General features: G+C 71.5%; 49 protein-coding genes and 1 riboswitch (2 of these 50 running past the window's edge). Of the genes, 17 read left to right on the forward strand and 32 right to left on the reverse strand.

All coding sequences use genetic code 11. The annotated features are described in order from the left end of the window. Positions 1-965 carry the 5' portion of a cryptochrome/photolyase family protein gene (locus tag BN1197_RS04160; protein WP_040156346.1) on the reverse strand. 406 nt of this gene lie to the left of the window's left edge, so 965 of the gene's 1371 nt are visible here — the first part of the coding sequence; its start codon is at positions 963-965; its stop codon lies beyond the left edge, outside the window. A gap of 87 nt (positions 966-1052) precedes the next feature. Between BN1197_RS04160 and BN1197_RS04165 the strand changes: the two genes are divergently transcribed. Together BN1197_RS04165 and ric are read left to right on the forward strand one after the other, a co-directional pair. Further along, complete coding sequence (locus BN1197_RS04165; RefSeq protein WP_095999841.1) at positions 1053-2492, forward strand: amino acid permease; 1440 nt, start codon at positions 1053-1055, stop codon at positions 2490-2492. A gap of 56 nt (positions 2493-2548) precedes the next feature. Continuing rightward, the gene (gene ric, locus BN1197_RS04170; protein ID WP_052465964.1) at positions 2549-3292 is read left to right on the forward strand and encodes an iron-sulfur cluster repair di-iron protein; all 744 of its coding nucleotides are present in this window, start codon (positions 2549-2551) and stop codon (positions 3290-3292) included. Between the two features lie 84 nt (positions 3293-3376). Here ric and BN1197_RS04175 read toward each other — a convergent pair whose 3' ends face one another. The 8 genes from BN1197_RS04175 to BN1197_RS04210 form a co-directional block, all read right to left on the reverse strand. After that, entirely contained in the window at positions 3377-4186 is an 810-nt protein-coding gene (locus tag BN1197_RS04175; RefSeq protein ID WP_040156348.1) for an IS1096 element passenger TnpR family protein, read from the reverse strand. Positions 4187-4281: 95 nt separating this feature from the next. Next, a complete protein-coding gene (locus BN1197_RS04180) occupies positions 4282-5142 on the reverse strand; it encodes a putative hydro-lyase (RefSeq protein WP_082043605.1) in 861 nt (286 codons plus the stop codon). Next, entirely contained in the window at positions 5139-6071 is a 933-nt protein-coding gene (locus BN1197_RS04185) for a 5-oxoprolinase subunit C family protein (RefSeq protein ID WP_052465965.1), read from the reverse strand. Before BN1197_RS04185 ends, BN1197_RS04180 begins: the two co-directional genes overlap by 4 nt. Then, entirely contained in the window at positions 6068-6814 is a 747-nt protein-coding gene (locus BN1197_RS04190) for a 5-oxoprolinase subunit B family protein (protein WP_082043606.1), read from the reverse strand. The genes BN1197_RS04185 and BN1197_RS04190 overlap by 4 nt, the downstream gene beginning before the upstream one ends. A gap of 31 nt (positions 6815-6845) precedes the next feature. Then, on the reverse strand, positions 6846-7616 hold the full coding sequence (locus BN1197_RS04195) for a LamB/YcsF family protein (RefSeq protein ID WP_040156354.1): 771 nt from the start codon (positions 7614-7616) through the stop codon (positions 6846-6848). After that, positions 7613-8782, reverse strand: coding sequence for an NRAMP family divalent metal transporter (locus tag BN1197_RS04200; RefSeq protein WP_082043628.1), 1170 nt, complete (start codon positions 8780-8782; stop codon positions 7613-7615). Before BN1197_RS04200 ends, BN1197_RS04195 begins: the two co-directional genes overlap by 4 nt. 113 nt (positions 8783-8895) lie before the next feature. Beyond that, a complete protein-coding gene (locus tag BN1197_RS04205; RefSeq protein ID WP_040156704.1) occupies positions 8896-10113 on the reverse strand; it encodes a pyridoxal phosphate-dependent aminotransferase in 1218 nt (405 codons plus the stop codon). Between the two features lie 150 nt (positions 10114-10263). Continuing rightward, on the reverse strand, positions 10264-11361 hold the full coding sequence (locus tag BN1197_RS04210; RefSeq protein WP_245851817.1) for a GNAT family N-acetyltransferase: 1098 nt from the start codon (positions 11359-11361) through the stop codon (positions 10264-10266). Between the two features lie 96 nt (positions 11362-11457). On the opposite strand from BN1197_RS04210, the gene BN1197_RS04215 reads away from it, so the two are divergent. Continuing rightward, the gene (locus tag BN1197_RS04215) at positions 11458-12702 is read left to right on the forward strand and encodes a hypothetical protein (protein ID WP_040156359.1); all 1245 of its coding nucleotides are present in this window, start codon (positions 11458-11460) and stop codon (positions 12700-12702) included. Between the two features lie 26 nt (positions 12703-12728). Here BN1197_RS04215 and BN1197_RS04220 read toward each other — a convergent pair whose 3' ends face one another. Both BN1197_RS04220 and BN1197_RS04225 read right to left on the reverse strand, forming a co-directional pair. Continuing rightward, positions 12729-13490: an ABC transporter permease subunit gene (locus BN1197_RS04220; RefSeq protein ID WP_040156360.1), complete on the reverse strand. Its 762-nt coding sequence runs from the start codon at positions 13488-13490 to the stop codon at positions 12729-12731. 36 nt (positions 13491-13526) lie between these two features. Further along, the gene (locus BN1197_RS04225; protein ID WP_040156362.1) at positions 13527-14399 is read right to left on the reverse strand and encodes an ABC transporter ATP-binding protein; all 873 of its coding nucleotides are present in this window, start codon (positions 14397-14399) and stop codon (positions 13527-13529) included. 466 nt (positions 14400-14865) lie between these two features. Here BN1197_RS04225 and BN1197_RS04230 point away from each other — a divergent pair, with 466 nt between their 5' ends. Beyond that, positions 14866-15768, forward strand: coding sequence for a sensor histidine kinase (locus BN1197_RS04230; protein WP_052465966.1), 903 nt, complete (start codon positions 14866-14868; stop codon positions 15766-15768). Further along, positions 15765-16424: a response regulator transcription factor gene (locus tag BN1197_RS04235; RefSeq protein ID WP_040156364.1), complete on the forward strand. Its 660-nt coding sequence runs from the start codon at positions 15765-15767 to the stop codon at positions 16422-16424. Before BN1197_RS04230 ends, BN1197_RS04235 begins: the two co-directional genes overlap by 4 nt. 183 nt (positions 16425-16607) lie before the next feature. Here BN1197_RS04235 and BN1197_RS04240 read toward each other — a convergent pair whose 3' ends face one another. From BN1197_RS04240 to BN1197_RS04250, 3 genes are all read right to left on the reverse strand, one after another. Beyond that, positions 16608-18734 (reverse strand): hypothetical protein, encoded by a 2127-nt coding sequence (locus tag BN1197_RS04240; RefSeq protein ID WP_217991146.1) that lies wholly within the window; start codon positions 18732-18734, stop codon positions 16608-16610. Between the two features lie 39 nt (positions 18735-18773). Continuing rightward, complete coding sequence (locus BN1197_RS04245) at positions 18774-20792, reverse strand: ABC1 kinase family protein (protein WP_217991147.1); 2019 nt, start codon at positions 20790-20792, stop codon at positions 18774-18776. 155 nt (positions 20793-20947) lie between these two features. Further along, positions 20948-26377, reverse strand: coding sequence for a carboxyl transferase domain-containing protein (locus tag BN1197_RS04250; protein ID WP_052465969.1), 5430 nt, complete (start codon positions 26375-26377; stop codon positions 20948-20950). A 322-nt stretch (positions 26378-26699) separates the two neighbouring features. On the opposite strand from BN1197_RS04250, the gene BN1197_RS04255 reads away from it, so the two are divergent. The 5 genes from BN1197_RS04255 (at position 26700) to BN1197_RS04275 (ending at position 31696) form a co-directional block, all read left to right on the forward strand. Next, positions 26700-27770, forward strand: coding sequence for an acyl-CoA dehydrogenase family protein (locus tag BN1197_RS04255; protein ID WP_082043608.1), 1071 nt, complete (start codon positions 26700-26702; stop codon positions 27768-27770). Further along, the gene (locus BN1197_RS04260) at positions 27767-29194 is read left to right on the forward strand and encodes a bifunctional PIG-L family deacetylase/class I SAM-dependent methyltransferase (RefSeq protein WP_052465970.1); all 1428 of its coding nucleotides are present in this window, start codon (positions 27767-27769) and stop codon (positions 29192-29194) included. The genes BN1197_RS04255 and BN1197_RS04260 overlap by 4 nt, the downstream gene beginning before the upstream one ends. Next, positions 29191-29910, forward strand: a complete 720-nt coding sequence (locus BN1197_RS04265; RefSeq protein ID WP_040156366.1) for a glycosyltransferase family 2 protein — start codon at positions 29191-29193, stop codon at positions 29908-29910. Before BN1197_RS04260 ends, BN1197_RS04265 begins: the two co-directional genes overlap by 4 nt. A 67-nt stretch (positions 29911-29977) precedes the next feature. Next, positions 29978-31003: an aldose epimerase family protein gene (locus tag BN1197_RS04270; protein WP_040156368.1), complete on the forward strand. Its 1026-nt coding sequence runs from the start codon at positions 29978-29980 to the stop codon at positions 31001-31003. 168 nt (positions 31004-31171) lie between these two features. After that, positions 31172-31696, forward strand: a complete 525-nt coding sequence (locus tag BN1197_RS04275) for a hypothetical protein (RefSeq protein WP_040156373.1) — start codon at positions 31172-31174, stop codon at positions 31694-31696. Here BN1197_RS04275 and BN1197_RS04280 read toward each other — a convergent pair. The 9 genes from BN1197_RS04280 to BN1197_RS04320 all read right to left on the reverse strand — a co-directional run bounded on the left by BN1197_RS04280 (position 31626) and on the right by BN1197_RS04320 (position 40568). Continuing rightward, positions 31626-32348 carry a dihydrofolate reductase family protein gene (locus BN1197_RS04280; RefSeq protein WP_315969801.1) on the reverse strand — a complete coding sequence of 241 codons (723 nt, stop codon included), beginning with the start codon at positions 32346-32348 and terminating at the stop codon, positions 31626-31628. The genes BN1197_RS04275 and BN1197_RS04280 overlap by 71 nt on opposite strands. Before the next feature lie 128 nt (positions 32349-32476). Further along, the gene (gene mgtE, locus BN1197_RS04285; RefSeq protein ID WP_040156375.1) at positions 32477-33814 is read right to left on the reverse strand and encodes a magnesium transporter; all 1338 of its coding nucleotides are present in this window, start codon (positions 33812-33814) and stop codon (positions 32477-32479) included. Positions 33815-33944: 130 nt separating this feature from the next. Continuing rightward, positions 33945-34220, reverse strand: a complete 276-nt coding sequence (locus tag BN1197_RS04290; protein ID WP_040156378.1) for a GlsB/YeaQ/YmgE family stress response membrane protein — start codon at positions 34218-34220, stop codon at positions 33945-33947. Positions 34221-34387: 167 nt separating this feature from the next. Beyond that, a complete protein-coding gene (locus tag BN1197_RS04295; protein ID WP_082043609.1) occupies positions 34388-34849 on the reverse strand; it encodes a monovalent cation/H(+) antiporter subunit G in 462 nt (153 codons plus the stop codon). Continuing rightward, positions 34846-35118 carry a transporter gene (locus BN1197_RS04300; protein ID WP_040156379.1) on the reverse strand — a complete coding sequence of 91 codons (273 nt, stop codon included), beginning with the start codon at positions 35116-35118 and terminating at the stop codon, positions 34846-34848. The genes BN1197_RS04295 and BN1197_RS04300 overlap by 4 nt, the downstream gene beginning before the upstream one ends. After that, positions 35118-35504: a Na+/H+ antiporter subunit E gene (locus tag BN1197_RS04305; RefSeq protein WP_052465971.1), complete on the reverse strand. Its 387-nt coding sequence runs from the start codon at positions 35502-35504 to the stop codon at positions 35118-35120. Before BN1197_RS04305 ends, BN1197_RS04300 begins: the two co-directional genes overlap by 1 nt. Beyond that, complete coding sequence (locus BN1197_RS04310) at positions 35501-37024, reverse strand: monovalent cation/H+ antiporter subunit D family protein (RefSeq protein ID WP_040156381.1); 1524 nt, start codon at positions 37022-37024, stop codon at positions 35501-35503. The genes BN1197_RS04305 and BN1197_RS04310 overlap by 4 nt, the downstream gene beginning before the upstream one ends. After that, entirely contained in the window at positions 37021-37353 is a 333-nt protein-coding gene (locus BN1197_RS04315; protein ID WP_040156383.1) for a sodium:proton antiporter, read from the reverse strand. Before BN1197_RS04315 ends, BN1197_RS04310 begins: the two co-directional genes overlap by 4 nt. Then, positions 37350-40568 (reverse strand): DUF4040 family protein, encoded by a 3219-nt coding sequence (locus tag BN1197_RS04320; protein WP_040156385.1) that lies wholly within the window; start codon positions 40566-40568, stop codon positions 37350-37352. The genes BN1197_RS04315 and BN1197_RS04320 overlap by 4 nt, the downstream gene beginning before the upstream one ends. A gap of 386 nt (positions 40569-40954) precedes the next feature. Here BN1197_RS04320 and BN1197_RS04325 point away from each other — a divergent pair, with 386 nt between their 5' ends. The 4 genes from BN1197_RS04325 (at position 40955) to BN1197_RS04340 (ending at position 46733) form a co-directional block, all read left to right on the forward strand. Beyond that, positions 40955-41950 (forward strand): hypothetical protein, encoded by a 996-nt coding sequence (locus BN1197_RS04325; RefSeq protein ID WP_141397209.1) that lies wholly within the window; start codon positions 40955-40957, stop codon positions 41948-41950. Between the two features lie 86 nt (positions 41951-42036). Continuing rightward, positions 42037-43293 (forward strand): AI-2E family transporter, encoded by a 1257-nt coding sequence (locus tag BN1197_RS04330; RefSeq protein WP_082043610.1) that lies wholly within the window; start codon positions 42037-42039, stop codon positions 43291-43293. 225 nt (positions 43294-43518) lie between these two features. Further along, entirely contained in the window at positions 43519-44229 is a 711-nt protein-coding gene (locus tag BN1197_RS04335; RefSeq protein ID WP_040156724.1) for an HAD family hydrolase, read from the forward strand. Next, the gene (locus BN1197_RS04340; protein ID WP_040156389.1) at positions 44226-46733 is read left to right on the forward strand and encodes a glycoside hydrolase family 65 protein; all 2508 of its coding nucleotides are present in this window, start codon (positions 44226-44228) and stop codon (positions 46731-46733) included. Before BN1197_RS04335 ends, BN1197_RS04340 begins: the two co-directional genes overlap by 4 nt. 39 nt (positions 46734-46772) lie before the next feature. On the opposite strand, the gene zupT is transcribed toward BN1197_RS04340, so the two are convergent. Then, complete coding sequence (gene zupT / locus BN1197_RS04345) at positions 46773-47552, reverse strand: zinc transporter ZupT (RefSeq protein WP_217991148.1); 780 nt, start codon at positions 47550-47552, stop codon at positions 46773-46775. Between the two features lie 11 nt (positions 47553-47563). Then, positions 47564-48124, reverse strand: a complete 561-nt coding sequence (locus tag BN1197_RS04350; RefSeq protein ID WP_040156390.1) for an NYN domain-containing protein — start codon at positions 48122-48124, stop codon at positions 47564-47566. Positions 48125-48284: 160 nt separating this feature from the next. Between BN1197_RS04350 and BN1197_RS04355 the strand changes: the two genes are divergently transcribed. Both BN1197_RS04355 and BN1197_RS04360 read left to right on the forward strand, forming a co-directional pair. Next, positions 48285-49493: a UDP-N-acetylglucosamine pyrophosphorylase gene (locus BN1197_RS04355; protein ID WP_040156391.1), complete on the forward strand. Its 1209-nt coding sequence runs from the start codon at positions 48285-48287 to the stop codon at positions 49491-49493. Between the two features lie 217 nt (positions 49494-49710). Further along, positions 49711-50142 (forward strand): DUF779 domain-containing protein, encoded by a 432-nt coding sequence (locus BN1197_RS04360; RefSeq protein ID WP_082043611.1) that lies wholly within the window; start codon positions 49711-49713, stop codon positions 50140-50142. Positions 50143-50160: 18 nt separating this feature from the next. Here BN1197_RS04360 and moeB read toward each other — a convergent pair whose 3' ends face one another. The 4 genes from moeB to thiO form a co-directional block, all read right to left on the reverse strand. Next, positions 50161-51366 carry a molybdopterin-synthase adenylyltransferase MoeB gene (moeB, locus tag BN1197_RS04365; protein WP_040156393.1) on the reverse strand — a complete coding sequence of 402 codons (1206 nt, stop codon included), beginning with the start codon at positions 51364-51366 and terminating at the stop codon, positions 50161-50163. Further along, positions 51363-52100 (reverse strand): thiazole synthase, encoded by a 738-nt coding sequence (locus tag BN1197_RS04370; RefSeq protein ID WP_095999847.1) that lies wholly within the window; start codon positions 52098-52100, stop codon positions 51363-51365. The genes moeB and BN1197_RS04370 overlap by 4 nt, the downstream gene beginning before the upstream one ends. 89 nt (positions 52101-52189) lie before the next feature. Then, the gene (gene thiS / locus BN1197_RS04375; protein WP_040156396.1) at positions 52190-52444 is read right to left on the reverse strand and encodes a sulfur carrier protein ThiS; all 255 of its coding nucleotides are present in this window, start codon (positions 52442-52444) and stop codon (positions 52190-52192) included. Then, positions 52441-53616 (reverse strand): glycine oxidase ThiO, encoded by a 1176-nt coding sequence (gene thiO, locus BN1197_RS04380; RefSeq protein WP_082043612.1) that lies wholly within the window; start codon positions 53614-53616, stop codon positions 52441-52443. Before thiO ends, thiS begins: the two co-directional genes overlap by 4 nt. Continuing rightward, a riboswitch (TPP riboswitch) is annotated at positions 53606-53712 on the reverse strand. Its footprint overlaps the gene before it by 11 nt. A gap of 14 nt (positions 53713-53726) precedes the next feature. On the opposite strand from thiO, the gene thiE reads away from it, so the two are divergent. After that, a complete protein-coding gene (thiE, locus tag BN1197_RS04385; protein WP_040156397.1) occupies positions 53727-54374 on the forward strand; it encodes a thiamine phosphate synthase in 648 nt (215 codons plus the stop codon). Between the two features lie 9 nt (positions 54375-54383). Here thiE and BN1197_RS04390 read toward each other — a convergent pair whose 3' ends face one another. The 3 genes from BN1197_RS04390 to BN1197_RS04400 all read right to left on the reverse strand — a co-directional run. Further along, positions 54384-55301, reverse strand: coding sequence for a DMT family transporter (locus tag BN1197_RS04390; protein ID WP_052465974.1), 918 nt, complete (start codon positions 55299-55301; stop codon positions 54384-54386). A 154-nt stretch (positions 55302-55455) separates the two neighbouring features. Next, positions 55456-55806 (reverse strand): metal-sensitive transcriptional regulator, encoded by a 351-nt coding sequence (locus tag BN1197_RS04395; RefSeq protein WP_082043614.1) that lies wholly within the window; start codon positions 55804-55806, stop codon positions 55456-55458. Next, a protein-coding gene (locus BN1197_RS04400) for a heavy metal translocating P-type ATPase (protein ID WP_390622701.1) crosses the window boundary here: on the reverse strand, positions 55796-57671 show its 3' portion. Its footprint extends 488 nt past the window's final position; only the last 1876 of its 2364 coding nucleotides appear in the window; the start codon falls outside the window, past its right edge; the stop codon is at positions 55796-55798. The genes BN1197_RS04395 and BN1197_RS04400 overlap by 11 nt, the downstream gene beginning before the upstream one ends.

Below are 57671 nucleotides of genomic sequence, written 5' to 3' on the forward strand. Positions count from 1 at the left end.
AGTTGCCGCATGCCCGCGTCGACGATGGGGTGACCCGTCCTCCCCTCCTTCCACGCGGCCAGACGGTCGGCGGCACGCGGATCGCTCTGCGGGTCGTCGTACTCCATGCCGGCGAGAGCCGTGCGCAGGTCGTTCCACGCGGAGTCGGGCCGGTGCCAGAGCACGTCGGCGTAGAACTCACGCCAGACGAGCTCGGTGGCGAACGTTCGCGCTCCCTCCGTCTGCCCCGCGGGGTGCGCCGCGATGTCGGCGAGCATGGTGCGCGGATGAATCGTGCCGTGCGCCAGGTGCACCGACATCTGCGAGGTGCCGGGCAGGTCGGGCCGGTCGCGATCGGCGGCGTAGCGCTCGAGCCCTTCGTCGCGGAAGTCGTTCCAGCGCTCGAGCGCGGCCCGTTCGCCCAGTGCGGGAAGACCGACGCCCACCTCGACCGGGGTCGGGATCTGCTCGGACTCGACACCGGTCACCCAGGAGACCGTGGGCAGCGGCGCCGGGCCGGGCGCGCCGTGATCACGCCAGGCGGTCGCGAACGGCGTGAACACCTTGTACGGGTCGCCGTCGGACTTCGTGATCACCCCCGGCCCGATCGCGTACGGCGTGCCGGTGGCGACGAACGCGACGCCGAGACCGTCGAGCACCTCACGAACCTGCTGGTCACGCCGGCGCCGGTCGGGCTCGGACTCCGCGGTGACGTGCACGCGCCCGGCCCCCACCTCCCGGGCGAGGCGCGGGACGACGTCGGCCGGGTCGCCCGTGCGCACGACGAGGCGCCCTCCGCGGCTCGCGATCGACTCGGCGAGCGCCGCCACGCACCGCAGATACCCAGCGACGTGAGGCGTGGCCGCGTCGAGCGATCCGGGCTCGAGCACGACGAGAGGCACGACCGCGCCGTCCTCACTCGCCGACAGCAGCGCGGGATGGTCGAGGAGCCGCAGATCGCGGCGGAACCACAGGATCGACGTCACCCGCGTGACGCTATCGCCCTCGGTGGCGGTCCGAGGACCCGAGCGACCGCCTGGGAGACTGCATCCGCAATCGACGAAAGGCCCCTCGTGAGTAGCTCCGACGTTCCGCCCGCCCCTCCCGTCGCCGGCGGTGAGGACACGCCCGACGGTGGGCTGCGCCGTTCGCTCAAGAACCGCCACATCCAGCTCATCGCCCTCGGTGGCGCGATCGGGACCGGGCTGTTCTACGGCTCCGCGTCGAGCATCCGCATGGGCGGCCCCTCGATCCTGCTCGCCTACGTCGTCGGCGGCGCGATCATCTTCTTCGTCATGCGAGCGCTCGGCGAGATGAGCGTCGACACCCCCACCTCCGGCGCGTTCAGCCACTACGCGTTTCGCGACTGGGGTTCGTTCGCGGGGTTCTTCTCGGGCTGGAACTACTGGTTCAACTACATCGCGGTGTCGATGGCCGAGCTCACGGTGGTCGGCACGTACGTGCGGTACTGGAACGACGACATCCCCGAATGGGTCTCGGCGGCGGTGTTCCTCGTCCTCGTCACGGCCGTCAACCTCCTCGAGGTCCGCCTCTACGGGGAGTTCGAGTTCTGGTTCGCCATCGTCAAGGTGGCCGCGATCGTCGCGATGATCGTGCTCGGCCTGCTCATCGTCACGACCGGCATCGGCAACGGCGGGGTTCCCACGGGCATCTCCAACCTGTGGACGCACGGCGGGTTCCTCCCCAACGGCCTCGGCGGGATGCTGCTGGGGCTCGCCGTCGTGATGTTCTCCTTCGGCGGCGTCGAGCTCATCGGCATCACCGCCGGGGAGGCCGACGACCCCCGCCGCACGATCCCACGCGCGATCAATCAGGTCGTCGTGCGGATCCTCATCTTCTACGTGGGCGCCCTGTTCGTCGTGCTCGCGCTCTACCCGTGGTCGGAACTCGACGGCAAGGCCAGCCCGTTCGTCGAGATCTTCGATCGGCTCGGCATCCCGTCGGCGGCAGGGATCCTCAACGCGGTCGTGCTCACGGCCGCGATCTCGGCGTACAACTCCGGTTTGTACAGCAACGGCCGGATGCTCCACGGCCTCGCCCGGCAGGGCAACGCGCCGCGCTACCTGGCCCGGGTGGGCCGCAACGGCGCTCCCGTGGCGGGGGTGCTGACGAGCTCGGCCGTCACGGCGCTCGCCATCGTCCTGCTCTACCTCCTGCCGGAGCCGGAACAGGCTTTCCTCTACGTCCTCTCCCTGGCCATGGCGGCGGCGGTGTTCAACTGGTCGATGATCGTCATCACCCAGATGAAGTTCCGGCGCCGGGTCGGGCCCGCCGCGGTCTCCCGACTCACGTTCCGTATGCCGTGGTTCCCCTGGGCCAACTACCTCGTGCTCGCGTTCCTCGCGATGCTCGTCGTGATCATGGGGTTCTCGCCGGACTTCCGGCTCGCACTGATCGTCGGCCCGGTGTGGCTCGGCGGCCTCTACGTCGCCTACCGCGTCAAGGTCGCTCGTGAGTCGCGCGAACACCGGGGGACCGGCGCCGCCGCCTGACCCATTCTTTTTCACGGACTATTTCGTTACTATTGGGGCGACCTGAGGAGGTCCCCATGACCGCGACCCACGCAACGCCCACGCCCACCGCCCTGAGCCTCACCCCGGAGACCCTCGTCGGCGACGTCGTCACCGCCGACGTGCACGCCACGCGCGTTCTCGACCGGCACGGAATCGACTACTGCTGCGGTGGTCGTCGCACACTGCGCGAGGCCGCGCAGGAGGCCGGCCTCGACCTCGACGCGTTGCTGTCCGACCTCGCGGGAACCGGCGGTGCCGCCCCCGATTGGGCCGCGCTCGCTCCGGCCGCGCTCGCGCGCCACATCGTGGAGACCCACCACGCCTACCTGTGGGAGGAGATGCCCCGGGTGCAGGCGCTCGCCGAGAAGGTCGCCCGCGTCCACGGCGAGCGTCACCCCGAACTGGCCGAGGTGCGCAAGCTCACCCAGGCCCTCGTCGCCGACCTCACCGGCCACCTCGCCAAGGAGGAGCGCATCCTCTTCCCGGCGATCCAGACCTTCTTCGCCAACGACGGCCGCGTGGACTTCCCCTTCGGCCGGCTCGCGAACCCCATTCGGGCGATGCTCGCCGAACACGACGAGGCCGGCGTCATCCTCGCCCGTCTGCGCGAGATCACCGGCGACTTCGTCGCTCCCGCCGACGGATGCGGCTCCTACAGCGCCCTCTACGCCGGGCTGGCCGAGATGGAGACCGACCTCCACCTGCACATCCACAAGGAGAACAACATCCTCTTCCCCCTCGTCATCCAGATCGAGGAGCAGCGGCTCGGCGCCGCCTGAGGCAATTCGCTCGAACAGGCGTTTCCACCCCACCCGGTCGGACGAAAGTGCCTGTTCGAGCGGGTGTGTGCGGGGTCCGGTGTGTCACGCGTCCGGGGGAGGCCCCGGATCGTCGGGGCGGGGGTAGGCGAGGGCGGCGCGGACGTGGCGGCCGGGGCTCAACACCTCCGACCAGGGCGGAGCGTCCGACCGCTGCCGGTCGAGCGCGATGCCGTACACGGCGGCGGAGCCGAGGTCGGCGGGTGGCCCCGCGCGTCGCCCGCCGATGCAGCCGACGACGGGCACCGCACCCGCCGCCACCGGCGGCATCGGCATGACGTCCTCCGCGACGATCGTGCACCGCCACGCGAAATGCGGACCGTAGTCGTACCGCATGCGCGCCCGGGGTTCGTCGAGCACACGGACCAACGGCACCGTCCACTCCTCGGGAGAGTCCGGGGCCCGACGTGCCGTCCACTGGTTGCGAAACGTCGTGCCGACCCGCGTGCTGCGTTCCCGGCGCACGACATCGCGAAAGCGGTACTCCGCATCACGACTCCACCGGAACGCCGCGGCGAGGACGGGGTGCAGCCGATCGAGGGTGAGCGATCCCCCGCAGATGAGGCGCCGCCAGATCGGCGGGGTCGTGCCGAGGATGTCGACGCGGAACGTCACGAGCACGTCACTGGTCGCCGCCGCCCCCTCGTGCCACACCGGACGGTCGAGGCCGTCGACCTCCTCAGCACGTGGGCCGCGCATGTGCCGGAGCGCCTCGCCCTCCCACGGCCCGGAGGGGTTCCACGAGTCGGGAGACATCTCGCGATCGGAGCCCCCCGCTCCCGGCGCACCACCGGCCGTGCGTCGCCACAGCGGGAACCGAATGACGTTGTCGCCCTGCGGATCACGCTCGACCATGTGTTCCGCTCTCTTCCCGGTGCGGCGCGTCGGTCGTACCCGTCACCGCCTGCCCACGACGGCGAGAGACGCTGAGAAGCCGGCGGAGGCCACGCTCACGGCACCTGATAGTCGGCGTCCTTCGCGTCGGTGATGAGCATGTGGCCGGGGGCGTGGGTGATCGCGAACCGCGGGCGGCTCTCGAGGAGCATCGCCTGCGGGGTGACGCCACAGGCCCAGAACACCGGCACCTCACCGGGGCGGATCTCGACGGGGTCGCCGTAGTCGGGCGCGCCGATGTCGGCGATGCCGAGCCCGCCGGGGTCGCCGACGTGCACCGGCGCGCCGTGAACGCCCGGATACCGCGACGAGATGCGCACGGCGTCGGCCACCTGGTCACCGGGAATCGGGCGCATCGAGACGACGAGCGGCCCGCGCAGGTCCCCGGCCGGCCGGCAGGCCCGGTCGGTGCGGTACATCGCGACGTTCGTGCCGGTCTCGATGTGCCGCACGGGGATTCCGGCTGCAAGGAGGGGGTGTTCGAACGTGAACGAGCACCCGAGCATGAACGTGACGAGGTCGTCGCGCCAGTACTCGCGCACATCGTCGGGCTCGGCCTGCAGTTCCCCGTCGACGAACACGCGGTACTTCGGCACGTCGGTGCGCACGTCACCGTCGAGGATGGGCCCGGAGACCTCCCCGGCGTCGAGCACGTCGAGCAGGGGGCACGGCTTGGGGTTGCGCTGACAGAAGAGCAGCATGTCGAAGGCCATCTCGGCGGGCACGCTGATGAGGTTCGCCTGCGCGTACCCCGAGGACCATCCCGACGTGGGAGTGACCAGGCCCTCGCGGAACATCTTCCGCGCCTCGTCCGGGCGCAGGCGCGCGACGTCCTCGCCCACGCGGGCCGAGGTCGCGTCGACGTCGGTGTCCTCGGGCTCGACACCCTCCTCCAACACCACGTCCGGATCGCTCATCGTCCTTCCTTTCTCCAGATCAGACGCACCTCGTCGCCGGGACGGAGCTGGGCCGCCCGATCGATGTCGGCGTCGACGACGACGGCGGCCACGGGATAACCGCCGGTCACGGGGTGGTCGGCGAGGAAGAGCACCGGCTCCCCGCCCGCAGGCACCTGGATCGAGCCGCGGACGACGCCCTCGGAGGGAAGCTCGGCGGACTCGTGCGCGGCGTTGCGTCCGACGTTCGCACCCTCGAGCCGCACCCCGATGCGATCGCTGCGGGAGGACACCTTCCACACCGGCTCGGTCAGTGCATCCCGCGACTCGATCCAATCCAGGCGCGGCCCGGGCGCGATGCGCAGCTCCACCTGCCCGGAATCGGTGTAGGTGAGGGCCCGCAGCGCGACGGCGTCGATCGTCGGCAACGCCATCGTCAGTTCGCCGATACTCAGCAGGTCGCCCACCTCGAGAGGTTTCGGGCCGAGCCCGGAGAGGATGTCGGTGGAGCGCGAGCCCAGCACGGGTTCGACGTCGAAGCCCCCGCGCACGGCGACGTAGCTGCGCAGTCCGCTGGTCGACATGCCGAGTCGGAGCTCGTCGCCGTCACGGAGCCGGATGAGCTCGCCCACCGACCGGTCGCGCCCGTCGACGGTGAGCGACAGGGGTGCGCCGACGACCGTGACGAGCATCGAGCCGTGCGCCCGCAACGCGAGGCCGCCGAGGGTGACCTCGATACCGGCGGCCTCCTCGCGGTTACCGACGATGCGTTGCGCGAGGCAGTGGGAGCGCCGATCCGCGGCTCCGGATCGACCGACGCCGAGGCGGGCGAGCCCGGGGCGACCGAGATCTTCGATGATGGCCCGTGGCCCGACCGCGACGACCTCCAGCGCGCCGTGCGGGTGGAGGGCGAAGTCGGACGTGGTCGGCTTGGGGCGATCGGGGTTCACGAGCGTCCTCCTGCGTCGACGAACCGCACGAGCACGCCCGGAGAGAGCAGGGCGGGCGGGGTGCGGTCGGTGTTCCACATCTTCTCGTCGGTGTGACCGATGAGCTGCCACCCACCCGGTGACGTGCGCGGATACACGGCGCTGTACGAGCCGGCGAGCGCGACCGCGCCGTCGGGTACCGCGGTGCGCGGCTCCTTGCGACGCGGCACCTGGAGCCGGGGGTCGCCCTCGACGAGGTAGAAGAAGCCCGGCGCGAAGCCACCGAACGCGGCCCGCCACGGGGTACCGGTATGGGCCGCGACGACCTCCTCGACCGAGAGACCGGTGTGCTCGGCCACCTCTTCGAGGTCGGGGCCGTCGTAGATCACCGGGATCTCCACGACCTGCTCCTCGGCGGCGGCCGCCTCGCCGGCCTCGGCGACGTCGAGCCGGCGCACGGCCTGTTCGAGACGCCCGAGATCGGTGCCGGCGGGCACGGTGAGCATGAGCGTCTGGGCCGCGGGAAGCACGTCGACGACCGCGGCCAGCTCCTCGTCACCCGCCTCCTGCGCCGCGCGTACGGCGGCGTCGAGGAGCAGCACCGCGTCGAGGTCCTCGAGGTCGACGAGGATCCCGGTGTCCCCGAGCCGGTGGACGACGCGGTCGTCGGCCGGGGGCGCATCCTGGGCCGCGTCGCTGTCACCGCGCTGCCCGTTCTGCGGGACGGTGGCGGTCCCGGTTTCCGAATCCGTGTCGTCGGTCATGTCGGACCTCCTGGAGGGGGTGGGAGTCGGGTCAGCGGCCGGCGAAGGCGGTGACCTCGAGATCGGCGGCCGTGAGGGCGTCACGAACCGCGGCGGCCATGGCGACCGCGCCCGGGCTGTCGCCGTGGACGCAGATCGAGTCGGCGTCGATGCTCAGGGTCGAGCCGTCGACGGCGGTGAGGGTGCCGGTGGTGACGAGCTGCACCATGCGCGCCGAGACCTCCTGCGGGTCGTGCAGCACCGAGCCGGCCTGACTGCGCGGGGCGAGGGTGCCGTCGGGCAGGTAGCCGCGATCGGCGAACGCCTCGCGGGCGGTGCCGAGGCCGGCCTGCGCGGCGAGGTCGAGGACGACCGAGCCGGGCAGACCGAGCACGACGAGCTCAGGGTCGAACGCGACGATCGCCTCGACGACCGCGGCCGCCTGGGCCTCGTGGTGGACGATCGCGTTGTAGAGCGCGCCGTGCGGCTTGACGTACCGGATGCGGGTGCCCGCGACCTGGGCCATCGCCTGCAGGGCTCCGAGCTGGTACAGCACGTCGGCCGACAGCTCGGCGGGCGCGATGTCCATGAACCGGCGCCCGAACCCCGCGAGGTCGCGGTAGGCGACGTGCGCGCCGACGGTGACGCCGCGCTCGGCCGCCTCCGCGCAGGTGCGCCGGGCGACGCTGGGGTCGCCGGCGTGGAACCCGCAGGCGACGTTGGCGCTGCTGACGAGGTCGAGCATCGCGGCGTCGTCGCCCATGGGCCAACTGCCGAAGGCCTCACCGAGGTCGGAGTTGAGGTCGATGCTCGTGCGCGTCATGACGCCGCCAGTTTGGTGAAGAAGTCGCTCACGGCGAGCCAGCCCAGGTAGAGGGTGAGCAGCCAGGCGAGGATGCCGACGACGGTGAGCCACGTCGGGTGCTTGTAGCGCCCGCCGAACAGGTCACGGCGGAAGAAGATCGCCACGAGGATCACCGTGAAGCCGATCGGCAGGATGATGCCGTTGAAGAGGCCGGCGAAGATGAGCAGTTGGACCGGGGCCTGCTTGAGCACGACGTAGGCGATGACGCAGACGGCGATGAACGCGATGGTCAGCAGGTTGCGGGTGCGCGCCGGGGTCTTGCTCGTCGTGATGAACGAGACCGAGGTGTACGAGGCGCCGATGACCGAGGTGATCGCCGCGGCCCAGAGGATGACGCCGAACAGGCGCAGGCCGAGGTCGCCGGCCGCGTGCTGGAACGCGCTGGCCGAGGGGTTGGCCGGGTCGAGGGCGAAGCCGCCGGCGGTGACGCCGAGGATGGCGAAGAAGAGCAAGAACCGCATGATCGCGGTGATGATGATGCCCGTGAGCGAGCTGCGGGCGATCTCGCCGGCGTTCTCGGGGCCCGTGGTGCCCGAGTCGAGCAGGCGGTGGGCGCCCGCGTAGGTGATGTAACCGCCCACGGTGCCGCCGATGAGGGTCGTGATCGCCTTGACCATCGCCGGGCTGGTGTTCTCGGGCAGGACGATGTTGCGCATCGCGTCCCCGACGGGCGGGTTGGACGTGAACGCCACGAACCCGGTGAGCACGATCATGAGCAGACCGAGGACGACGACGATGCGGTCGAGCGCGGCGCCGGCGGCCTTGGACAGGAAGACGCCGATCGCGATGAGCGCCGAGAGGACTCCGCCCCAGATCGGGTCGAGACCCATGAGCGCGTTGAGTCCGAGACCCGTGCCGGCGACGTTGCCGATGTTGAACACGAGGCCGCCGACGAACACCAGGGCGGTGAGCAGCCAGCCGAGGCCGGGCAGCACGCTGTTGGCGAGCTCGTGGGCACGCATGCCCGAGACGCCGACGACGCGCCACACGTTCATCTGCACGGCGATGTCGACGAGGATCGACACGACGATCGCGAACGCGAACGCCGCCCCGAGGCTGGCGGTGAACGTCGTCGTCTGGGTGATGAAGCCCGGTCCGATGGCGCTCGTCGCCATGAGGAACATGGCGCCGAACAGGGCGGTGGTGCGTGCCCGTCTCGCGGCGCGAGCGTTCGCCTCGTCGGGCGTCAGTGCTGAGGTGGACAACGTCGTCTCCTGTGGGGGTGGAGGGGTGGAGGTCAGCGGCTGCCGACGAACCGGGCGAGGCGGGTGAACGCCTCGTCGATCTCGTCCGTGGTGCCGGCGAAGCTGATGCGGACGAATCGGGTGCCGTCGAGCGGACTGGGGTGATCGGAGCGGGCAGGGGCGAAGTCGATTCCCGGGGTGATCGCCACCCCGGTCGCATCGAGCACCTCCTCGCACCAGCGGGCGGAGTCGTCGGTGAGGTGCGCGACGTGGGCGTAAGCGTAGAAGGCTCCGTCCACCGGCGCGAGCCCGCTCACCCCGATTTCTGGCAGCCGCCGAAGCACCAGATCGCGGTTGCGCGCGTATCGGCTCACGTGCGAGTCGAGTTCGGCTGTGGCCTCCGGTGAGAACGCCGCGAGCGCCGCCACCTGGGAGATCACCGGGGCGCAGATGTTGAGGTTGCCGAGCAGCAGTTCGACCGGGCGCACGAGCTCGTCCGGCAGCACGACCCACCCCACGCGCCAGCCCGTCATCGAGTAGTACTTGCTGAACGAGCCGACGACGACCGCGTTCGAGCTGAACTCCGCTGCGCTGTGGGCGGGTTCGTCGAAGGTGATGCCGTGGTAGATCTCGTCGCTGATGAGCAGCGTGCCGTGGGCGTCGCACCAACGGGCGATCGCCTCGAGTTCCGTCGCGGGGACGAGGGTGCCGGTGGGGTTGGCCGGGGAGGCGAGGATGAGTCCGGCCGGGGCGCCGTGCTCACGCGCGTACTCCTCGAGCATCTCGGCGGTGGGCTGGAACCGCGTCTGCTCCCCGCAGTCGAGTTCGACGACGCGGCACCCGAGGGCGGAGAGCGTGTTGCGGTAGGCCGGATAACCGGGCCGCGCCATGAGCACGACGTCGCCCACGTCGAACGCGGCGAGGAACACGGCGGTGAATCCGCCGGAGGAGCCGGTCGTCACCGCGACGCGCTCGGGTGCGAGCGCGACGCCGTACGTCGAGCGGTAGTGCTCGGCGATGGCCTCGCGCAGCCTCGGCAGCCCGAGCGCGTCGCAGTAGCCGAGAACCTCGCTCTCCAGGGCGCGGGCCGCGGTCTCGCGCACGACGCGCGGTGCGGGGGTCGACGGCTGTCCGACGCACAGGGCGATGACGTCACCGTGCGTCGCCGCGCGGCGGCCGGCCGCCTTGAGCACCTCCATGACGTGGAAGGGCTCGACCCGGCCGCGAACGGAGACTCGGGGTGAGGGCGGGGCATCGGTCGGGTCCGGCATGCGCTCATCCTGCACCACCCGAACGTCACCCTCGGCCGCTCGGGCCACCCGGATCCGCGGCCCGGCCGGTCACCTCACCGAGCCTGTCGAGAAGCGCGGAACGGCCGTCTTCGCATCTCCCGGGAGGAACCGCGCAGTTCTCGGTCGGTCTCAGTACGTCACGTCGCGGTGCCAGGATTCGGTGACGTACTTGGTCTCCCACCCCATCGAGCGGTAGAGGCCGTCGGCGCCGGTCGGGGACGCGTCGTCGACCTCGAGACCGACGCGGTTGCGATCGCGGCTCGCGGTGTCGGCGATGACGGTCCCGAGCAGGCCCTTCGCGACACCCATGCCCCGGGCGTCGCGATGCACGCCGATGTAGTCGATGTAGCTGCCGAAGGAGTCGGTCGCGTCCGGCGCGAGCATGGTGCAGACGACGGCACCGGCCGGTCGCTCCTGCCCGTTCTTCTCCCGGATCGTCGCGAGCCACCACTGGTCCCAGGCGTGTCCCGGCTCCTCCATGAGACGGTGGACGAACTCGGGAAAGCTCTCGCGGTAGGCGTTGAAGTGGTCCTCGAACGACGTCTCGAGCACCCAATGGACGGCCTGCACGTCGATGGCGAACGGGTTGCCGTTGAGGCGGAGGCGGACCCTGCGGATCTCGACCCCCTCGCGCGGCTCCGGGAACGCCGACTCCTCCTCGGTGACCGGACGCGACATCTGCAGCCAGCGTCGCGTCCGGCGGAACCCGGCCGCCTCGAGCCAGCGCCGCTGGCGCTCGTCGCCCTCGTACGCGCCGGTGTCGAGCTGGGTGCTGTTCAGCCCGCGCAGAAGGGTGAAGGACCTGCTCGCCTCGACGCACCAGCGGAAGAGGGTCTCGGCGAGGCGGTCGGCGATCGCGTCCTCGAGTCTCGGGTCGATGGTGACGTGGGTGAGGGTGCGACCCGCTGCACGGTCGTGCACCGCCGCCCACCCCCGGGCCTGTCCGAGCTCGTCGAACACGGCGACCTGCCGTCGCGTCCACGAGCCGATGTCGGCGATCTCCGCGAGCACGGCCTCGACGTCGGGCACGCCGGAGCCCGTCGCCGCACGGGCCACGGCCGCGCGGAGCATCGCGAGCGGGGCGATGTCGCGTTCGTCGGGGTCGCGAGAGGTCCACCCGGCCGGCAGACGATCGGTGGTGAGGTCGAGATTCATGGCGACGACGATACGAGCCGCGGATCCGACGTCTCGGCGCGCCACCGGGCCGGCGGCGGTGGCGTCGGTCACCTGCGACCCTGCGGCTGCGGCGGATCCGCCGGGTCCGTCGCGGCGATCGTCAGGGCATCATGGGGAGCATCGACCGCTCCCGGGAGGAGGTGCCGTATGGACCGCCGCCGAGTCGACATCGGCGCCGTCTTCCTCCACCTCGCCGTCGTCGCCGGGATGGTCGGTGGGGTGCTGCTGCTCCTGCGGCAGGTCGTGCCGTCGCTGACGATGCTCGCCGTCGCGGTGGGGCTGGCCGCCCTGGGCAAACGGACACCCCCGCCTGCCGACCCGTTCGACGACCGTGACGTCCTGCCCCCCATCCCGATCCCCGACCCACCGCGTGACCGACTGCCCTCGGGGAGTCCTCACGTCGAGGCCTCCGAGGCGCCGTCGTCGAGCGCCCGCGACGGGGAGCCGGTCATTCTCCCCGACCCACCGCGTGACCGACTGCCCTCGGGGAGTCCTCACGTCGAGGCCTCCGAGGCGCCGTCGTCGAGCGCCCGCGACGGGGAGCCGGTCATTCCCCGTCTCGTCCCCCCGCCCGCCGGACGTCCCGCCGACGTCTGGGCCCCGGCGACGCGGCGCGTCCGCGTCGTCACCGGGACGGCGGAGGCACCCGCCCTCGACCGTGTGCGTCGCCGCGGCCCTCTGTTGCGGGCCGTGCTCGCCTCGGACCTCGCCGGCCCTCACCACCCCTACGACGTCGCCGTCTTCGTCGAGGACGAGCACGTGGGCGATCTCGGTGGAGACGCCGTGCTCGACTACGGTCCGCGGCTCGCCGCCCTCGCCGTGCAAGGCGTCGACGTGCGCACCCAGGCCTTCCTCATGCCGGCGGGCCTCGACATCGCCCTGCCCGAGCCGGAGGGTCTCGTGCCGGTCAACGACGTGCCGGCCGGCGTCGTCCTGCCGCACGGGATGCCACTCACGGTGCTGACCGGGGCGTCGAGCCGGCCGGGCAACACTCCTGGGCTGCCGAAACGGGTTGCCATAGAAGGTGATTCGACCGGTGATTCGACCGGTGACGACGTCACCGAGGATCCCGCCGCTCGGTTGCTGCGCCGCTACGCGCGACCCGGCGAGGACGTGTGGCTGGCGGTCACCCTCGTGGCCGAGGCCTCTCCTCACCGCGGTCAGGGCATCCGCGGGATCAGCGTCCTCCTCGACGGTGTCACGGTCGGCCGACTGGCACCCGCCGACGTCGGCGACATCGCCCCGCTGCTCACCTACCTCGGCGACCGCCACCTCACGGCGGTCGCCGCGGCCGTCCTCCGCGGCTCCTCCCTGCACTCTCGGCTCACCGTCTCCTGCATCCGTGCTCAGGACGCCGACGAGGAGTGGCTGCGGCACCTCGGTCGCGCGTAGCGGTGAGCACCTGCGCCGGGCGCCGCTCAGACGTCGCGTCGCGCGTTGCGGACGAACCCGACCGCCAGCGGCACGACGATCCACAGCACGATCGCCGACACGACGGCCGGCGCCTCGGCGGCGCCGCGACCTGACATGCCGCCGAGGAACGTCGCGTAGACGTCGACGTACGGAGCCGCCGGGGCGGTGAGAGTCCAGGTGCCGAGGAGCTGAGGGACGATCTGGGGAAGAAGGAGGAGGACCGCCAGCGCCAGCGGCGCGCTGAGCAGAGCCGCGCCGAGGGCCGCACCGACCAGCGTCATCCCTCCGATCGACCACAGGAGGGCGCCGGTGACCTCGGTCGTCTCCCGCGCACCGGGCATCGGCGCCCCGAGCAGGGCGAGCACGAGCAGGCTCGTGCCGACGGCGAGCACGACCACGCCGAGGATGAGGATGACGAGGGCGATGAGCTTGGCCGTGAGCACCCGTGAACGTCTCGGGTCGAAGGCGTAGGTGAACAACGCCGTCCGGTGCCGCCACTCGCCGGCGATGGCAAGGATCGCCACGATCGGCAGGAGGAACACCAGGGGGGCCGAGCCCTCGTTGATCAGCGTGCGCAGGTCGGCGTCGCGACCGTCGAAGACACCGGTCAGGCCGATGACGAGCAGCGTGAGACCGCAGGTCAGGGCCAGCAGACCCAGGGACGCCCGGGTGTCGACGAGCTTGCGCAACTCGATGTGGATGCGAGTCGCCATGGGGATCGGCGTCTGCGTCGTGGTGGTGCGTGCGGCGAGGGCGGTGGATGCCATCGGGGTCTCCGTTCGGTGGGTCTTCGCGCGGGGCGATCAAGCGCTGCGGGTGAGGGCGAGGAAGGCCGACTCGAGGTCGCCGCCCGAGGGTTCGAGCCGGGTGAGCACGAGTCGGTGCGTGAGGGCGAGCTCGCCGATCGAGGCGGGCGGCGCGTCGACGATCAGCCCGGCGTTGCCGGCTTCATGGGAGATGCCGGCCTCGTCGAGCACCGACGTCAGGGCGTCGAGGTCGGTGCTCTGCACGAGCTGCTGTGTGGCCTCGCCGCGCAGAGCGTCGGTGTCGCCCTCCATCACGAGGCGCCCCCGGTGCAGGACGACCACCCGGTCGGCGATCGCCTGGACCTCCGTGAGCAGGTGCGACGACAGCAGCACGGTGCCGCCGTCGGCGGCGAAGTCGTCGAGCAGGCCGCGCATCCAGTGGATCCCCTCGGGGTCGAGACCGTTGGCGGGCTCGTCGAGGATGAGCACGTGCGGGTCGCCGATGAGCGCGGAGGCGATGCCGAGGCGTTGCCGCATCCCGAGGGAGTAGGCGCCGACCCGTTTACCTCCGGCGTCCGCGAGCCCGACGCGTTCGAGCATCGGCGCCACCGTGGAGGTGTCGACACCGGCGGCCATGGCCGCGAGCCGCAGGGCCTCCGCACCCGTGCGACCGGGGTGCTGGGCCGAGGCGTCGAGCATGACGCCGGCCACCCGCGCCGGCCTGGGGAGGTCGGTGAACCTCGTCCCGTCGACCGTCGCCGTTCCGCTGTCGGGGCGGCTGAGTCCGCAGACCATGCGGAGGGCGGTCGACTTGCCGGCACCGTTGGGGCCGAGGAATCCGGTGACGCGGCCCGAGGGTGCGGTGAACGTGAGGTCGTCGACGGCGCGGTGGTCGCCGAAGGTCTTGGTGAGGCCGGTGAGCTCGATCATGACTCCACGGTGGCCGGGCACCACCGGGCGTGGCATCTGCCGGACGGGTCTTTCCGCAGGTCCGAAGGGATGATGCCGGCGGCACACGCATGAGCCGTTCGGGCGATGTCTCCCGGGCCGCGGGGCTCGTATGGTCGAGACGTGCGACCACTGGGCGAGCGAGCGAACTTCGCGCTGCGGACGTCCGTGTACGTCGCGGTCGTCGTCCTCAGCGTCGTCGGGCCGATCCTCGACTTCACGGCGCCGATGCGGGTGGTGGCGGCCCTGCTGGGCGTCGTCGCCGCACTGGCGGCGTGCCTCCGCGTGCGTCACCCGTGGATGCTGCCCGTGGTCTCGCTGCTCGCCGTTCCCCTCGTGGGTCCGGCGCTGGTCTACGTGGCCATCGTCTCGTTGACGGCCCGACGCCGTGACCGCGGGGTGTGGGTCTTCGTGGCGGCCGCGGTTTCTCGTCATCCTCGTCCCGTCCATGGCGAGCGGCGGCACGGTCGAGATCTCACGGGCCGACGGAACCCCGACACTGGTGGAGAACGCCGCGGCCAACTGGGCCGCTCACCTGCTCATCGTCTTCATGTGCGTGCTCGTCGGCACGTCGATCCGCACCCGCCGGGAGCTTCTCGCCAGCCTCGAGGATCGGGCGCTGCGGGCGGAGTCGGAGCGCGCCTCCCGGGCGCGGGAGGCCGTGCTGCTCGAGCGAGCGCGGATCGCCCGGGAGATGCACGACGTCCTCGGCCACAAGATCTCGCTGCTCACGATGCAGGCGGGGGCACTCGAGGTGAACCCCGCTGCCGGTGCCGACGTCATCGAGCGGGAGGCGGGCCGCATCCGCCTCACGGCTCGTGAGGCGCTGGAGGATCTGCGCAGCGTGATCGGCGCGCTGGAGGAGGACGCGGCGCCCCGCGAGCCCGGCCCGGGGCTCGCCGAGGTGCCGGGCCTCGTGGCGCGATATCTCGACGCGGGGGCGAGGATCGACCTCGAGGACGCCGTGACGACCCGTCTCGACGTCGCCGATGTCGACGCGAGCGCCGGGCGGGCGATCCACCGGGTGCTCACCGAGAGCCTGACCAACGCCCACCGTCATGCGCCGCGGTCTCCGGTGCAGGTGCGGCTCTCGGGTGAACCGGGGCGTGGGGTCGACCTTCTCATCGAGAACCCGGCCGAGTCCCCGGCGGTCGAGTCCTCGACGGTCGCATCCACGGCGGTCGAGTCCTCGGGTGGGACGGGGCTCACCGGCCTCGCCGAGCGGGTCAGACTGGCCGGGGGCGTTTTCGGCGCCGGGATGCGAGACGGGGTGTTCCGGGTGGAGGCGTGGTTTCCGTGGTCCGTGCGCGACGACGACTCCCCCACGTCGCGCGAGGAGCCGATCCGATGATCCGCGTGCTGCTCGTCGACGACGACGCGCTCGTCCGCGCAGGACTGTCGATGATCCTCTCGGCGGCCGACGACATCGAGGTCGTCGCCGAGGTCGTCGCCGAGGCCGCCGACGGTGAGGCCGGCGTCGAGGCGGTCGCGCGGTCGCGTCCGGACGTCGTGCTCATGGACATCCGCATGCCCGGTGTCGACGGCATCGCCGCGACCCAACGGATCCGCGCCCTGCCCGACCCGCCCCAGGTCCTCGTCATCACGACGTTCAGGGCCGACGAATACGTCTTCGGAGCACTGCGAGCGGGGGCGATCGGATTCCTGCTCAAGGACACCCCACCGCGTGAACTGGCCGACGCCGTGCGCACGGTCGCGGCGGGCCGGGCGATGCTGGCGCCGGATCACACCCGAGCCCTCATCGACCGGTACGCGGGCGGCGGGGCGCGAGGCGATGAGGCCCGCGCCCGGCTGGCGGTGCTCAGCGAACGTGAACAGCAGGTCGCGGCCGCCGTCGCCCGCGGACTGTCCAACGCCGAGATCGCGGCCGAGCTCTACCTGTCGGAGGCGACGGTCAAGGCGCACCTCGCGCACGTGTTCACCAAGCTCGATCTCAACCGGGTCCAGGTCGCGATCCTCGCCCACGACGCAGGCCTGAACGAGCGGTGAGGCGAACGTGGACGGTGACCGGGTGACGCGAACGTGGACCGTGACCGCGGCGCGGTAACCGTGGCCGACCGACAAGAACCGCTCGAACAGGCGTTTTCACCCACGGGCATCCGGTGACCGGACAGGCACTCGAGCCCGGCCGCGATGGTCGCTCGCCCCGCCGTGAAGGGGATTCACGGCCAGTCAGCCGGTCAGCTCCCGGAACGCCCGGGAGAGGCCGTCGAGCCCCGGTTTGAGGCGCTCGGTGTAGGAGGCGGTGTTCCACGTCTCCCACGTGATCGGCACGGTCACGGGATCGCCCCCGGAAGGGGAGACGGTGAGACGCAGACCGTCGACGCGCACCCCCGTCGGGGTCTCCTCCAACTTGGCCGATCCGGTGGGGGCGGGCCCCTTCGCGGGCGTCGGGACGACGACGGTGCGCGAGGACGGGTCGGCGAACGGGAGCAGCCCCCAGGGCAGTCGCAGCCGCAGCGTGGCTCCCCCGCCGGCGCCACCGCCGGGGTCGTAGCGCCAGGTCGCGAGCGTGTTCCCCCGGCCGGCGTCCCAGTCGCCCTCGACGAGGCGGCCGACCTCAAGAAAGTCGGCGGCGAGCGACCGTCCGAGGCCGGGGACGACGTAGGGCCGGTTGAGGGTGAGGCGCTGCATCGACCAGCCGTCGGCATCGGCGCGCGGCACCGCCGACGCCGGCAGACCGTCGAGCCGGACCGGGTCGAGCTCGCCGCGCACGAGGCACACGGCCGTCCGCGCCTGCGGATCGACGACGACCGCGACGTCCTGCACGGGTGCGCCTCCGCCGCCGGGCAGCGGGAGGCCGCCGCCGGGCACGACGTCGAAGCCCAGCACGACCCGCCCGGGATCGAGGTCGAGGCGCAGGTGCAGCCACGAGGCGTCGTGGTCGACCTCGATGCGACGCACCCCACTCTGGGACTCGTGCGGCGTGCGGCGACCGACCGGCGTCGGGTCGTGCGCGACCAGCCCGAAGAACTGCTCGTTCGTCAACACGTCGTGCCAGAGCGCCCGACGCTCGCCGTCGACGGGGGCCTGCCGCGGAGCCGTGTTCCACGTGAACTTGAACCACTCGTCGAGCCACTCGAAGACGAGTCCCCCCGCGAGGTGGGCGCCGGCGAGCATCCGGAGCATCTCGGCGTTCATCCGCATCGCCTCCTGCTCGGTGTGGCGGCCCTGGTCACGGCGCAGGGAGCCGCGGTGGGCGGCGCCGAGCGCGGACGGCACCCCGAACTCGCTCACCATCACCGGCAGCCCCGCGTGGTGTCGCGCGAGGTCGAGCAGGTAGGCGCGGTAGGGGTCGTCGGTGCCGGCGTAGGAGGGCTGGAGGAGCTGGAAATCCGGGTAGTACGGGTAGGCGTGGTAGCTCGCGAACGTGCCGCCCGGCCACTGCGGCGAGGCGACCACGTGGTTGGCGTCGACGCCCAGGAGGTCCTCGGTGGCCAGCGGCTCGTTCGGGTGCCGCAGGGGGTCGGCCGTCGGCCAGTTGGCGTGGGCGATGGGCACGCTCACCCCCGCCGACGCCTCGTGCGTCGCCAACTCGTCCAGACGCGCGGCGATCCAGCGCTCGGTCGGCGAGGCGTCCTTGGTCGAGGAGAAGTAGCGGCCCGAATGCCCCGGCGCCTGCGCGTTCTTCACGTCGGAGGCGTGCCCCGCCTCCGGGTCCCACTCGACGCCGACGATCCACGCCGCGACCCACGGCGAGACGTCCGCGGTCCACGTTCCCGACGCCCGCCCCCGCCGCACCGGCCGCGTCAGAGTGCCGTGCACCGCCGCGCTCGCGTCCCGGATCTCCGCGACCATCGCCGCGGTCGGCTCCTCGGCGAACAGGTCGTGATGCTCGAGGTAGGACTCGTCGGGCAGGTAGATGCCGTGCACGAGATAGAGGGGGTTGCTCGGGTTCGCCTCGTTGTACCGCTTCAGCTCGGCGTACATGTGCGGCGGGTGGATCGTGTAGATGCGCACGACCCGCACCCCGAGCGAGCCCATCATCGAGAACCACCGGCGGTAGTCCTCCGCCGTGACGGCGAGCTCTCCGGGGCTGTGGCCGGGGGTCGTACTGCCGAGGTTGACCCCCGACCAGAATGTGATGTCGCCGCCGGCCGTGTGCAGCCGCAGCGTCGTGCCGTCCTGGCGAGCCAGGCAGCGCAGGCCCCCCACGCTCCGCGGGCGGGGTGAGCGATCCGCGCCGGGCGGGCGTTGCTCGCCGCCACCCGGGCCGAGAGGATTCGAGCCGAACGAGCAGGCGGTGAGGGCGGTCGTCAGGGAGCCGAGCAGCACGGCGCGTCTCGTCGGCTCGTGCACGACGCCCACCCCTTCACCGCCGGGAACCCCTCCCGTTCCTCATCGGCGGCGGCCGGGGCGATCCGACCTCGAATCCCGTTGGACTTCACGGCGATCCCGCGGTCCAAGCGCCAGCGCCAGCACCCGCGCGGCCAGCACGAACGCGAACAGCAGGAACGTCGCGCCCAGGAGCGGGTACAAGGGCAACCCGGGCGCGACCTCAGGGCCGGTCGATCCCCCCACGAGAAAGACCGCGGCGAGCAGCGCGCAGGCGGCCGCGATGATCGAGGTCGTCACTTCACGCACCAACTCGGTGACGAAGGCCCGGTCGCGCGGGTCGTCGAGCAGTCGCACGCGCACGCTGAGATCGCCGTCCTCGAGCCGGCGCCCCACGGCGTCGATGCGTCGGGGGATGCGCTCGAGCAGCGGAACGGCTTGCAGTAGACGGGATTCGAGGGTGCGCCGCACCTCGCTGGGGCGCAGGCGTTCGAGGAACAGGTCTCCGCCGACCTCTCGCGCGGTGTCGATGAGGTTCATCCCGGGGTCGATGTCGGCGAGCGTGCCCTCCAGCGCGCCCAGGGACCGGAACACCGCCGCCATCTGACCGGGCACCGAGAATCCGTGCCGCACGACGACGTGGAACAGTTCGCCGAACACGTCGAGGGCGTGGCCGCCGTGGCGCGCGCGAACCATGAGCGAGCCGATCTCGCGTTCCAGGGCGCGGTCGTCGAGGTCGAGCGGGCGATCGAGCAGGAGCAGGAGGGCGTCGGTCGCGGCGATCGAGTCGTCGTGGTCGACGGCCAGCAGCAGCCTGGCGACCCCGTCGCGGGTCGAGCGGTCGAGCCGCCCGACCGAGCCGAGGTCGAGGAGGGCCAGACGGCCGTCGTCCTCGAGAAGCACGTTGCCGCCGTGGAGGTCGGCGTGGAACACGCCGGTGTCGATGATCTGCCGCAGCACGACCGCGAGGAGCGCCTCGGCGAGGTGAGCGCGGTGGTCGGGGGTGAGCTCGGCGAGGCGGTCGCGGGCCCGAGTGATGGGGACGCCGTGGATCCGCTCCATTACGAGCACCTCGCGACCCGACAGATCGGTGCGGACGGTGGGAACCCGCACATCGCCGCGCCGCGGCATGCTCGCCGCGACGGCGTGCGCGTTGTCGGCCTCGACGCGGTAGTCGAGTTCCTCGTCGAGACTCTCGGCGAAGCCCTCGACGAGCCCGAGCACGTCGAGGTCGCGCCCCCAGGCGGTGCGTCGATCGAGGCCCCGGGCCAGGCGACGAATGATGTCGAGGTCGGCGGCGACCTGCGCCGACGCTCCGGGACGCTGGATCTTGATGACGATGTCGGAGCCGTCGACGAGCTTTCCGGCGTGTACCTGGCCGACGGAGGCGGCGGCCAGGGGCGTCGGGTCGATCTCGGCGAAGACCTCCTCGATGGGCCGGCCGAGATGGGCGGCGAGCGTCTCGCGCAGGCGTTCCCACGGCTCGGGCGCGACGTCGCTCGTGAGATGCCCGAGTTCGCGCGCGAAGTCGTCACCGATGAGGTCGGCCCGTGTCGAGAGCATCTGGCCGAACTTGACGAACGTCACCCCGGCGTCGGAGAGCGCGAGCCGCAGAGCCCGCGAGACGCGCAGGGAGTCGTCGACATCGTGGTGCGCACCGAGACCGAACCATCCACCGAGGCCACGCTTGGTCGCGATCTGCAGGATCTGGACGTACCGGCGTTGCCGACGCACGCGCGCCGGCAGCCCTCGCAGCATGACGACCGGATCGGGCAGGCTGCCGGTGGGAACGATGACCTCGAGCACGACGAGGGTCGCCACGCCGAACGCCACTCCCCAGGCGAGGAGCAGCAGGAGGATGCCGCCGACGAGTTCGGGCGGGATATCCGAGACGTAGGTGCCGTCGGCCCGGATGACCCCCAGCCTGCGCCCGAGGAGGGTGAGCACCGAGTTGCCGAGCACGGCGTAGACGGCGGAGATGAGGATGGTGCGCGGCCACCCCACCGGCACCCCGACCATGCGTCGTGTCACCAGCGCGAGCACGGCCGTGTTGAAGATCAACGCGAGAACGACGAACAGCACGAGCTCACCCTTCGTGGAGGACGACCACCGCCATCGTCGCACCACACCGAGGTCTCACCCAGACTCCCGTTCCTCTCGCTCCGCACCCGCACGCTCGAACAGGCGGTTTCACCCCGTGGAACCGGGTGAAACCGCCTGTTCGAGCGATCGAGTGCTCAGGCGAACTCGGCCATGCCCGCCTCCAGGGCGCGGATGATCCACGGACGCAGGTCCTCCGGCGCGATGATCTCGTCGACCGAGCCGACGCGCAGGGCACGCTCGACGGAGTGGATCGCGTCGAACTCCTCCGCCATCTCGCCGAGCTTCTCGCTGCGCACGCGGGCGGTGATGTCGGCGAGTTCCGCGCGGGCCTCCCCCGCGCCCGCGCCCGCCGCGCCCTTGACCGCCTCGGTCGCGGCGACGACCCGCGGGTCGGCCATCGTGCGCTTCTTCACCTCGCGGGCGAACACCGTGGCCGCCGCCGGGGCGCCGCCGATGACCGACGCCCGCGAGCCCTCGATCGCGGCGATCTGCATGTGGTCGTTGAGCTGCTTGGAGAACACGACGAACGCGCCACCGTGGTAACGCGAGACGACGACGAACACGATGGGCCCGTCGAAGTTGGTCACGGCCCGGCCGATCTCGGCGCCGTACTCGAGCTGCCAGTTGCGCATCGACTCGGGCGAGCCGTCGAAGCCCGAGAGGTTGGCGAGCACGACGAGCGGCCGGTTGCCCGAGGCGGCGTTGATGGCCCGGGCCGTCTTGCGGCTGGCCTGCGGGAACAACGTTCCCGAGGTCCACGCGGGCGGCCCGTCGCTCGGCACGAAGCCGGTGCGTGGCACCGCGTGCGACTCGAGACCCAGCAGGCACACCGGGATTCCGCCGATCGTCGCGTCCCACACGATCGAGGTGTCGGAGTCGCGCCAGTGCTTCCACCGCTCCAGCGGGTCGTCGTCGACGTCGGCCACGGCCCGCATCACCGAGCGCATGTCGAACGGCATCTTGCGTTCGGGGTTGCCCTCGAACACGTCGCGCACGCTCGTGAACGGCGAGGCCTCGATGAGCTCGTGCGGTGATTCCTGCACGTCTCGGGCGGGCGTGTCCATCGTCGGGCGACGACGCGGGAACCGTTCTCCGGGAACGACGTAGCAGTAGTCGTAGTGGTGCAGCAGCAGCGCGCAGGCGTCCTCGAAACTCGGCGCCCAGTACTGGGCCTGGCCGTTCGGGCCCATGATGCGGTCGTAGCCGCCGATGCCGGAGTTGTCCTCGGCCGACACCGCGCCGGAGAAGTCGAGGGCCTGCTTGCCGGTGAGCACCATCTGGCTGGCCGGGGTCATGATGAGGATGCCCTTGGTGTGCATGAGCATCGTCGCCTCGGCGTTCCAGTACGGCTGGCCGCCGACGTTGATGCCGGTGACGATGATGTTGATCTCGCCGCCGGCCTGCGTGAACTCGATGATGCGACGCAGGGTGAGCGAGATCCAGTCCATGTTCTCGGTGCCGGAGTCGAGCGCGATGAGCGCGCCGGAGGACACCGCGTACCACTCGACCGGCAGCTTCTTCTCGGCCGCGTGCGCGAGGGCGGCGTTGATGCGCACGCACTCCGGCTCCGAGAGGTTGCCGAGCCCCTGCGTCGGGTCGGAGAGGATCGCGACGCGCGTCATGCCCTCGGGTACGACGTCGGTGTACGTCGTGATCTCGCCGACGACGAGGTGGGCGGAGTTCACCGCTGCCTCCCGTTGTACCGGTACAAGGCGGGTGCCGGTGTCGTCGAGGTCGAGCTCGGTGAACTCCCCCGGCGGGAAGGCGCTCGCCTCGTCGCGCCCGGGGGTGAGCATCCGGATGATCTCGTACGGGTAGGGCGCGCCGAATCGCCGGGCGGTGAGCACCTTCTGGGCGTACCGCGTCAACGGTCGCACCGGGTTGGGGCCGGGGTCGCCGATGCGGGCGGAGACGCTGCGGCGCCCGAGGCCTTCGACGTAGATCACCTGGTCGACGAGCTCGTCGCCGCCGGCCGGGTCGGGCACGCGCACGTGGACGACGACCTTCTCCAGGCCCACGCCCCGGGCGAGCGGCTCGTAGTCGCGGGCGAGGTCGGGCCACTCCTCCGCGGGCACGGTCCACGGGGGGCGGACGACGATCATCAGGCGGTTGGCCGCCGGCCGCTGCCGGGGCGGGAAGGTCGCGAGGGCCGATCGCATCGCCGCGAGCGCCTCGAGACCGAGGCGTTGCAGCCGCGGGTAGGAGGGGCGGCCGCCCTCGACGACGCGGGTGAGGTCGCGGGCCTCGACGAGCGCGAACAGTCGCCGGTCGGAGGGGTTGTCGCGGGCGACGCCGAGGAAGAGATAGACGTCCTCGGGCGAGGCGAGCCGTTCGAGGGTGAAGTTCGACAGCCGCCAGATGTCGAGCCGCTCCGCCATCGTCGGGTGCAGGTTGCGGTAGATCGGCAGCTCGATCCACGCACCGGTGCCGTCCTGCATGAACGAGACGTGCTGGGTGCGGGTGTGCTCCTTGCCGACGCCGGCGCGGCTGGTGACCGTGAGGTCGACGCGGGAGATGGGGCGTCCGACGTCGGTCTTCTCGAGTCCCGCACGGGCGGCCTCGGCGAGGTCGTCGAGGCTGGGGATCGGGCTGCGTCGCCACGACAGCACGCCGACGACGACGTCGGTCTCCTCGGCCTCGGTCCCGCTGAGCAGGTCGAACGCCTCGAGGTGGGCGCGAACCGGGCCGCCGAGACGGTAGGTGTCGAGCAGCGCCGAGTACGTGGTGACGACGTGCGTGCGCCGTCCTTCGTGGACGTAGTCGGCGCTGGCGACGCGCACGCCGCCGTGCTCGGAGACGGTGAGGTTCTCGAGCTCGTGCTGCCGGTAGTAGCGGCGCAGCGACGACTCGAGCAGCACCGCACGCAGGTCGGCGTCGCTCGGTTCGCTGTCGATCCAGCTCTGCAGCAGTTGGGCCCGCAGCGGGTGCGGGTACTCGCCGAGCACGCGCACGGCCTCGGCCCTGGCCTCGGGAGTCGGGGCACCGTCGGTCTTGAGGTGATCGAGGAGGTCGAGGATGGGGCGTCGCGTCTCCTCGACGAGCGCCTCGAGCGTGGGCTCCTCGAACAGCGCGAAGACGGTGTCGCGGGCGAGGGACGCTACGGCCGGCGCGCGGCCCTCGGCGGCGAGCGCGAGACGTTCGAGCCGGCCGCGGGCCCCGTCGTCGAGCGCGGGCAGCACCTCGGTGGCGTGGAGCACGCGCCGCTCGAGCACGGTGGTGATCGCGCCGGAGAGCACCGGCACCCGCGAGAACGACCGGAACATCCACAGCGTCGCGGCGTCGAGCTCCTGACCGGGGGCGAGACCGTCAACGCCGTAGCGCGACAGTGCCCGTGCCAGCCGCTCGCGGTACCGCTGCGGCAGGCCGGCGCGGTCGGCGTCGAGCCATTGGAGGAACGCGAGGAAGTACTCCTGCGTGTCGGCCGACTCGACGAAACCGTCGGCGTCGACGTCCTCACCCTCGGTGCGCGGGCGGTAGAGGGAGGCGAGGTCGGCGTAGAGGTCGAGCAGCGCGTCCTCGGCGGCGACGAGAGGAGCGTCTCCCGGATCAGCCGCGCTCGCCACCGCCTTCTGCTCGGCGAGCAGCGCCTTGAGGGCGGCGGCCGAGAGGTCGTAACCGAGCAGGTAGTCGCGCAGTCGGTGATAGACGTCGACGGCGTCGGGAGCGGCCGTGGCCGGCTCGGGACCGGCGAGGGTCGAGAGGTCGAGGCGGTCGTCGCCGGGCGCGTCCGCCTGGGCGATCTCGCCGCGCACCCGCATCAACGTCGCGCCGCGTTCGACCTGCGTGTTGGGCAGCACCCCGACGGAGGTGACGATGCCGTCGTACGGCGAGACGACGCTGGAGAGCATCTTCATCGACTCCAGGGTCGCGACCTGCTGACCGGCCCGGACCTCGTCACCGACGGCGACGTGCAGCTCGGCGACGAGCGCGGGCCGGGGCGTGCGCACCGCCATGCCGTCCTCGCGGGTGACGGTGTGGGCGAGGCCGTCGATCTCGAGGTGGATCGAGGCACCCTGTTCGGTGGCGACGACGCGGTGGCGTCGACCACGGCACGTGAGGCGCCGTTCGAACCGACCGAGTCGTTCGTCGCGCACGTCGACCTCGACGGCCGACGCTCCGGGCTGGGTGAGAACGACGTGGTAGCTGTCGGGTCCGCGACGCTCGACCGCCACGGCGACGTCGACGCCTCGATAGTCGAGGGTGAGGCGGGTGCCGACCTCCTCCGGGCGCTCGGGGCGTCCGCGAGCGGCGCTGGCGAGGAAGGTCGCCCGCACCGAGGCCAGATCCGCCTCGTAGGCCTCGACGGCCGCGGCGACGAGCGCGACCGGGTCGGCGGCCGGGGTGAGCTCGGCACGTCGGCGTGCGCTCCACAGCTCGTCGACCGGAGCGGCGGCGAGGTCGGGATGGCCGACGGTCAGCAGCAGCTCGGAGCGGTTCGTCACCGCCCCGTCGAGGACGACCGTCGTGCGCTCGAGCGCACGCAGGAGCCGGGTGCGGGCCTGCTCGCGGTCGCGGCCCCACGCGCCGATGCTCGTCACGACGTCGTCGCCGGGGGTGCCGATGACGTCGCCGACGCGTGGACTCACCTCGGCCCGCACGCCGATGCCGGTCGGCAGGTCGACGAGCCGCACCCGGTGCTTCGAGGTCGTCGCGGTGCCGTGCTCGTCGGCGCGCGCGAGCAGCGTGACCCCGATCGCGTGGCCGTCGACGGGCGGCAACTCCGCATCCAGGGGCAGCCCGAGCAACAGCCCGACGCGCATCTGCAGCAGGCGGGTGCTCAGGGCCTCGTCGAGAATCGCCTGGTCGGCGCGCGCGAGGGTGTCGACGGAGAGCAGCTCGATCGTTCCGTCGCCGGCGACGCGGTAGCGCACCGTCGCGCCGCCTCGATACTCGGTGACCTGCGCGAGCCGGCGGGTGAGCTCGTCGAGTCGCGACTCGACCTCGGTCGGCAGGCCGGCGGCGGGGAACTCGGCGACGAGGGCACGCGGCTCACCGCGGAGGTCCGTGTGGTCACGCACGACGATGTCGCGCGGCGGCAGGGTGAGGACGCGCTCCGGCGAGGCCACGAGGTCGACGTCGACGATGCGCGTGCGCTCCCGCGGCGCGCCGGCGAGGTCGAGGGGGCCCAGGCCGATCTCGGCGGCGAGCGCATCGACGTCGGCGAGGCGCGCGCGTGTCCGCGACGACGGACCCGCGACCCCGAGACCCGCGTCCTCACAGACAGCGGTGAACTCCACCGGGTCGAGGCCGGCGGGAAGCAACCCGAGCCAGACCCCGTCGACGCCGGCCTCGCGGAGCGCATCGACCACCGTGCGCGCGGAAAGAGGTGCGCCGCCGGCGAACTCGGCGAGATCCGCGGTGAGCGACAGGGTCTCGTCGGCGTCACGGCCGAACCACGGCGCGTCGCCGGTGTGCGCGACGACGGTCGTCACCGAGGGAGCGTCACCCTGCCGCCCGAGGTCGGCGACCGCAGCCACCACGCGCGCCACGGGCTCACCCACGTCGAGAACGGCGAGCCGAAACGGTCGAGCAGGGGCATCGGTGGCAGGGGTGGCCTCGGTCATGGGCTCGACCTTAAGAGCGGCGTCACGTACGGGAAAGTAGGCACCCCGGTCGTCATCGCACCCGGGAGCGCACCGGGGCCGCACCCGGGTCGCACTCGAAATCCCCCGGGGTTCGCATCTGGCCGCCACCCGAGACCCCGCCGGACTGCGCCCGGACCCGCCTGGCCTCCCCCGAACTCGACGGCCCGCCTCGCGTCGCGGACCGGGCGGCCGTGCATGAGAATCCGGACATCCGGGCATTTCTTCACTGTCGGCACGCGCCGGCATCTGCCGACGCTGCGCGCTCCGAGCGCAGCTCGCTCTTCTGACTCGGGAGGGATCCATGACGGACCGATCCGCCGGCGGTTCCGTTGCGGTTCCTGCCGAAGCGGAGGACTCGCCGTCCACCCGCGCTGGGGCCGCCCGCGCCCGGTACGGCCGTCTCACCGAGCAGGCCCGCTCGATCGGTGCCGATCCGAAGACCGCCGTCGCCCGCCTACCCGAGTTGCTCGAGGGCGTCCCGTTCCCCGGCGAGGGCGACACGACCGGGTACCTCTCGACGCTGGCAGCGCTCGGCGCCGGTGATCTCACGGTCGCCCGGGTCGTCGAGCCCCACCTCGACGCCGCCGCGATCCTCCATCAGGCGGGTCTGGACGACCTCCTCACCGGTCGCACCGCGTGGGGGGTGTTCGCGGCCGAGGGACCGGGAGCTCGTCTGCAGGCCACGGAGGGTCCCGACGGGTGGACGTTGACGGGAACCAAACCGTGGTGCTCGCTCGCCGGTGTGCTCGACCACGCCGTGATCACGGCCCACAGCGGCCCCGACACGCGCCGCGCCTTCGCGGTGTCGCTGCGCGAGCCCGGAGTTCGCGTCGCCGACGTCGACTGGGCCGCACGTGGACTCGCCGCCGTACCGAGCGGCCCGGTCGAGTTCGACCACGTGCCCGCCACCCCCGTCGGCGACGACGGCTGGTACCTGCGCAGACCGGGATTCGCCTGGGGCGGCATCGGGGTCGCCGCGGTCTGGTACGGCGGCGCCCGAGCCCTCGCGGCCGCGCTCACCGAGGCCGCGCGCTTCCGCGCGCCGGACCAGATCGCGCTCATGCACCTCGGCGCCTCCGACATCGCCCTGCACCAGGCCCGGTGCGTCCTCGACGACGCGGCCCGTGTCATCGACTCGGGCGAGGCGACGGGTGCGGAGGGCGGCGTCCTCGCGGCCCGGGTCCGGGGCGTGTGCGCCGCGACGGTCGACACCGTTCTCACCACCGTCGGCCACGGTCTCGGCCCGGCCCCGCTCACCTTCGACGAGGAGCATGCCCGCCGCGTCGCCGACCTCACGGTCTACGTGCGACAACACCACGCCGAACGCGACCTCGCCCGCCTCGGCGAGACGACCCTGGAGGAGGCCGGGTGACGGGCTCGTCGACGTCGTGGCAGCCACCCGGTCTGCGGCCGTTCACGACCAGCGATCCGGGCACGTCCGAGGCGGCCTGGCTGGCCGACCCGCGCTGGGACGAGGTGCCGTGCGTCGATCCGATCGCCCTCGCCGCCGACCGGGTTCTCGTCCTCGCCGCCCACCCCGACGACGAGACGCTCGGAGTCGGCGCGCTCGTCGCCGACCTCACCGCGGCGGATGCGACGGTCGACATCGTGGTGGCCACCGACGGCGCGGCGTCCCACCCGGGATCGACACTGTGGTCCCCCGGCCGGCTCGCTGCCCGTCGACGCGCCGAGCTCGACCACGCGGCGCGTCTGCTCGGAGCAGACGCGCATCACCTCGATCTCTCCGACGGCGACCTCGGGCGGGACCCGGCAGGGTTGCTGCAGCGGCTCCGGCTCGCACTGCCGCCGCGCGCGGAGGGGAGCGAAGTCGTGCTCGCGCCGTACCTTTACGACGGACACGGCGACCACGACATCCTCGGTGCGGCCGCCGAGCGGCTGGCCCGCGAGCGCGACGCCGAGCTCTGGTTCTACCCGATCTGGGCGTGGCAGTGGTCGACGCCCGACGAGCTGCCGTGGCATCGCCTTGTGTCGGTACAACCATCTGCGCGCGCGTTGCGGCGCAAGCGTGCGGCGATCGCCGCCCACCGGAGTCAGGTGGAGCCGCTCTCTCCCCTCCCGGGCGACGAGGCCATGCTCACCCCCGAGGTGCTGACGCGTTTCCGGCGCGTGATCGAGACGCTCGTCGCCGGGCCTGACACGGATCTTCCCGGCACGAGAGAAGCCGAGGTGGAGCGACGGCGGCGACGACGCGAAGGCTTCGACCGGATGCTCGACGACGGCCCCGATCCCTGGGCCTCGACCAGCGACTACGAGCGCCGCAAGCACGAACTCACGGTGGCCCTCCTCACCCGCCGCCACTACGGCGAGGTGGTCGAGGTCGGATGCGCGACCGGCGCACTCTCGGCTCGCCTCGCCGAACGTGCCGACCATGTCACCGGCGTCGACGGCTCGGCTCCAGCCCTCGAAGTCGCCCGCGGGCGAGGACTGGCGAACGTCGCGTGGGTTCACGGCGAGATCCCGTACGGTCTGGTCGATCTCGCCGACGACTCGGCCGATCTCGTCGTGATCTCGGAGGTCGCCTACTTTCTCACCGGGCCCGAACTGCTGGCGCTGCTGCGTCAGGTTCGTCGCCTCCTGCGCGACGAGGGCGAGGTCGTCGTCGTCGACTGGCGCGCCGGCTCGTCCGACCTGCCGCTCGACGGCGAACTCGTCCACGACCAGTTCACCACCGCTCTCGCCGACCTCGGCCACCGCCTCACCTACCGCGACGACAGCGCCCTCATCGACGTGTGGGGTGGCCGACCCGTCGTCCCCGGTGATCGTGGCGTGCCGTGAACGAGAGGGGACCCGCACCGATCGAGCGGGCGGCAGTCGTCATCCCCGCGCGGGACGAGGAACAGGCGCTGCCCGCCTGTCTCGCGTCGGTGGCCACGGCCGTCGAGGTGGCGCGCCTTCCGACGACGGTGCTCGTCGTCCTCGACCGTTGCCTCGACGGCTCCGCGCGGATCGCTTCCCGGGCCGGGGTGGAGGTTCTCGCCACCTCGTACGGGTCGGCGGGAGCAGCACGGGCGGCCGGCATCGCGACGGTCCTCGTCTCCCTCAGGGGTGCCGGCCACGCTCCGCACACGACGTGGGTGGCGTGCACCGACGCCGACTCCGTCGTGCCGGCGACGTGGCTCACGACGCAGCTCGACCTGGCGAACGAGGGCGCGGACTGCGTCGTCGGCACGGTCGAACCCGTCGGCGTGCCCGTGCGGACGGCGCAGGAGTGGCGCCGCCGTCACCACCTGGCCGAGGGTCATCCGCACGTGCACGGGGCGAATCTCGGCATCCGCGCGTCGACGTATCTCGACGTCGGGGGTTTCGCACCACTCCCGCTGCACGAGGACGCCGAGCTCGTCGCCCGCATCCGCGCCGCGGGCCATCGGTGCGTCGCCACCGACCGGGCGCGGGTCGCGACATCGGGGCGCCTCACCTCCCGGGTCACCGGCGGATTCGCGACGTACCTGGCCGAGCTCGCGGCGACGTCCCACGAGGCGTCGGCCTCGTGAACCGCGCGCCCAGGGTGCAGGGTGGGAGCCGGAGCCGACCGTCGGTCACGAGCGAAGGAGCACACCCATGCAGCAGGAACCCTGGGGCACGACCCCGGCCGGTGAGGACGTGCACGCCTGCACGATCGGGAACGAGGAGCTGACGGCGACGATCCTCACCTACGGAGCGACGCTGAACCGACTCGTCCGGCACACCACCGAGGGGCGCGGCGTCGACGTCGTCCTCGGGTTCCCGACACTCGCGGGGCGACTCGCCAACCCCGACCCCTACCTCGGCGCGGTCGTCGGGCCGTTCGCCAACCGCATCGCCGGGGCGCGGATGACGATCGACGGTGTCGAGCACCGCCTCACGGCCAACGACGGAGACAACTGCCTGCATGGCGGCGACGCGCGCACCGACACGGTCGTCTGGCGGGTCGTCGAGCACGACGATCGTCGTCTTGTACTGACACATCGTTGCGAGGACGGCGCCGGCGGCTTTCCCGGCCCCATCCACCTCACGGCGACGTACACGCTCGATGGGGACACGCTCACCCTGCGGCTCGAGGCGACCACCGAGAAGGCCACCGTCGTCGGGCTCACGTCTCATGCGTACGTCAATCTCGCCGGTGGGGGGTCGATCGACGATCACACGTTGCGGGTTCCGGCGCAGACGTTCCTCGAGGTCGACGCTGCCGGTGTTCCGGTGGCGGAACAGGACGTCGCGGCGGCCGGTCTCGACCTGCGCTCGCCGACGGAGCTGGGAGAGCTGCGCAGGCGGGACGTGCCGCAGGTCCGTCTCGTCGGCGGCCTCGACCATCCGTACCTGCCGGGCGGGTCCGGCGTGCGCGTGGTCGCGGAGGTCACCCACCCCTCGACGGGCCGACGCCTGGAACTCTCCTCCGATCAGCCCTGCCTGCAGGTGTACACCGCCGACAAGCTCACGACCGACGCGCCGGGCTGGGACGGCCGGCTGATGCGCGACGGAGACGGCCTCGCCCTCGAGGCGCAGCGGTACCCGGACTCCCCGAACCAGAGCTGGATGCCCTCCCCGATCCTCCGACCGGGTGAGCAGTACTCCGCGACGATCGCGTGGCGCCTGACCGGCTTCTGAGGCCGCCGGAGCCCCCGGCCCCGACACTCTCCGTCGAGGCCGCCTCAGATGCGAGGCGTCCTGCCAGGACCTGGGGTGCCACGGTGGCGTTCCGGGCACCGCATGTCCCCGCGACGAACCCTTCTGCATCGAGCCGAGCGCGGCCCGAACAGGCGTAGCCTGGGTGCCATGTCCCGCCTTCTGACCTGGGCATTCGTCGCTTCGTGCGTGCTTTATGCGCTCGTCGTGGTGTGGGCGGCGTTCGTGCTTCCCGCCGAGGGGGTGCCGTCACACTGGTCGAGTTTCGGTCGTAGCGTGCCCGACGCGTGGTCGACACGGGCGGAGACCGTGGGGTTCCTCGCGCTGATCGGTGGGGCCTTGGCTGCCGTGTACACCGTCATCCTCGTTCTCGTCCGCCGCAGCAGGACGATGGGCCTGATCAACGTTCCGAACCAGGCGTACTGGATGCGCGAGGAGAACCTGCCGCAGGCACGCCGGATGATGTACGACGACATGGCGTTGTTCGCGGCCGTGTTCATGGTGTGGTTCACGTCGCTGCCGGTGTCGATCGTCCAGGCCGCCCATGATCCGCAGGGCCGGTTGCCGCTGTGGTTCACCTTCGGTTTCGTCGCGTGGCTCGTCTTCACCGCCGGATGGATGGTCCGTCTCTACCGCCGCTTTCGCTTGCCGCCCGACGCCGGCCCGCTGCGCTGAGGAGCCGCCCGGCCCGTCCGGGTCGCGAGGAGGTGGGTGACGCCGTCGTCGCCGGGGACGACGCGGATGTCATAGCGGCGCTCGAACCCTTCGAGCCCGTCCAGAGGCGCTGCCCACGCCCCAGCACGACGGGGACGACGACCAGGTGGAGGTCGTCGACGAGGTCGGCATCGAGAAAATCGCGCAGACTGCGGACCCCGCCGCCGAGGCGCACGTCCAGTCCGCCCGCCAACCGGCGTGCCTCGTCGAGGGCGGTCGCGGGCGGGGCGTCGCGAAAGTGGAACGTCGTCCCGCCCTCCATGACGATCGGCGGTCGGGGGTGGTGGGTGAGCACGATCACCGGGGTGTGGAAGGGCGGGTTCGCTCCCCACGGGCCGTGCCAGTCCGGGGGCAGTTCGCCGGTGCCGGTGTGGAACTTATGGCGCCCCATGATCTCCGCGCCGACTCCGTCCCAGGTGGCGCGCGCGAGGTCGTCGTCGGTACCCGTCGTGCCGCCCTCGCGCCCCATCAGCGCGCGCCCCATCCGGGTCGCGAACATCCACTCGTGCAACCGCGTACCGGCGTGCCCGAACGGCTCCTCCTCGCTGATCCCTTCGCCGACGCCGAACCCGTCCAGCGACAGCGCGAAGTTGTGAACACGAACCCTGCTCATCTCGGCCTCCGTCGTGGCTCGTACCGCTGATGAATCCGCTCTCGAGCTCCTGCCCCCATCCTCGCGGTCTCGGCCGAGACGGCAACCGCCCGCGCGTGCCCTGCCGGACGTCCGACCCTGGCCGCAGGTCAGAGCCCCAGCACCGCCTGCGCGACGAGGAAGTAGATGACGAGCCCGGTGGCGTCGACGATCGTCGTGATGAACGGGGCGCTGACCACGGCCGGGTCGACTCCGACCTTGCTCGCGAGCAACGGGATCACCGCACCCACCGTCGTCGCCAGCGAGCACACCGCGACGAGCGAGACCACCAGCACGAACGCGATCTCTCGACCCACGAGGAGCCAGGCCGGGCCGAACCCGACGGCCGCGAGCACGAGGCCGAGCGAGAGCCCGGTGAGCAGTTCCCGACCCGCGACCCGGGGAGCGTCGCGGGCGGTGATCTCGCCGTCCGAGAGGGCGCGCACCACGGTCGTCACGGTCTGGGCGCCGGCGTTGCCGCCCGTGCCGATGAGCAGGGGCACGAACAACGCGAGGGCGACGACCTGGGAGAGGGTCTCCTCGAAGTGGTCGAGGACGTTGACCGTGAGCGTCGCGGCGGCGATGAGCACGAGCAGCCACACGACGCGCGAGCGCACGACCTGCTGGATCGAGCGGGTGAGATAGGGCCGGGGCACGACCTGCAGACCGGAGGACCGGTGCACGTCCTCGACGTTCTCCTCGTGGAGGATGCGCATCGCGTCGTCCACGTCGAGCACGCCGACGAGGCGGTCCTCGTCGTCGACGACCGGCAGACCCACCAGGCCGTGGTCGCGCAGCCGGCGGGCCGCGACCTCCTGGTCCTCGTGGACGTTGGCCGAGACGGGTCCGTCGGCGAGATCCGCCACCGGCGTCTCCGGGTCGGCGGTGACGAGATCCCACAGCGGCAGGAGTCCGACCAGGCGGCGGCCGGCCGCGAGTACGGGCACGGCGTGCATCGACTCGACCCGGCTGCCGACCCGCCGCAACCGGCCCAGCGCATCTCCCGCGGTCGCGCCGACCGGCACGGTCGCCACCTCCGGTGTCATCCGCCGCCCGGCAGATTCGCGCGGATAACCGAGGACGGTCTCGGTCATCGTGCGCTCGTCCGGGGTCAGCCCCGAGAGCAGCCGCACGACCATCGCGGCGGGCAACTCGTCGAGCAGTCGCGCGCGGTCGTCGGGGTCGAGGTCGTCGACGAGCTGGCGCACCCGCTCCTCCCGCAGTCCGTCGAGGAGTTCCCTCGCGGTCTCGGCGTCGAGGTCCTCGAACACGTCGAGGGCGGTGTCCTTGTCGAGCAGCCGGAAGACGACGGCACGCCGCTGCGGCGACAGGCGCCCGAGCTCACGACGGATCACGGGGGCGTCGAGGGTGCGCAACGCCTCGGCCACCTCGCTCGGGGTGCCACCGGCCAGGGCACGTGAGACATCGATCGTCGGCACGTCGGTCATCGCAGCCTCCGTTCACGAGGGGTTCGGATCGACCCCATCATGGCGGTGTCGTCGGGGCCGACAGGTGCGCGGCATACGAACGACGCCCCGCTCCACCGGGGTGGAACGGGGCGTCGAGGGGGTAGGCGCGTCAGACGGTCGAACGACGTCCGAAGACCAGCTTGAGGATGAACAGCAGGAGGCACGCGCCGAGCACGGCGGTGATGAGGCTGAAGATGAGGCCGCCACCCGCGGCGTCGAAGCCAGCGAGCGTCATGAGGTAGCCGCCCAGCAGGCCGCCGATGATGCCGACGATGATGTTGGCGAGCAGTCCCATCTGGGCGTCGGTGCCCATGAACTTGCTGGCGATCCAGCCGGCGATGCCGCCGATGATGATCCAGGCGATGAAACCCATGGAGAGAGTCATGTCGATTCCTTCGGTCGAACTCGTGGATGTGAGCGGTGCGGCGTTCCCACGGCCATGTGGTTCGGCTCGCTCCGTCCGTACTGGCATGGCATTACCCCGGAGGTCGGGATTCATGCACCCGGAATCCGGACAGTTCTCGATTGCGGGCCTGACCCGCATGCCCGTGGTTACCCACAGTCTCCTGGATCATGCGCCTCTGCCGAGGTTCCCCGCCCGTTCCCCCGCGTGTCGCCGCCGCCCGAGTGGGCGCTGGTTCGGGCGCCTCCGGGCTCCTCGGCGAGCTCGTTGGGGCTCGTCTCCGGGTCGATGGGCGCGCCCGACATGATCGTCGCGCGGGCCAGGGCATTGCTCGCCATCGAGGAGACGACGAGCAGTGCCGCGATGGTGACGACGAGCCGCACGAGCGCCCAAAGGGAGAATCCCGTCGTCGCCACCGTGTACCCGTACGTGCCGACGACGATGAGGGGCACGCCGAGGGCCGTGGCGGGCGAGAGGGCGTTGACGCGGGTGATGGCGTCGCGTGCCCGCATGAGCGCGATCGACGTGAGCAGCATGATGACGGCGCCGGCGAGCACGAGCGCGCCGACGACGACCTCGACGACGAGCATGACCGGGGTGACGGAGGTCATCGTCGCCCCCTCGTGATGATGCGGGAGAGCGAGACCGTCGCGAGGATCCCGAGCAGTGCGGCGATCATCACCGCGTCGTCGACCACGGCGGAGTGGACGGCGGTGCCGAAGACGGCGAGCACTCCGACGGCCGAGAAGTACACGAGGTCGCCGACGACGGCTCGGCTGGCGTCGTCGGTCGCCGTCGCCACGCGCACCAGGCCGGCGAGGACCGCGATGCCGAGCAGGACGACCGCGATCGAGAGGACCACGGCGAGGGCCGGACTCATCACGTGCCTCCGTTCGAGGATGGATCGGGCTCGAGTCTGCTCTCGCGTCCTCGGGTGACGCGCAGCAGCCGCGTCTCCATGTCTCTCAGGTCGGCGAGCACGGCCTCACGGTCCGAGCAGAACATGGCGTGGACGAACAGGGTGGGCGGCGCGGTGCGGGTGGCGGCGGCGGTGCCGACGACGAGCGTCCCGGGAGTGATCGTGATCGAACTCGACATCGCGACGATCTCCCCGTCGGTGCGGCAGCGCAGGGGGAGCTCGACGATGCCGGGCCGGATGAGGCGCCGCCGCGAGACCGCGGCTCGGCAGATCTGCCAGGTGCCGGAGCCGATGGCCGCGACGATGTAGGCGAGGTAGGAGAGGGCTGCGAGCGGATGACGGATCATCGGATCACCGCCTTGGCATAGGGGGCGAGGTCGGTCAGCGTGGCGGCCGCGCGGTCGGTGACGGGAAAGATCGGGCCGGCGAACACGAACATCGCGACCGAGACGCCGATGAGCACCAGGCCCGGAGCCGCCACTGCGGAGCGGATGCGCACGTCGCCGACGGGGGTGAGCTCACCACGGCCGGTCTCGGGATCCGGGGGGCGGTAGCGCTCGAGCGGGCGGCCCCAGAACACCTGGGACCACACCCGCTGGAGGGCGAGCAGCGAGAGGACGGAGGCGAGGATCATCGCCGCGACCAGCGACCAGGCGAGCACGGGATGCCTCGTCACGGCGGCGGTGCTCGCGAGGATGAGCCCGACCTTGCCCCACAGGCCGCTCGTGGGCGGGAGGCCGACGAGGGAGAAGAGCCCGAGCGCGACTCCGACCGCGAGCCAGGGCTCCCGGCGCATCAGGCCGGAGACCCGGTCGAGCCGGCCGCTGCCATAGGTGTGCTCGATCGCGCCGGCGAGCAGCAACAGCGCGCCCATCGTCACGATGTGGTGGACGAGGTAGAACAGGCCCGCCGAGAGCGACGCGGCCGTGAACAGCGCGACGCCGACGAGGATGTGGCCCACGCCGGTGACCATCTGCCACGCGAGCGCACTGCGCAGATGGTTCTCTCCGAACGTCGCGAGCGCGCCGAGGACGATGGTGACGACGACGGCCGCGCCGACGGCCGGCCACCACGAGGGCGCGTCGGCGCCGAACGTCGTCGCGTGGATGCGGTAGAGGGCGTAGAGACCGACCTTGGTGTGCAGGGCGGAGAACAACGCCATGATCCCGGCCGAGGTGTCGGGATAGGTGCGGGGCAGCCAGCCGTGGACCGGCGCCAGACCGGCCTTGACCGAGAGCGCGAGCAGGACGACGGCGATGGCGACACCGGCCCGCGGGTCCTCGGCGCCGGCGCCGACGAGCGCGGCCAGCGTCACGGTGCCGGTGGTCGCGTACACGAACCCGACGCCGACGACGAGGATCGTGCTCGTCACGAGGTTGACCACCACGAACGTGCGGCCGACGCCGAGCCGGCGCCACGAGCCCGCGCCGGCGAGCAGGGCGTAGGAGGGCAGGAGCATGACCTCGACCCAGACGAAGAGGTTGAAGAGGTCACCGGTGAGCAGGGCGCCGTTGACGCCGCCGAGCAGCATGAGCACCAGGGGTGCGACGAACCGGCGTCGGTCGCCTCCCGTGGCGATGACGAACCACGCGCAGACGAGCGTCGTCAGCGAGGTCACGGCGATCATCAGCGCCGAGAGCGTGTCGGAGACGAACGGGATCGCGATGCCGGGCACGTAACCGCCGACCTGGGTGGCGAGGACGGGTGTTCTCGCGTGCTCGGCGAGCAGGAACAGGGCGGCGACGCCGGTGGCCAGCGGTGTCGCGAGCATGAGCAGACGTCCGATCCACGGTCTGCGGACGACGACGCCCACCCCGGCCAGCAGCAGGGGGACGGCGGTGAACAGCGGCAACCAGGCAGGGTTCATCGATCCTCGTTCTCCCCGGTCGCGGGCATGCGGTAGGTGTCGTCGTTGTGGCCGAGCACGGCGAGCATGAGCATGAACACCGTCACCGCCATCGAGATGACGATCGCGGTGAGCACGAACGCCATCGGCAGCGGATCGGCCACGGTCGCGGAGTCCATCCGGTCGGTGAGCGGCTCACCGCGCCATGCGGAGACGCCGGTCGCGAGCAGCATGAGGTTGGCCGCGTGGCTGAACAGCGTCATCCCGAACACGACCCGCACCATGCTGCGTGAGAGCAGGAGGTAGACCCCTCCGGTGACGAGGACGGCGATGGTGGCGGCGAGGATCACGGGCGGACCTCCGGTTCGGTGGTCGGGGCGTGGGCCGATCGGTCGTCGGAGCGGGCGCTCGTCCGAGGTGCGTGACCGGCCTGGGCCGGGGCTGTGCCGGAGGCGAGGAACCGCGTGTGCGCCCGGGCCTTGGACTCCTCGTCGAGCCCGAGCACGGCGAGGTCGTCGTCGGTGCGCACCTCGTGCGACCCGCGCGGTCGCAGAACTCGCCGGCGGCGCCGGAGATCGGCGATGTCGGATTCGCCGAGGATCTCGCCCTCGGTCATCTCGCGGGCGCGTTCGTGGGTGCGCTCGGTCTCGGTGGCCTCGCCCGTGCCGAGGAGGTTGAACGCGGCCATGACGAGCCCGAGCACGGCCGCGTAGACGCCCGCGTCGAACACCATCGACGTGGTGAGGTGAATCCCGGCGATCTCGGTGTGGCCGGGTTGGAGGAACGCGCCCTCGACGACGAGGTTGACGAGGCCGGTGCCGACCGCGACGACGATGCCGCCGCCGATGAGCACGATCGGCAGCCGAGGCGGTCCGATCTGCCGGTCGCGGGCCGTCGAGAGGTAGACGAGGCCGACGATCGCCGAGCCCACGAGGGCGGCGATGAATCCGCCGCCGGGGGCGTTGTGCCCGCGCCAGAACAGGCCGGCGGAGACGAGTACGAGCAGCGGCACGACGATGCGCAGCATGAGTTGCAACGCGATCGTGTTGGGCCAGGCGAGCAGGATGGCCCGGCGCGCGGTGGTGCCCGGCCCGCGCAGGCGAGGAACCTGTCGGGGGACGTGCCGGGTGTCGTGCGGCGGGGAGTCCTCGTACGAGTCGTCACCTGGTTGCGGTGCGGACAAGGCGTGGGGGTCGGCGACGGGGTAGGGGTCGAGCTGGCGATCACGCACGGTCGAGAGCACGGCGACGAGCGCGACGCCCGTCATGCCGAGCACGGAGAGTTCGCCGAGGGTGTCGAGGGCGCGGAACTCGACGAGGATGACGTTGACGATGTTGTGGCCGCCCGAGACCTCCTCGGTGTGGGTGAGGTAGTACTCGGCGATCTCGGAGCGGCCGCGGCGTCCGGTGAACAGCCACGTGCCGAGGCCCGCCGCGAGCCCGGCGGCGACGGCGATGGCCCCCTTGAGCACACGCGGCCGCGGTCGGGTGGGCAGGAACGTCACCGGCAGCTTCTGCAGCACGAGCATGATGACGACGATCGTCAGCGCCTCGACGAGCAGTTGGGTGAGCGCGACGTCGGGCGCGCCCAGGCTGACGATCTGGACGGTGACGAGGATGCCGACGGCAGACAGCGAGACCACGGCCGCGAGGCGGGCACGGACCCGCACGACCAGGCTCACGGCTCCGGCGATGAGCACGAAGAGCACGAGGTCGAGCGGTCGGGAGAGGTGCGGGACCGACGGCGGCACGTCCTCGGGTGTCAGGGTGAGCAGGCCGCCGAGGAGAACGGCGGCGAACGCGCCGAGGATCGTCGCGAGGTGCCGGGTGGGGTGATGACCGGAGACGAGTTGGGAGGCGACGAGCCCGGCTCGGCGCAGCGCGCCGTTGAGGAGCGCGATGACCCCGGCGCCGTCGACCGGCAGCAGGGGCCGTTCGAGCAGCGGCCAGAGCCGGTGGCGAGAGGCGAGTGCGAGGAGGCCGAGGGCGAACACGACGAGCGTCGCGAGCAGCTCCGGAGTGAGGCCGTGCCAGAGGACGAAGTGGGAGTGATGCTCCGAGCCGGGCCGGGCGGCCTGCGTCGCCAGGTCGACCGGGTGGTCGAGGACGCCGGCGGCCAGGCCGAGCGGGATGCCGGCGAGGATCGGCAGGGCGGCGGCGCCGAGGAGCACGAGGCCGGGGGTGTGCAGGTGTTCGCCGTTCTCGAGGCGGCCGTCGTCGATGCGGCGTGACCCGTCGACGAAGCCTCCGAGGACGATCTTTCCGCAGTAGGCGAAGGTGAGGATGCTGGCGGCGGCGCCGGCCGCGAGCGCGGCCCATCCGGCGGCTTCACCGCCCGGCGCGTCGTGCAGTGCCGTGAACAGCGACTCCTTGGTGACGAACCCGAGCAGCGGGGGGATACCCGCCATCGACGCGGCGCCCACGCAGGCGACCGCGAAGCTGACCGGCATCGACCGCCACAGCGGCGGCAGCCGGCGCAGATCACGCGTGCCCGTGGCGTGGTCGACGACACCGACCATCATGAACAGCCCCGACTTGAACAGCGCGTGCGCGATGACGTGCGCGACCGCGGCGGCGAGCGCGAGCGGGGTGCCGACCCCGATCGCCGCGACGACGAGCCCGAGCTGGCTCACGGTGGAGTAGGCCATGAGGCGCTTGAGGTCGGTCTGCTGCAGGGCGAAGAGGGCGCCGAGCGCGGCGGTGAACAGGCCGGTGCAGATGAGCGTCGCGTTCCACAGCGGGGTTGCGTGAAAGGCGGGGCTGAAGCGCAGGAGCAGGAAGATGCCGGCCTTGACCACCGCCGCCGCGTGCAGGTAGGCGCTCACCGGGGTCGAGGCGGCCATCGCGTCGGGAAGCCACACGTGGAACGGGAACTGCGCCGACTTGGTGAACCCCGCGAGAAGGACGAGCAGCGCGACTCCGCTCGTGAACGCGGGATCGGTCGCCCAGACGGGGTCGGCCAGGGCGCCGCCGACGGCCGTGGTCCCCGTTCGCGCGACGACGAGTCCGATCGCGACGAGCAGCGTGAGCCCTCCGACGAACGTGAGGAACATCGTGCGCAGCGACGCCGCCTCCCCGGCCCGACCGCCCTGCCCGACGAGCAGGAACGAGGCGATGCTCGTGATCTCCCAACACACGAAGAGGGTGACGAGGTCGTCGGTGAGGACGAGTCCGGTCATCGCCGCGGTGAACGTGGCCATGACGAGGAAGAACCCGCGGTGCTCGAGGCGGCGCCCGTGCTCGTCGGCCGCCGCGAGATAGCGCGTGGAGTACGTGAGGACGACCGCGCCGATGACGAGGGCGATGAGAGCGAAGACGACACCGAGGCCGTCGGCGCGCAACGCGAGCTCGACGCCGAGTGCCGGCACCCACGGTGTCGACCACGTCGGGTTCTCGCCCGCGAGCACAGCGAGCACAGCGGGGAGAAACACCGCCGCGGCCGCGAGATACAGGGCGGCGAGCGCGAATCCGGCGTTTCGGCCGAGGACACGGCTCAGCAACGGCGCGAGGGCGACCGCGATCAGAAGAAGGAGAAGGGTGCCTGGGAGCGACTCGGTCGGTGTCATGAGGCCTCAGGGGTCGGGGGCAGACTCAACGCACAAGCGACCCCGCGGTGCGAAGCGCCATTGCCGACCAGACTTCCCGGCTCACCGAGCCTTACGTTAACCGACATCCGTAACCGCAGCGACCCGCGCGGCCGCCTCCCCGTAGCGCCGAACCCACCCCCGGGGGGCTCTGACCTGGCGTTTTCCGGGCGATCATTTTTTTCGTCGCGTGATCTGCTCGGCACCTACCCCGACGAGGCCGTCCGTTGACGGCCGTACTTGCCCCGCGACACCGTCCCACCGGCGAGACCCCGTTCGTCGTCGAGTCCCGTTCGTAACCGTGGCGTCACGGGCTCGTGGTCCTCATCGGGAAGACTGGCGTCGTGCCCGACTCCCCCCTTCGTGCAATGTCATTCGCTCTTCTCGCCTTCGTCTTCGGCATCCTCGCCGTCGTCGTCGCCACCTCGACCGACGGTGCCGTCACCGCCCCCTGGTGGATCCTCCTCGCCGTCCTCTGCTTCGTCCTGCCGTTCGGATCCTGGTCGGCGCGAAGCGCCCGCAGCCGCGTGATCGCGCTGGCCGGGTTGATCGGCTCGTCGCTGCTGCTCGTCGGGGGTCTTCGCGTCAGCACCTCGACCTTGCTCGTCGCGATCGTCGTCGCACCGTTGGCCCTCACCCTCGCGATGCTCCTCACTCATCACCTGCGCGGGCACCGCGTGGTCGGGGCCGTGCTGTTCGGCATCCCCCTCCTGCTCGTCGGGGCCGCGGCACCGGTGACGTTCGGCAGCGCCGAGATCCAGGCGCTCGTCACGCTCGACCCCTCCGGCGCTCTGCCGGCGATCCTCGAGGCCCTGCCGCCGATGCTGCTGTTCGGCGGAGCCTCGATGCTCACCGGTTCGGTCGTCGACCTCGCCTCACGGCTGCGTACCTCGGTCTCCGCCGAGGCGGTCCGCGGTATCGCCTACGTCGTCGGAGGGCTCGCGCTCGTGCTCGTCGCGGCCGCCGGGGTCGTGGCCGCGGGCACTCTCTCGGGCACGGCCTCTCGCGTCGGCACCAGCGCCACGGTGCTCGTCGTCGCCGCCGTCGCGGCGCTGTGGCACGGCCTGCGCACCCTCTCGCGGACTCGTGAGGTGTCACGTGTCGGAGGTGCGATGACCGTGCTCTCGGTCGTCGCGGTTCTCGCCGGCGTGCTCCTCGCCCCGGCCGAGTCCCTCGCCACCGTCCTCTCCCTCGTGGCCCTGCTCGCCCTCGCCGCCGTCCTCGGCGCCGTCACCGGACTATGCGGCGCGGCGGCGCTCGTGCGCGCCCCGCGTCGCGAGCGCCGCCCGCTGCGCCTCGGCCTGCCACTGCGGGCCCGCGCCGTGCACTCGCGTCACGTCCAGTCCCGGCCCGTTCACTCCTGAGCCTTGCGCGGATCCCTTTTTCGAGCAGACGGATTCCCTCGCCGCGTCTACCGCGCTCGTCCAGGCGCATCCGCCATCATCGGCCCATGAGCGTTCCGCATGCGCCCCGCCGGCGCCCCACGTCGGGCTGGATCGATCCGAGTCACCTGCCCTACCCGCTCGTCGTCGCGGGTGCGTGGTCGGCCCGGTTCATCCTCGTCGTCGTCGCGGTCGGGCTGCTGCTCTACGGGCTCGGCAAGGTGAGCTTCATCGTCATCCCGCTCGCCGTCGCGCTGCTGTTCGCGGTGCTGCTGCACCCGCTCGCGACACTGCTGCGCACGCGCCTGCGGTTTCCCGCCGGTCTCGCCGCCGGCACGGCGCTGATCGTGCTCATCGCCGTGGTCACCGGCTCGGTCAGCCTCGCCGGCACCCAGATCGCCACCGGTGCCCACGACATGCAGTCCAGCGTCTCCACCGGCGTCGATAGCATCCTGGCCTGGCTCGCGAACGGTCCGCTGCACGTCACGAGCACCCAGTTGCAGCACTACGTCGACGAGGCCCGCGCCGCCCTGCAGAAGAACTCCTCCACGCTCACCTCGGGCGCGCTGGCGGCCGGGGCCTCGGCCGTGGACTTCTTCGCCGGCGCCCTCATCGCCCTGCTCGCGACGTTCTTCTTCCTCTACCAGGGCGACATGATCTACCGGTTCACGCTCTCCCTCCTTCCGCGAGCCGCGCAGGACCCCGTCTACCAGGCCTTTCGTCGCGGCTGGGTGAGTCTCGGCGCCTACGCCCGCACGCAGGTCATCGTCGCGGGCGTCGACGCCCTCGGCATCGGTCTCGGCGCGTTGATCCTGGGGTTGCCGTTCATCGTGCCGTTGATCCTGCTCGTGTTCATCGCGTCGTTCGTGCCGGTGGTCGGTGCCGTGGTGTCCGGAGTCGTGGCCGTGCTCATCGCCCTCGTCGTCAAGGGCCCGGTCATGGCCCTCGTCATGCTCGGCATCGTCCTACTCGTGCAGCAGATCGAGGCGCACGTGCTGCAGCCGTTCCTCATGGGCAAGGCCGTCGCCCTCCACCCGTTGGCGGTGATCATCGCCGTGGCCGTGGGCTCGTTCCTGCTCGGCATCGTCGGCGCCCTGTTCGCCGTGCCGGTCCTCGCCGTCGCGAACTCTGTCACCCGGTATCTCGTCGGTGACGACCCGTTCCCGGAGCTCGGCGACGGGCCCATGCCCCACCTCCGCGACGCCGAGCAGGAGTCCGAACCGCAGGGCGAGCTCCCCCGCACTGCCGACGAGCCCGAACCCGCCGCGAACGACACGGGAGCTCCCGGCCACGGCGGCGGTTCACACCCCGCGCCCGACGCCTGACGGCTCGAACAGGCACTTCCACCCCTGAGCGCTCGAACAGGCCTTTCCACCTCGTCCCGATCCCCGGAGCGCCGGTGAAAACGCCTGTCCGAGCGTGGGTGTGAGCGCGGAGAGACCCGGAGCACCGTCCACCCGCTCGGCGTCCACGAACCCGGTCCACGCCCGCGGCCGGGCATCCCCCGCCACGTCGACGGGGAGGTGGGATCGGCCCTCTACCATGAGGCGGTGGACTGGAACGATTACGACGCAGCCCTCTTCGACCTCGACGGCGTTCTCACGCCGACGGCGATCGTGCACATGGCGGCTTGGGACGAGATGTTCAACGCGTTCCTCTCCGCGCGCGGAGCCGCGCCTTACACCCCCCAGGACTACTTCGACCACGTCGACGGCAAGCCCCGGTACGACGGGGTGCGCGACATGCTCGCCTCCCGCGGCATCGAGTTGCCCGAGGGTGATCCCTCCGACCCGGCCGACACCGACACCGTCTGTGGCCTCGGCAACCGCAAGAACGACGCGTTCAACGAGGTGCTCGAACGGGACGGCGTCACCGCCTATCCCGGGTCGGTCGCGCTCGTCGAGGCCCTCGCCTCGCGCGGCGTGAAGATGGCCGTGGTCTCGTCGTCGAAGAACGCGCCCTCGGTCCTCGAGGCCGCGGGCATCGACCGGTTCTTCCCCGTCGTCGTCGACGGGCGCGTCGCCGGCGAGGACGGCCTGCGTGGCAAGCCCGCCCCCGACACGTTCCTCGCCGCCGCCGACCGGCTCGGCGTCACCAGGGAGCGCGCCGTGGTGCTCGAGGACGCGACCTCCGGGGTGGCGGCCGGGCGCGCGGGCGACTTCGGCCTCGTCGTCGGGGTCGATCGCGGCGCGGGCGAGACGGCCCTCGTCGCGGCCGGGGCCGACGTCGTCGTCACCGACCTGCAGGAGATCGTCCCGTGAAGCACGCCTTCGAACTCGAGGACCCGCTCGACCGCGCGAGGTTCCCGATCGATCCCTGGCGGTTCGTCGAGCGGTTCCCCAAGGCGAAGGACCTCGGCGCCACCGAGACGCTGTTCGCCGTCGGCAACGGCTACCTCGGCATGCGCGCCAACCCGCCGGAGGGCCGCGACGCGCACATCCACGGCACGTTCATCAACGGGTTCCACGAGACGTGGCCCATCCACCACGCCGAGCAGGCGTACGGGTTCGCCACCACCGGCCAGACGATCGTCAACGTCCCCGACAGCAAGGTGATGAAGCTCTACGTCGACGACGAGCCGCTGCTGCTCGCGGTCGACGACCTCGAGGAGTACGAGCGCAGCATCGACTTTCGCGAGGGCGTGCTGCGCCGCGACGTCGTGTGGCGCACCCCGGCAGGCAAGCGGGTGCGCGTGCAGACGACGCGCATGGTGTCGTTCACCCAGCGCCACCTCGCGCTCATGACGATCAACGTGACGATGCTCGACGGCGACGCGCCCGTGGTCGTCTCCAGCCAGATCCTCAACCGCCAGGACGGGTTCGACGAGTACCACACCAAGGAAGAGGCGATGGGCGAGGGCTTCGACCCGCGCCGCACCACCGCGTTCACCGATCGAGTCCTCAACCCGCAGGGTCACTGGAACTCCGAGCGGCGGATGATCCTCGGCTACCGCTGCGCGTCGTCGGGCATGACGCTCGCCGTGGGCGCCGACCACGAGATCTTCACCGACAACGACTACGAGACCCTCATCGAGACCCAGCCCGACCTGGGCAAGAAGGTCTTTCGTATCGACGCCGAGCAGGGCAAGCCGATCTTCATCACGAAGGCCGTGGCGTACCACACCTCCCGCGGGGTGCCGGTTCGCGAGCTCTTCGACCGCTGCCGCCGCACCCTGGACCGGGTGCGCCGCAACGGCGTCGGGCACTACCACGAGGAGCAGGCCCGCTGGCTCGCCGACTACTGGAAGCGCAGCGACGTCGAGATCGACGACCAGGGCGCCGTTCAGCAGGCCGTGCGCTGGAATCTGTTCCAGCTCGCGCAGGCCACGGCTCGCACCGACCAGCTCGGCGTCCCCGCCAAGGGCGTCACCGGGTCGGGTTACGAGGGGCACTACTTCTGGGATTCCGAGGTGTACATCGTCCCGTTCCTCTCCTACACCTCGCCCGGCACCGCGAGAAACGTCTTGCGGTTCCGGGTCAACCTTCTCGACGCCGCCCGCGAACGAGCGCGCGTGCTCGCGCAGAACGGTGCCCTGTTCCCCTGGCGCACGATCAACGGCGAGGAGGCGTCCGCCTATTACGCGGCGGGCACCGCGCAGTATCACATCGACGCCGACATCGCGTTCGCGGTGAGCAAGTACGTCGACGCGACCGGCGACGAGTCCTTCCTCACCCATGACGGGGTCGAGATCCTCGTCGAAACCGCTCGCATGTGGGCCGACCTGGGGTTCTGGCAGGAGAACGGGCGCCCCTCGTTCAACATTCACGGCGTCACCGGGCCCGACGAATACACGACCGTCGTCAACAACAACCTGTTCACGAACATCATGGCGAGGTTCAATCTCGAACGCGCCGCGAGCACGATGCGTGAACTGAAGAAGCGTCATCCGGAGACCTACGAGCGTGTTCTCTCACGCCTCGATCTCGACCCTGCCGAGATCGAGGAATGGCAGCGGTGCGCCGACGGCATGAACATCCCCTTCGACGCCGAGCTCGGAATCCACCCGCAGGACGAGCACTTTCTCGAACGCGAGCTGTGGGATCTCGAGAACACTCCCGAGGAGAGATTCCCGCTCCTGCTCAACTACCACCCCCTCGTCATCTATCGCCACCAGGTGCTCAAGCAGGCCGACGTCGTTCTCGCGATGTTCCTGCAGGGCGACCGGTTCACGCCCCAGCAGAAGCTCGCGAACTTCGAGTACTACGACCCCATCACCACCGGCGACTCCTCGCTCTCGGCGGTCGTGCAGTCGATCGTCGCCGCGGAGGTCGGCCACCAGCTCGCGGCGCTGCAGTACTTTCGCGAGGGCCTCTACGTCGACCTGGCGGACCTGCACGGCAACACCCGTGATGGCATCCACATCGCCTCGGCCGGCGGCGTGTGGGACTGCCTCGTCTACGGATTCGGCGGGATGCGCGACTTCAACGGCGATCTCACCTTCGACCCGCGCCTGCCGGAGTCGTGGCCGCGGCTGTCGTTCCGGCTCGCCGTGCGCGGCTCGCACATGGTCGTCACCGTCGAGCAGGAGTCGATCACCTTCCACGTCGTCGACGGTCCCGACCGACCGGTGTCGGTACGGGGCGAGAAGTTCGTCGCCCGCAGCGGCGAGACGCTTCGCGTGCCGCTGCACGGTCAAGGGCCGAAGCTCACCTACCGACTCTCCCAACGCCGGCCCGTCGAGCTCCGTCGAGGGCTGGGTGCGGTGCCCGACATCTCCGGGCTCGGGTTGATGAATCCGCCGCGTGAGTTGAACGACATCGACTGACCCCTTCGTTGGCGAAGACGCAGATCGAGCGGATCTCGTTCAGAGCACCGCGAGGCTCGCGGCCATGATGCCCATGCCCGCGACGAGCCCGTAGATCGTCGCGTGGTGGTGGCCGAAGTCGTGGGCGGCGGGCAGGAGTTCGTCGAGCGAGACGAAGACCATGATGCCGGCGACGCCCGCGAAGGCGATCGCCATCGCGACCGGTCCGAGGAACGCCTGCAGCAGGAGGTAGCCGACGAGCGCCCCGACGGGCTCGGCGAGCCCGGCGAGCACCGAGTACCCGAAGCCCGTGAGCGGAGAACCGGTGGCGTACGCGACCGGCACGGCGACGGCGATCCCCTCGGGGATGTTGTGGATCGCGATGGCGACGACGACGGGCACGGCGACGGCGACCTCCTGCGTCGCCGCGAGGAACACCGCGAAGCCCTCCGGAAAGTTGTGCAGCGCCAGCGCGGCCGCGGTGATGACCCCGGTGCGCAGCATCGAGGCGCGATGGCGGTCCGAGGCGTCGTCGGCGCCGCTCAACTCGTGGGGGTTGATCGCGGCGGGCACGAGGCGGTCGATGACACCGATGAGCGCGATGCCGCCGAAGAAGCCGAGGATCGTCCACCATGCTCCGGCCTGCCCGTACTCCGCGGTGAGGGTGCGTTCGGCCGTCGCGAGCAGTTCCACGAACGAGACGTAGAGCATCACGCCGGCGGAGAGGCCGAGACTCACCGCCAGAAAGCGGGAGCCCAGGCGGCGTCGCACGAGCACGAGCGCACCACCGATCGCCGTGGCCAGGCCCGCCAACAGGGCCAGAGCGAACGGTACGAGCACGGCCTCGGTGTTCAGATGAACTCCAACGGGTCGAACTCCTCGATGGGGATGATACGGATGCGCGGCAGCCGCACGTCGAACGCCGCGACGTCGTATTCGAGGTCGAAGAACTCCAGGCCCCGCTGGTGGAGGTCGCGGTAACCCTGGCTGCGGAACTCCTGGAACGCGATGACCCCGGTGCGGCGGCCGTCGCACAACTCGCCGAGGTCCTCGAGGAAGTCACCGTCGTGGCTAGCGAGGATGACGTCGGCCGACCGGTCCTTCAGCGCCTGCAACGTGCGCGAGATCGCGATGTCGACGATCTTCTCGTCGGGGCGGCCCGTCAGCGGCACCGGACGGAACCCGATGCTGATGAGCGCCTGCACGAACGCCATCGGCAGCTCGTGCCGCGCCGCGAGAAAGAAGAGGCCCTGCACCGGCTGACCCCACGCGTCGCGTGCGAACTGCAGCACCCGCTCCCACCGCGGACGCTCCTCCGGCCGGGGACGGCGCTCGAAGATGCTCACCCCGAGCGTCGCGTCGAGGTTCTCGCCGTCGATGAGCAGGTAGGTCGTGCGGTCCTCGCTCGTCATCTCGTCACCTCGGGTCGCGCACCGCGGACCCTCCGCGAGCCGGCCCCGCGAATCGCGCGGGCTGAGCCCGCAGATCCGTCCACGAGCTGGGATCAGCGTAGGTCAGGCCGTTCATCCAGGCGCTTTCACCCACCCCGCGCGATGCGAGACCATGTGCCCGATGGAAAGGGACGACATGACGCTGACACCACGAGGACTCGACAAGGTCGAGGCGCTCGCCGCCAAAGGGGTACGCATCCCCAACCCCTGGACCCTCGACATCGACGACGACGTCGACGTCGACCGCATCAGCGGCGACGGGGTGACGATCCACCCCGGCTGTCGCATCCGCGGCGCTCAGACCGTCATCTCGGCGGGCGTCGAGCTGGGTCGGGAGGGGCCGGTGACGATCGAGGACTGCCGGCTCGGCCCCGGCGTGGCCCTCAAAGGCGGGTACGCGAGCAAGGCCGTGTTCCTCGAGGGCGCGAATCTCGGTCTGGGACACCACGTTCGAGAGGGCTGCCTGCTCGAGGAGCAGTCGGGCGGCGCGCACACCGTCGGGCTCAAGCAGACGATCCTCTTTCCGTACGTCACCCTCGGCAGCCTCATCAACTTCTGCGACGCGTTCATGGCGGGCGGCACGAGCCGGTCGGATCACTCCGAGATCGGGTCGTCCTACATCCACTTCAACTTCACGCCGACGGGTGACAAGACCACTCCGTCGCTGTTCGGCGACGTCCCGCGCGGCGTGACGCTGCGCGAGAAGCCGATCTTCCTCGGCGGTCAGGGCGGCTCGGTCGGGCCGGTGCAGACCGGATACGGCACCGTCGTCGGGGCCGGCTCGGTACTGCGCGGCGACGTGCCCGAGGAGGACCACCTCGTCATCGACGCCGCGCCGCGCACGATCCGGCGTCCGTACTCCTCCTCCTACCGCTCGCTCGTGCCCATGGTGCGCAAGAACGTCGCGTACCTCGCGCAACTCGACGCGCTCGAGGCCTGGTACCGCCACGCCCGGGCTCCGTTCTTCGCAGTGCAGGAGCTCGGGCCCCTCGTGGGTGAGGGCGCGCTCGCGATGATCGCCTCGGCGCGCAAGGAACGTTGCTCCCGGCTGTCGAAGCTCGGAGCCAAGCTGCCGATGGCGAACGAGACCCAGGTGCGCATCAGCAGCGCGATGGCCGAGCTCGTCGGGACCTTCGGGCAGCAGGGCCCCACCCCGGACGACGCGCTGATCGCGCACCTCACCGAGGTCGCGGGATCGGGCACCCCGTATCTCGACGCCATCCACGGTCTCGAGGACGCACACGTCGCCGCCGCTCGACGGTGGTTGAACGACGTCGTCACCGGCACTCTCGCTCGCGCCCACGACCTCCTCCCGGACCTCCAGGCCTGACACTCAAACAGGCACTTCCACCCGGCTCGACGGGGTGAAAAAGCCTGTCCGAGCTCGCGCACCACGCGGCAGCACCGCGTCGCCCCTGCCTCGCCCCGTCCCTACCGCTCAGACAGGCGTTTCCACGCACCAGCCCTCGCTCGGACAGGCGTTTCCACTCGCCTTCTCGGGGTGAAGACGCCTGTTCGAGCGCGGAGAATCGTGGCAGGGTGGGTGGATGGACGACGCGATCTGCTCGGTCGAGGGTGTCGAGGAGCTGCCGACCGACGGCCCGGTGCGCGTCGCGATCACCCCGGTCGCGGCCGATCTGCTGCGCACGATCGTCGACAAGCACGGGCCGGTGATGTTCCACCAGTCCGGCGGATGCTGCGATGGCAGCGCCCCCATGTGCTATCCCGCCGGGGAGTTTCTCACCGGCGACGCCGACGTCCACCTGGGCGATCTCGTCGTGCCGGGTCTGCCGGATTCGCCGGTGTGGATCGGGCGGCAGCAGTTCGAGGCGTGGAAGCACACCCGTCTCACGATCGACGCCGTTCCGGGGCGCGGTGCCGGGTTCAGCCTCGAGGGTCCGGAGGGCAAACGTTTTCTCACCCGTTCCCGGCTCTTCACGCCCGAGGAGTCGGCCGCCCTCCCCGAGCTCGAACGGTAGGCGAGCTCGAGCGACAGCTCAGTACGTCGGCGCCTGCGGGTCGACCTCCCGGATCCACGCGAGGATGCCACCCGGTACGTGGGAGACGCGTTCGTACCCGGCGTCGAGCAGCGCCCGGGCGGCGCGTTCGGAGCGTACCCCGGCCTTGCAGAACAGCACGATGTCGCGTTCCCGGGGCAGGTGCACCTCGCCCGTGAGCAGTGAACCCAGCGGCACGAGCTCGGCGCCCTCGATGGCGACGATGTCGTGTTCGGCGGGCTCGCGCACGTCGACGACGAGCAGGTCGGCCTCGCCCCGCGCCGCCTCACGTGCGGCAAGGCGCTCGGCCAGTTCACGAGCCGGGACCTCGACGATGCGGTCGGCCACGACGTCCTCCTCGGGCAGGTCGGGCAGTCCGCACATCGCGGTGTAGTCCCGGGCGTGGGCGAGCAGGTCGGTGACGCGCTCGCGCGACGGATCGGGGCGGATCGCGATCTCCCTCCACGTGGCGGCGAGCGCGTCGTGGATGAGCAGCCGTCCCACGAGGGTGCGGCCACGACCCGTGATGAGCTTGATCGCCTCCGCGCCCATCGCCGCACCGATCGCGGCACACAGCACACCCATGACCCCGGCCTCCGCGCACGACGGCACGAGCCGCGGGTCGGGCGGCTCGGGAAAGATGTCTCGGTACATCGGCCCGTGGTCACGCCAGAACACCGACACCTGCCCGTCGAAGCGCAGGATCGAGCCCCACACGTACGGGGTTCCGAGGATCTCGCACGCGTCGCCGACGAGGTAGCGGGTGGCGAAGTTGTCGGCGCCGTCGAGCACGAGGTCGTAGCCGGCGATGAGATCCAGCGCGTTGTCGGGCGTGAGGCGCATCGCATGCGGTACGACCGTGACCAGCGGATTGATGCGCGCGACGGCCTCTCGAGCGGAGTCGACCTTGAGCCGGCCGACGTCGGTCGTGCCGTGGATGACCTGGCGTTGGAGGTTGGACTCGTCGACCACGTCGTCGTCGACGACCCCGATCGTGCCGATGCCGGCCGCGGCGAGGTACATGAGCGCCGGCGAACCGAGGCCGCCCGCGCCGATCACGAGCACCCGGGCGTTCTTGAGACGGCGTTGCCCCTCCTCGCCGATCTCCGGGAGCAGCAGGTGCCGTGCGTACCGCCGTTTCTCGGCCAGGGTCAGCTCGGGGGCAGGCTCGACGAGCGGAGGCAGCGGTGTCGTCGGCGCGCTCACAGGTCGGCCCTGTCGGTCATCGGCGAGGACGCGAGCGCGTGCTCCCGCCGGGGGATGCGCCCGGCCCCCCGCGCGAGGTACCCGGCCTCGACTGCGCGGGCGAAGGCGGCGGCCATCCGCACCGGGTCCTGCGCCCGCGTCACGGCCGAGGCGAGGAGCACCGCGTCACAACCGAGTTCCATCGCGAGGGCGGCCTCCGACGCGGTGCCGATGCCCGCGTCGAGCACGACCGGCACACCGGCCCGCGACACGATGAGGCCGATGTTGTGCGGGTTGAGGATGCCGAGACCGGTGCCGATCGGTGCGCCGAGCGGCATGACGGCGGCGGCACCGAGCTCCTCGAGGCGCAGGGCGAGCACCGGGTCGTCGTTGGTGTACGCGAACACCGTGAACCCCTTGGCCACGAGCTGCTCTGTCGCGTCGGCGAGTTCGAGCGGGTCGGGCAGCAGGGTGCGGTCGTCGGCGATGACCTCGAGCTTGACCCAGTTCGTCTCGAGCGCCTCGCGGCCGAGCTCGGCGGTGAGCACGGCCTCGCGCGCCGTGTAGCAGCCGGCGGTGTTCGGCAGGATCGCGATGTCGAGCCGACGCAGCAGCTCGAACAGCGAGCCCTGGGTCGTCGGGTCGTACCGGCGCAACGCGACCGTCGTCAGCGCGGTGCCCGAGGCGACGAGGGCCTCGCCGAGGCGATCGAGGCTGCTCAGACCCCCGGTACCCATGATGAGGCGGGAGTCCATCGAGACCCCGTCGACGACGAACGGGTCGACGGTGACGGCTTGCGCTGTGGTGGCGGCGTGCTGGGCGGTGTCGGTGGTGCGGTGGAGGCTCATCCGCCCTGCACCGCCGTGACCAGCTCGAACCGGTCGCCGTCGGCGATCTCGGTGTAGGCCCACGCTCCGCGCGGCACCACCTCACCGTCGCGGGCGAGGGCGACGCCGAGGCCTTCGCCGCTCGCGGCTCGGCCGTCGTCGCCGATCTGTCTACCGGTCTCCATCGCCACGAGATCGCGCAAGGTCGCGCCCGCGGGCAGGCGGCGCGGCGTGTCGTTGAGGGTGATGGAGACCTCGCCGATGTCGGTCATGGCGTGTCCTTTCCAGGAGTGGACGCGAACCTGCGCGGATCTGCACAGCGGGCCAGGTCGAGAAGCTCCGAGTCGGCCTCGCTCGGGGCGCCGGCAGGATCGCCCTGCTGCCGGACGAGCGCGGCCACCACCGCGGCGACCAGCGGCGAGGCGAGAATGCCGTGCCGGAACAGGCCGGTCGCGAGGATGACTCCCGGGGCGGTGGCGCCGAGGATCGGCGCGTTGTCGGGTGTGCCGGGGCGCGCGCGGGCGAGGACCTCTTCGACGGAGAACTCGCGGATCGCGGGCATGAGGCGGACGGCGTCGACGAGCAGATCGTGCAGTCCGCCGGTGTTCACGGCGGCCACCTGATCCTCCCGGCTCGTCGCGCCGAGCAGGACGCGCCCGTCGCCGCGGGGGATGAGATAGACCGGGCGGCCTTCGACGAGTCCGCGGATCGTGCGCGTGAGCAGTGGCGCGAGGCTGGGCGGCGCGAGCATCCGCACGACCTCGCCGTGGACGGGCCGGAGCACACCCGCGAGGTCGATCCCGAGATCGCCGTCGAGCGTCGCGGCGCCGAGACCGTTCGCGACGACGACGACGTCGGCGTCGAGGGCGGCACCGGAGGCGAGGTCGACGCGGGGTGAACCGCCGGGGTGGACCGCGCGCGCGGCGTCCTCGACGATCTCGACCCGGCCGCGCAGCGCGGCGAGCAGCGCCGCGGCCAGGACGCGGGGGTCGACCTGGTGATCGTCGGGAGCCAGGTAGGCGCAGGTCAGGCGAGGTCCGAGCAGGGGCTCGAGACGGCGGGCCTCGCGGGTCGTGAGCTGCTCGCTGTGCAGACCGAGGCGCAGGTCGAGGGCGTGGAGGTCGGCGAGATGACCGCGGTCGGCGGCGTCGACCCCGCAGATGAGCGTGCCGGAGCGCACGTATCCCGTCGGTGTCCCCGGCGAGAGGTGGGCCGCGAGGTCCTCGACGAACTCCGGGTAGCGCCGCGAGGAGGCGAGGAGAAAGGCGGTGAGCTCGTCCTCCCCGTGGTAGGCCTCACCGACGGGGGTGAGCATGCCGCCGGCCGCGTGCGTCGCACCGGAGGCCGGGGCGGGATCGACGAGAGTCACGTCGTGGCCGTCACGGTGCAGGGTCCAGGCGCAGGTCAGGCCGACCATGCCGGCCCCGATGACGATGGTGCGCATCGCCCCTCCCTTCGACGGTACGAACCGCATCAGGTTCGAGCGGTCGGCGACGCATCGCCCTCTCGACCTCTGCGTGAGGCTCCCGCGGAACGCGACTAGCCTACCGAGGTATGTCGACGATTCCGCAGGCCACCCGGGCTCGCCTGGCCGAGGCCCGTCTGTACCTCTGCACCGACACCCGCGCCGCACGCGGTGATCTGCGTGAGTTCGTGCGCGCGGCGTACGCGGGCGGCGTCGACATCGTGCAGATTCGTGAGAAGGGCATCGAGGCCGCAGCCGAGCTCGAAGCGCTCGCGATCGTCGCCGAGGAGGCCGAGCGCGCCGGGGCCCTCGTCGCCGCCAACGACCGGGCCGACGTCGCGACGCTGGCCGGTGTCGACGTGCTGCACGTCGGCCAGGACGACCTGCGTCCCGAGCAGGTGCGTCGCCTCGCACCCAAGGTGCTCGTCGGGCTCTCGACCCACGACCCGGCTCAGCTCGCCGCCGCCGCGGCGCATCCCGAGGTCGACTACTTCTGCGCCGGCCCGGTGTGGGCGACGCCGACCAAGCCCGGGCGTCCCGGCGTCGGTCTCGAGCTCGTCGAGCGGGCCGCGGCGAGTGACACCGGCAAACCGTGGTTCGCCATCGGCGGTATCGACCACACGAACATCGACGAGATCGTCGCCGCCGGCGCCACGCGGGTCGTCGTCGTCCGTGACATCACCGGCTCGGACGACCCCGAGGCCGCCGCCCGCCGCCTGCGCGACGCGTTGCCGTGAATCCCCTCGTCATCCGACCCGTCGTGAGGGCATCCGGGTGATGAACACCCCGAGGAGGCACAGCGCGCCGCCGAGGAGCATGACCGGGGTCGGAGCCTCGGCGAGCATCAGCCACGAGAGCAGGATGGCGGCCGCCGGCACGACGTAGGTGGTCGCAGCCGTGCGACCTGCGGACGTGCGACCGAGGACGTAGGCCCAGGTGGTGAACGCGATCGCGGTGGGAAAGACGCCCATGTAGACGACCCCGAGCGTCGCCGAGACGGGTGCGTGCGCGACCGCGTCGATCATCCGCGGAGTCCACGGCAGCAGGGCCACGGCACCCGCCGTCGCACCGATCCACGTGAGAGTGGTCGCGTCGACGGTGCGCAGGAGCCGCTTCTGCACGAGCGCCGAGCCCGCGTAGAGCACGGCGGCGACGAGCGCGAGCACGATCCCGACGAGGGCGGCGTCACCGGTCGAGGAGGCGGTGCCGATGAGCACGACACCGGCGAACGCCACCGGTGCCCCGAGGAGGAGCGGTCTCGGAAACCCCTCACCGAGCAGCCCGCCGATGAGGACGACGATGAGCGGTGCGAGGTTGACGAGCATGGCCGCGGTGCCGGCGTCGATCGTCGTCTCCGCGGTGTTGAGCGCGAGGTTGTAGACGCAGAACCAGGCGATGCCCCAGGCGATCGTCAGGGGCAGGTCGCGGCGCGCGGGCCACCGGATCCCCTTGACCGCCGCGATGATTCCGAGGACGGCCGCGCCGACGAGCATGCGCAGCAGCGCCATCGCGCCGGGGTCGAAGAACGGGCCGGTGCCGCGGATGACGATGAACGCCGACGCCCAGAGCACGACGGTCGTCGCGGCCGCGAGGAGGACCGTGGGGTTGTTCGCCTCGTCCACCGCGTCACGGGCGAGCGAGGGGGCGTGGGGCTCGGTGGTCATGTCAGCCATCTTCGCCGCCGCTGATCGGTGATGATCGGCGCCTGGGCAACAGCGGGCTTCCAGCCGCGCGTCCGGATCCACACACGGCGACCCGAGCACCCTCGACCTCGCGCGACCGGAGGCCGAAGCCGCGTGGGCGGGGTAGGTGCTGCACTCAGGACCGAACGAGGCGGGTGACGGCGTCGGAGACCTCGCGCAGCTTGGTCTCCTGCTCCGCGCCGCCCTCGCGGGCGGCCGCGACGACGCAGTGGGCCATGTGCTCGTCCAGCAGGCCGAGCGAGACGGACTTCAGCGCGCTCGTCGCCGCAGAGACCTGCGTGAGGATGTCGATGCAGTACCGGTCGTCCTCGATCATCTTGGCGATGCCGCGCACCTGACCCTCGATGCGCTTGAGGCGGGCCAGGTGGGCGGCCTTCTGGTCGTGATAACCGGGGGCCGCCGGTGCGCTCTCGGCGTCGGGGGCGGTGGTCTGCACGGCGTCGGCGCTGGTGAGGTCACTGGTCATCGCGGTGCTCCTGCTGTTCGGCGGACGGGGTGAGGGGCGCGAAGCCGCGCAGCCGCAGGCTGTTCGCGACGACGAAGACCGACGAGAACGCCATGGCGGCGCCGGCGATCATCGGGTTGAGCATGCCCAGGGCGGCGAGCGGGATCGCGGCGACGTTGTACGCGAACGCCCAGAAGAGGTTGGTCTTGATCGTGCGCAGGGTGCGGCGCGACAGCCGGATCGCGTCGGCGGCGACCCGCAGGTCTCCGCGGACGAGGGTGATGTCGGCCGCCTCGATCGCGGCGTCGGTGCCGGTGCCCATCGCGAGACCGAGATCCGCCTGCGCGAGCGCCGCGGCGTCGTTGACCCCGTCGCCGACCATCGCGACGACCTTGCCGCCCTTCTGCAACCGGCGGATGACGTCGACCTTGTCCTCGGGCAGCACCCCGGCGATGACCTCGTCGATCCCGACCTCGTCGGCGACGGTGCGGGCCACGGTCTCGTTGTCGCCGGTGAGCAGCACAGGCATGAGCCCGAGGTCGCGCAGGTGAGAGATCGCCTCGGCGCTCGTCGGCTTGATCGCGTCGGCGACGACGAGAACCCCACGAGCCGCGCCGTCCCACCCGACCACGACGGCCGTGGCGCCACGGCGCTGGGCCTCGTCGAAGGCGGTGTCGAGATCGCTCGGGATCGTCAGACCGGCGTCGGTGAGCAGCGCCGGGCGACCGGCGACGACCTGCACCGAGGCGCCGTCGACGGCGACCGAGCCGCGGACTCCGCGACCGGCGACGTTCTCGAAGCCGCTGACCTCGGCGAGGTCGCTCTTCTGCTGCGCGGCAGCGGCGATGGCGCGGGCGATCGGATGCTCGGAGGCGTGCTCGAGCGACCCGGCGAGGTGCAGCACGCGCGCCGCGTCCTCCCCGGCGGCGGGGACGACGTCGTCGAGCGTCATCGTGCCGGTGGTGACGGTGCCCGTCTTGTCGAGGACCATCGTGTCGACGGTGCGGGTCGACTCGAGCACCTCGGGACCCTTGATGAGGATGCCGAGCTGCGCGCCACGGCCGGTGCCGACGAGGAGGGCCATCGGCGTGGCGAGGCCGAGCGCGCAGGGGCAGGCGATGATGAGCACGGCCACGGCCGCGGTGAACGCGGCGTTGACGCCGCCACCGATGACGAGCCACGTGATGAGGGTCGCCAGGGCGATGACCAGCACGATCGGCACGAAGACGCCGGAGATGCGGTCGGCGAGACGCTGGATGTCGGCCTTGCCCGACTGCGCGTCCTCGACCATCTTCGCCATGCGCGAGAGCTGGGTGTCGGAGCCGACGCGGGTCGCGCGAACGACGAGCCGGCCGCCCACGTTGACCGTGGCACCGGTGACGGCGTCGCTCTCGGTGACGTCGACGGGAACGGACTCCCCGGTGAGCATCGACGCGTCGACCGCCGACGAACCGGAGACGACCACCCCGTCGGTCGCGACGGTCTCGCCCGGACGGACGACGAACTCGTCGCCGACCGAGAGGGATTCGATCGGCACGAGCTCCTCGCGGCCGTCGCGCAACACGGTCGCGTCCTTGGCGCCCATGTCGAAGAGGGCGCGCAGGGCGGCACCTGCGGTGCGACGCGACTTGGCCTCGAAGTAGCGGCCGCCGAGCAGGAACGTCGTGATCGCGACGCCGGCCTCGAGGTAGATGTTCGACGCGCCGTCCTGGCCCGGGTGGACCGTGAACTCGAAGGCGTGCGTCATCCCGGGCACACCGGCCGTGCCGAAGAACAAGGCGTAGAGCGACCAGCCGAACGCGGCGAGAGTGCCCATCGAGATGAGCGTGTCCATCGTCGTCGCGCCGTGCTTGAGGTTGGTCCACGCGGCCCGGTGGAACGGGTAG

This window comes from Mobilicoccus massiliensis (genome assembly GCF_000826525.2).
Classification (GTDB): domain Bacteria; phylum Actinomycetota; class Actinomycetes; order Actinomycetales; family Dermatophilaceae; genus Mobilicoccus; species Mobilicoccus massiliensis.

Excerpts from the sequence above, each read along its gene's own strand:
- ric (WP_052465964.1), top strand. The coding sequence starts at position 2,549 with ATGACCGCGACCCACGCAACGCCCACGCCCACCGCCCTGAGCCTCACC.
- BN1197_RS04175 (WP_040156348.1), bottom strand. The coding sequence starts at position 4,186 with ATGGTCGAGCGTGATCCGCAGGGCGACAACGTCATTCGGTTCCCGCTG.
- BN1197_RS04180 (WP_082043605.1), bottom strand. The coding sequence starts at position 5,142 with ATGAGCGATCCGGACGTGGTGTTGGAGGAGGGTGTCGAGCCCGAGGAC.
- BN1197_RS04190 (WP_082043606.1), bottom strand. The coding sequence starts at position 6,814 with ATGACCGACGACACGGATTCGGAAACCGGGACCGCCACCGTCCCGCAG.
- BN1197_RS04195 (WP_040156354.1), bottom strand. The coding sequence starts at position 7,616 with ATGACGCGCACGAGCATCGACCTCAACTCCGACCTCGGTGAGGCCTTC.
- BN1197_RS04200 (WP_082043628.1), bottom strand. The coding sequence starts at position 8,782 with ATGTTCCTCATGGCGACGAGCGCCATCGGACCGGGCTTCATCACCCAG.
- BN1197_RS04205 (WP_040156704.1), bottom strand. The coding sequence starts at position 10,113 with ATGCCGGACCCGACCGATGCCCCGCCCTCACCCCGAGTCTCCGTTCGC.
- BN1197_RS04215 (WP_040156359.1), top strand. The coding sequence starts at position 11,458 with ATGGACCGCCGCCGAGTCGACATCGGCGCCGTCTTCCTCCACCTCGCC.
- BN1197_RS04220 (WP_040156360.1), bottom strand. The coding sequence starts at position 13,490 with ATGGCATCCACCGCCCTCGCCGCACGCACCACCACGACGCAGACGCCG.
- BN1197_RS04225 (WP_040156362.1), bottom strand. The coding sequence starts at position 14,399 with ATGATCGAGCTCACCGGCCTCACCAAGACCTTCGGCGACCACCGCGCC.
- BN1197_RS04230 (WP_052465966.1), top strand. The coding sequence starts at position 14,866 with ATGGCGAGCGGCGGCACGGTCGAGATCTCACGGGCCGACGGAACCCCG.
- BN1197_RS04235 (WP_040156364.1), top strand. The coding sequence starts at position 15,765 with ATGATCCGCGTGCTGCTCGTCGACGACGACGCGCTCGTCCGCGCAGGA.
- BN1197_RS04250 (WP_052465969.1), bottom strand. The coding sequence starts at position 26,377 with ATGACCGAGGCCACCCCTGCCACCGATGCCCCTGCTCGACCGTTTCGG.
- BN1197_RS04255 (WP_082043608.1), top strand. The coding sequence starts at position 26,700 with ATGACGGACCGATCCGCCGGCGGTTCCGTTGCGGTTCCTGCCGAAGCG.
- BN1197_RS04270 (WP_040156368.1), top strand. The coding sequence starts at position 29,978 with ATGCAGCAGGAACCCTGGGGCACGACCCCGGCCGGTGAGGACGTGCAC.
- BN1197_RS04275 (WP_040156373.1), top strand. The coding sequence starts at position 31,172 with ATGTCCCGCCTTCTGACCTGGGCATTCGTCGCTTCGTGCGTGCTTTAT.
- BN1197_RS04280 (WP_315969801.1), bottom strand. The coding sequence starts at position 32,348 with ATGAGCAGGGTTCGTGTTCACAACTTCGCGCTGTCGCTGGACGGGTTC.
- mgtE (WP_040156375.1), bottom strand. The coding sequence starts at position 33,814 with ATGACCGACGTGCCGACGATCGATGTCTCACGTGCCCTGGCCGGTGGC.
- BN1197_RS04290 (WP_040156378.1), bottom strand. The coding sequence starts at position 34,220 with ATGACTCTCTCCATGGGTTTCATCGCCTGGATCATCATCGGCGGCATC.
- BN1197_RS04295 (WP_082043609.1), bottom strand. The coding sequence starts at position 34,849 with ATGACCTCCGTCACCCCGGTCATGCTCGTCGTCGAGGTCGTCGTCGGC.
- BN1197_RS04300 (WP_040156379.1), bottom strand. The coding sequence starts at position 35,118 with ATGAGTCCGGCCCTCGCCGTGGTCCTCTCGATCGCGGTCGTCCTGCTC.
- BN1197_RS04305 (WP_052465971.1), bottom strand. The coding sequence starts at position 35,504 with ATGATCCGTCATCCGCTCGCAGCCCTCTCCTACCTCGCCTACATCGTC.
- BN1197_RS04310 (WP_040156381.1), bottom strand. The coding sequence starts at position 37,024 with ATGAACCCTGCCTGGTTGCCGCTGTTCACCGCCGTCCCCCTGCTGCTG.
- BN1197_RS04320 (WP_040156385.1), bottom strand. The coding sequence starts at position 40,568 with ATGACACCGACCGAGTCGCTCCCAGGCACCCTTCTCCTTCTTCTGATC.
- BN1197_RS04325 (WP_141397209.1), top strand. The coding sequence starts at position 40,955 with ATGTCATTCGCTCTTCTCGCCTTCGTCTTCGGCATCCTCGCCGTCGTC.
- BN1197_RS04330 (WP_082043610.1), top strand. The coding sequence starts at position 42,037 with ATGAGCGTTCCGCATGCGCCCCGCCGGCGCCCCACGTCGGGCTGGATC.
- BN1197_RS04350 (WP_040156390.1), bottom strand. The coding sequence starts at position 48,124 with ATGACGAGCGAGGACCGCACGACCTACCTGCTCATCGACGGCGAGAAC.
- BN1197_RS04355 (WP_040156391.1), top strand. The coding sequence starts at position 48,285 with ATGGAAAGGGACGACATGACGCTGACACCACGAGGACTCGACAAGGTC.
- BN1197_RS04360 (WP_082043611.1), top strand. The coding sequence starts at position 49,711 with ATGGACGACGCGATCTGCTCGGTCGAGGGTGTCGAGGAGCTGCCGACC.
- BN1197_RS04370 (WP_095999847.1), bottom strand. The coding sequence starts at position 52,100 with ATGGACTCCCGCCTCATCATGGGTACCGGGGGTCTGAGCAGCCTCGAT.
- thiS (WP_040156396.1), bottom strand. The coding sequence starts at position 52,444 with ATGACCGACATCGGCGAGGTCTCCATCACCCTCAACGACACGCCGCGC.
- thiO (WP_082043612.1), bottom strand. The coding sequence starts at position 53,616 with ATGCGCACCATCGTCATCGGGGCCGGCATGGTCGGCCTGACCTGCGCC.
- thiE (WP_040156397.1), top strand. The coding sequence starts at position 53,727 with ATGTCGACGATTCCGCAGGCCACCCGGGCTCGCCTGGCCGAGGCCCGT.
- BN1197_RS04390 (WP_052465974.1), bottom strand. The coding sequence starts at position 55,301 with ATGACCACCGAGCCCCACGCCCCCTCGCTCGCCCGTGACGCGGTGGAC.
- BN1197_RS04395 (WP_082043614.1), bottom strand. The coding sequence starts at position 55,806 with ATGACCAGTGACCTCACCAGCGCCGACGCCGTGCAGACCACCGCCCCC.